Annotated in this window: 59 protein-coding genes (1 of these 59 running past the window's edge); 27 read left to right on the top strand and 32 right to left on the bottom strand. The window is 67.2% G+C overall.

What is annotated here, in order from left to right; translation table 11 throughout:
• A protein-coding gene (locus tag ABD088_RS00400) for a helix-turn-helix domain-containing protein (RefSeq protein ID WP_343899332.1) crosses the window boundary here: on the top strand, positions 1-182 show its final stretch. Its footprint begins 412 nt before the window's first position; only the last 182 of its 594 coding nucleotides appear in the window; the start codon falls outside the window, past its left edge; the stop codon is at positions 180-182.
• A gap of 2 nt (positions 183-184) precedes the next feature.
• Positions 185-1,096, top strand: coding sequence for an alpha/beta hydrolase fold domain-containing protein (locus ABD088_RS00395; RefSeq protein ID WP_343899331.1), 912 nt, complete (start codon positions 185-187; stop codon positions 1,094-1,096).
• 37 nt (positions 1,097-1,133) lie between these two features.
• On the opposite strand, the gene ABD088_RS00390 is transcribed toward ABD088_RS00395, so the two are convergent.
• On the bottom strand, positions 1,134-2,174 hold the full coding sequence (locus ABD088_RS00390; protein WP_343899329.1) for an endonuclease/exonuclease/phosphatase family protein: 1,041 nt from the start codon (positions 2,172-2,174) through the stop codon (positions 1,134-1,136).
• 234 nt (positions 2,175-2,408) lie between these two features.
• Here ABD088_RS00390 and ABD088_RS00385 point away from each other — a divergent pair, with 234 nt between their 5' ends.
• The 3 genes from ABD088_RS00385 (at position 2,409) to ABD088_RS00375 (ending at position 5,642) form a co-directional block, all read left to right on the top strand.
• The gene (locus ABD088_RS00385) at positions 2,409-3,368 is read left to right on the top strand and encodes a DUF2382 domain-containing protein (protein WP_343899328.1); all 960 of its coding nucleotides are present in this window, start codon (positions 2,409-2,411) and stop codon (positions 3,366-3,368) included.
• A 172-nt stretch (positions 3,369-3,540) separates the two neighbouring features.
• Positions 3,541-4,191, top strand: coding sequence for an HhH-GDP family DNA glycosylase (locus ABD088_RS00380; RefSeq protein ID WP_343899327.1), 651 nt, complete (start codon positions 3,541-3,543; stop codon positions 4,189-4,191).
• Between the two features lie 83 nt (positions 4,192-4,274).
• Positions 4,275-5,642: a dihydrolipoyl dehydrogenase family protein gene (locus ABD088_RS00375; protein WP_343899325.1), complete on the top strand. Its 1,368-nt coding sequence runs from the start codon at positions 4,275-4,277 to the stop codon at positions 5,640-5,642.
• Here ABD088_RS00375 and ABD088_RS00370 read toward each other — a convergent pair.
• The 6 genes from ABD088_RS00370 to ABD088_RS00345 all read right to left on the bottom strand — a co-directional run bounded on the left by ABD088_RS00370 (position 5,639) and on the right by ABD088_RS00345 (position 12,499).
• The gene (locus ABD088_RS00370) at positions 5,639-6,313 is read right to left on the bottom strand and encodes an alpha-ketoglutarate-dependent dioxygenase AlkB family protein (protein WP_343899324.1); all 675 of its coding nucleotides are present in this window, start codon (positions 6,311-6,313) and stop codon (positions 5,639-5,641) included. The genes ABD088_RS00375 and ABD088_RS00370 overlap by 4 nt on opposite strands.
• Positions 6,310-6,915, bottom strand: coding sequence for a methylated-DNA--[protein]-cysteine S-methyltransferase (locus ABD088_RS00365; RefSeq protein WP_343899466.1), 606 nt, complete (start codon positions 6,913-6,915; stop codon positions 6,310-6,312). Before ABD088_RS00365 ends, ABD088_RS00370 begins: the two co-directional genes overlap by 4 nt.
• A gap of 5 nt (positions 6,916-6,920) precedes the next feature.
• Complete coding sequence (locus ABD088_RS00360; RefSeq protein ID WP_343899323.1) at positions 6,921-7,466, bottom strand: RNA polymerase sigma factor; 546 nt, start codon at positions 7,464-7,466, stop codon at positions 6,921-6,923.
• Positions 7,467-7,521: 55 nt separating this feature from the next.
• Complete coding sequence (locus ABD088_RS00355) at positions 7,522-8,994, bottom strand: amidase (RefSeq protein ID WP_343899322.1); 1,473 nt, start codon at positions 8,992-8,994, stop codon at positions 7,522-7,524.
• A 168-nt stretch (positions 8,995-9,162) separates the two neighbouring features.
• Positions 9,163-10,947, bottom strand: coding sequence for an alpha/beta hydrolase (locus ABD088_RS00350; RefSeq protein WP_343899320.1), 1,785 nt, complete (start codon positions 10,945-10,947; stop codon positions 9,163-9,165).
• A gap of 286 nt (positions 10,948-11,233) precedes the next feature.
• Positions 11,234-12,499, bottom strand: coding sequence for a sunset domain-containing protein (locus ABD088_RS00345; RefSeq protein ID WP_343899319.1), 1,266 nt, complete (start codon positions 12,497-12,499; stop codon positions 11,234-11,236).
• Positions 12,500-12,674: 175 nt separating this feature from the next.
• Here ABD088_RS00345 and ABD088_RS00340 point away from each other — a divergent pair, with 175 nt between their 5' ends.
• Entirely contained in the window at positions 12,675-13,307 is a 633-nt protein-coding gene (locus ABD088_RS00340) for a TMEM175 family protein (protein WP_343899318.1), read from the top strand.
• A gap of 66 nt (positions 13,308-13,373) precedes the next feature.
• A complete protein-coding gene (locus ABD088_RS00335; RefSeq protein WP_343899316.1) occupies positions 13,374-13,790 on the top strand; it encodes a hypothetical protein in 417 nt (138 codons plus the stop codon).
• Here the strand turns inward: ABD088_RS00335 and ABD088_RS00330 are convergent.
• Positions 13,787-14,335: a hypothetical protein gene (locus ABD088_RS00330; protein WP_343899315.1), complete on the bottom strand. Its 549-nt coding sequence runs from the start codon at positions 14,333-14,335 to the stop codon at positions 13,787-13,789. The genes ABD088_RS00335 and ABD088_RS00330 overlap by 4 nt on opposite strands.
• Before the next feature lie 822 nt (positions 14,336-15,157).
• Between ABD088_RS00330 and ABD088_RS00325 the strand changes: the two genes are divergently transcribed.
• Together ABD088_RS00325 and ABD088_RS00320 are read left to right on the top strand one after the other, a co-directional pair.
• A complete protein-coding gene (locus ABD088_RS00325; protein ID WP_343899314.1) occupies positions 15,158-16,510 on the top strand; it encodes a hypothetical protein in 1,353 nt (450 codons plus the stop codon).
• A gap of 145 nt (positions 16,511-16,655) precedes the next feature.
• Entirely contained in the window at positions 16,656-17,141 is a 486-nt protein-coding gene (locus ABD088_RS00320) for a very short patch repair endonuclease (RefSeq protein ID WP_343899313.1), read from the top strand.
• A gap of 27 nt (positions 17,142-17,168) precedes the next feature.
• On the opposite strand, the gene ABD088_RS00315 is transcribed toward ABD088_RS00320, so the two are convergent.
• The 5 genes from ABD088_RS00315 to ABD088_RS00295 all read right to left on the bottom strand — a co-directional run bounded on the left by ABD088_RS00315 (position 17,169) and on the right by ABD088_RS00295 (position 21,307).
• Complete coding sequence (locus ABD088_RS00315) at positions 17,169-18,422, bottom strand: acyl-CoA dehydrogenase family protein (RefSeq protein WP_343899311.1); 1,254 nt, start codon at positions 18,420-18,422, stop codon at positions 17,169-17,171.
• Positions 18,419-19,381 carry an NADP-dependent oxidoreductase gene (locus tag ABD088_RS00310; protein ID WP_343899310.1) on the bottom strand — a complete coding sequence of 321 codons (963 nt, stop codon included), beginning with the start codon at positions 19,379-19,381 and terminating at the stop codon, positions 18,419-18,421. Before ABD088_RS00310 ends, ABD088_RS00315 begins: the two co-directional genes overlap by 4 nt.
• 85 nt (positions 19,382-19,466) lie before the next feature.
• Complete coding sequence (locus ABD088_RS00305) at positions 19,467-20,048, bottom strand: OmpA family protein (protein ID WP_343899309.1); 582 nt, start codon at positions 20,046-20,048, stop codon at positions 19,467-19,469.
• On the bottom strand, positions 20,045-20,653 hold the full coding sequence (locus ABD088_RS00300) for a hypothetical protein (RefSeq protein ID WP_343899308.1): 609 nt from the start codon (positions 20,651-20,653) through the stop codon (positions 20,045-20,047). The genes ABD088_RS00305 and ABD088_RS00300 overlap by 4 nt, the downstream gene beginning before the upstream one ends.
• 168 nt (positions 20,654-20,821) lie before the next feature.
• Positions 20,822-21,307, bottom strand: a complete 486-nt coding sequence (locus ABD088_RS00295) for a winged helix-turn-helix transcriptional regulator (RefSeq protein WP_343899307.1) — start codon at positions 21,305-21,307, stop codon at positions 20,822-20,824.
• 97 nt (positions 21,308-21,404) lie between these two features.
• On the opposite strand from ABD088_RS00295, the gene ABD088_RS00290 reads away from it, so the two are divergent.
• The 5 genes from ABD088_RS00290 (at position 21,405) to ABD088_RS00270 (ending at position 23,483) form a co-directional block, all read left to right on the top strand.
• Positions 21,405-21,839, top strand: a complete 435-nt coding sequence (locus ABD088_RS00290; protein WP_343899305.1) for a PaaI family thioesterase — start codon at positions 21,405-21,407, stop codon at positions 21,837-21,839.
• 13 nt (positions 21,840-21,852) lie between these two features.
• On the top strand, positions 21,853-22,371 hold the full coding sequence (locus ABD088_RS00285) for a PaaI family thioesterase (protein ID WP_343899303.1): 519 nt from the start codon (positions 21,853-21,855) through the stop codon (positions 22,369-22,371).
• A gap of 246 nt (positions 22,372-22,617) precedes the next feature.
• Positions 22,618-23,019: a hypothetical protein gene (locus tag ABD088_RS00280; RefSeq protein ID WP_343899302.1), complete on the top strand. Its 402-nt coding sequence runs from the start codon at positions 22,618-22,620 to the stop codon at positions 23,017-23,019.
• A 9-nt stretch (positions 23,020-23,028) separates the two neighbouring features.
• Entirely contained in the window at positions 23,029-23,295 is a 267-nt protein-coding gene (locus ABD088_RS00275) for a hypothetical protein (RefSeq protein ID WP_343899301.1), read from the top strand.
• Positions 23,253-23,483 carry a hypothetical protein gene (locus tag ABD088_RS00270; protein ID WP_343899299.1) on the top strand — a complete coding sequence of 77 codons (231 nt, stop codon included), beginning with the start codon at positions 23,253-23,255 and terminating at the stop codon, positions 23,481-23,483. The genes ABD088_RS00275 and ABD088_RS00270 overlap by 43 nt, the downstream gene beginning before the upstream one ends.
• Here the strand turns inward: ABD088_RS00270 and ABD088_RS00265 are convergent.
• A complete protein-coding gene (locus ABD088_RS00265) occupies positions 23,480-23,776 on the bottom strand; it encodes a hypothetical protein (protein WP_343899298.1) in 297 nt (98 codons plus the stop codon). The two genes, ABD088_RS00270 and ABD088_RS00265, sit on opposite strands and share 4 nt — an antisense overlap.
• A gap of 338 nt (positions 23,777-24,114) precedes the next feature.
• Between ABD088_RS00265 and ABD088_RS00260 the strand changes: the two genes are divergently transcribed.
• A complete protein-coding gene (locus ABD088_RS00260) occupies positions 24,115-24,528 on the top strand; it encodes a VOC family protein (protein ID WP_343899296.1) in 414 nt (137 codons plus the stop codon).
• Here ABD088_RS00260 and ABD088_RS00255 read toward each other — a convergent pair.
• On the bottom strand, positions 24,525-26,420 hold the full coding sequence (locus ABD088_RS00255; protein ID WP_343899295.1) for an HNH endonuclease: 1,896 nt from the start codon (positions 26,418-26,420) through the stop codon (positions 24,525-24,527). The two genes, ABD088_RS00260 and ABD088_RS00255, sit on opposite strands and share 4 nt — an antisense overlap.
• Before the next feature lie 151 nt (positions 26,421-26,571).
• Here ABD088_RS00255 and ABD088_RS00250 point away from each other — a divergent pair, with 151 nt between their 5' ends.
• On the top strand, positions 26,572-26,970 hold the full coding sequence (locus ABD088_RS00250) for a hypothetical protein (RefSeq protein WP_343899294.1): 399 nt from the start codon (positions 26,572-26,574) through the stop codon (positions 26,968-26,970).
• A gap of 27 nt (positions 26,971-26,997) precedes the next feature.
• Here the strand turns inward: ABD088_RS00250 and ABD088_RS00245 are convergent, their stop codons facing one another.
• From ABD088_RS00245 to ABD088_RS00220, 6 genes are all read right to left on the bottom strand, one after another.
• Positions 26,998-27,813, bottom strand: a complete 816-nt coding sequence (locus ABD088_RS00245; protein WP_343899293.1) for an ABC transporter permease — start codon at positions 27,811-27,813, stop codon at positions 26,998-27,000.
• Positions 27,803-28,774, bottom strand: a complete 972-nt coding sequence (locus ABD088_RS00240; protein ID WP_372711054.1) for an ABC transporter ATP-binding protein — start codon at positions 28,772-28,774, stop codon at positions 27,803-27,805. The genes ABD088_RS00245 and ABD088_RS00240 overlap by 11 nt, the downstream gene beginning before the upstream one ends.
• On the bottom strand, positions 28,771-30,006 hold the full coding sequence (locus ABD088_RS00235) for a LolA family protein (RefSeq protein ID WP_343899291.1): 1,236 nt from the start codon (positions 30,004-30,006) through the stop codon (positions 28,771-28,773). The genes ABD088_RS00240 and ABD088_RS00235 overlap by 4 nt, the downstream gene beginning before the upstream one ends.
• A gap of 66 nt (positions 30,007-30,072) precedes the next feature.
• Complete coding sequence (locus ABD088_RS00230; protein WP_343899290.1) at positions 30,073-32,262, bottom strand: bifunctional polysaccharide deacetylase/glycosyltransferase family 2 protein; 2,190 nt, start codon at positions 32,260-32,262, stop codon at positions 30,073-30,075.
• Complete coding sequence (locus ABD088_RS00225) at positions 32,259-32,558, bottom strand: hypothetical protein (RefSeq protein WP_343899289.1); 300 nt, start codon at positions 32,556-32,558, stop codon at positions 32,259-32,261. Before ABD088_RS00225 ends, ABD088_RS00230 begins: the two co-directional genes overlap by 4 nt.
• A 62-nt stretch (positions 32,559-32,620) precedes the next feature.
• Positions 32,621-33,133: a YbaK/EbsC family protein gene (locus tag ABD088_RS00220; protein ID WP_343899287.1), complete on the bottom strand. Its 513-nt coding sequence runs from the start codon at positions 33,131-33,133 to the stop codon at positions 32,621-32,623.
• 120 nt (positions 33,134-33,253) lie between these two features.
• On the opposite strand from ABD088_RS00220, the gene ABD088_RS00215 reads away from it, so the two are divergent.
• Complete coding sequence (locus tag ABD088_RS00215) at positions 33,254-33,556, top strand: ArsR/SmtB family transcription factor (protein WP_343899285.1); 303 nt, start codon at positions 33,254-33,256, stop codon at positions 33,554-33,556.
• A gap of 1 nt (position 33,557) precedes the next feature.
• On the top strand, positions 33,558-33,947 hold the full coding sequence (locus ABD088_RS00210) for a VOC family protein (RefSeq protein WP_343899283.1): 390 nt from the start codon (positions 33,558-33,560) through the stop codon (positions 33,945-33,947).
• Between the two features lie 88 nt (positions 33,948-34,035).
• Here ABD088_RS00210 and ABD088_RS00205 read toward each other — a convergent pair whose 3' ends face one another.
• A complete protein-coding gene (locus ABD088_RS00205) occupies positions 34,036-35,751 on the bottom strand; it encodes a PucR family transcriptional regulator (protein ID WP_343899282.1) in 1,716 nt (571 codons plus the stop codon).
• A 125-nt stretch (positions 35,752-35,876) separates the two neighbouring features.
• On the opposite strand from ABD088_RS00205, the gene ABD088_RS00200 reads away from it, so the two are divergent.
• Complete coding sequence (locus tag ABD088_RS00200) at positions 35,877-37,370, top strand: CoA-acylating methylmalonate-semialdehyde dehydrogenase (protein WP_343899279.1); 1,494 nt, start codon at positions 35,877-35,879, stop codon at positions 37,368-37,370.
• Positions 37,371-37,385: 15 nt separating this feature from the next.
• Positions 37,386-38,795 (top strand): aspartate aminotransferase family protein, encoded by a 1,410-nt coding sequence (locus ABD088_RS00195; RefSeq protein WP_343899277.1) that lies wholly within the window; start codon positions 37,386-37,388, stop codon positions 38,793-38,795.
• A gap of 41 nt (positions 38,796-38,836) precedes the next feature.
• Here ABD088_RS00195 and ABD088_RS00190 read toward each other — a convergent pair whose 3' ends face one another.
• The 7 genes from ABD088_RS00190 to ABD088_RS00160 form a co-directional block, all read right to left on the bottom strand.
• Positions 38,837-40,276, bottom strand: coding sequence for an amidase (locus ABD088_RS00190; RefSeq protein ID WP_343899275.1), 1,440 nt, complete (start codon positions 40,274-40,276; stop codon positions 38,837-38,839).
• 85 nt (positions 40,277-40,361) lie between these two features.
• Positions 40,362-41,414 carry a PDR/VanB family oxidoreductase gene (locus tag ABD088_RS00185; protein WP_343899273.1) on the bottom strand — a complete coding sequence of 351 codons (1,053 nt, stop codon included), beginning with the start codon at positions 41,412-41,414 and terminating at the stop codon, positions 40,362-40,364.
• 43 nt (positions 41,415-41,457) lie between these two features.
• Entirely contained in the window at positions 41,458-42,267 is an 810-nt protein-coding gene (locus ABD088_RS00180; protein ID WP_372711011.1) for an amino acid ABC transporter ATP-binding protein, read from the bottom strand.
• Positions 42,264-43,295, bottom strand: a complete 1,032-nt coding sequence (locus tag ABD088_RS00175) for an amino acid ABC transporter permease (protein ID WP_343899271.1) — start codon at positions 43,293-43,295, stop codon at positions 42,264-42,266. Before ABD088_RS00175 ends, ABD088_RS00180 begins: the two co-directional genes overlap by 4 nt.
• Before the next feature lie 9 nt (positions 43,296-43,304).
• Entirely contained in the window at positions 43,305-44,249 is a 945-nt protein-coding gene (locus ABD088_RS00170; RefSeq protein WP_343899268.1) for an ABC transporter substrate-binding protein, read from the bottom strand.
• Positions 44,250-44,392: 143 nt separating this feature from the next.
• Positions 44,393-44,839: a hypothetical protein gene (locus tag ABD088_RS00165; RefSeq protein WP_343899266.1), complete on the bottom strand. Its 447-nt coding sequence runs from the start codon at positions 44,837-44,839 to the stop codon at positions 44,393-44,395.
• 2 nt (positions 44,840-44,841) lie between these two features.
• Positions 44,842-45,891, bottom strand: coding sequence for a Rieske 2Fe-2S domain-containing protein (locus ABD088_RS00160; protein ID WP_343899265.1), 1,050 nt, complete (start codon positions 45,889-45,891; stop codon positions 44,842-44,844).
• A 156-nt stretch (positions 45,892-46,047) separates the two neighbouring features.
• Here ABD088_RS00160 and ABD088_RS00155 point away from each other — a divergent pair, with 156 nt between their 5' ends.
• The 6 genes from ABD088_RS00155 to fmdA all read left to right on the top strand — a co-directional run bounded on the left by ABD088_RS00155 (position 46,048) and on the right by fmdA (position 51,471).
• Positions 46,048-46,701: a GntR family transcriptional regulator gene (locus ABD088_RS00155; protein WP_343899263.1), complete on the top strand. Its 654-nt coding sequence runs from the start codon at positions 46,048-46,050 to the stop codon at positions 46,699-46,701.
• A gap of 113 nt (positions 46,702-46,814) precedes the next feature.
• A complete protein-coding gene (locus ABD088_RS00150) occupies positions 46,815-48,110 on the top strand; it encodes a M20 metallopeptidase family protein (RefSeq protein ID WP_343899261.1) in 1,296 nt (431 codons plus the stop codon).
• Between the two features lie 120 nt (positions 48,111-48,230).
• The gene (locus ABD088_RS00145; protein WP_343899258.1) at positions 48,231-48,878 is read left to right on the top strand and encodes an MBL fold metallo-hydrolase; all 648 of its coding nucleotides are present in this window, start codon (positions 48,231-48,233) and stop codon (positions 48,876-48,878) included.
• Between the two features lie 263 nt (positions 48,879-49,141).
• A complete protein-coding gene (locus tag ABD088_RS00140) occupies positions 49,142-49,774 on the top strand; it encodes an AmiS/UreI family transporter (RefSeq protein WP_343899256.1) in 633 nt (210 codons plus the stop codon).
• A gap of 96 nt (positions 49,775-49,870) precedes the next feature.
• Positions 49,871-50,158, top strand: coding sequence for an FmdB family zinc ribbon protein (locus ABD088_RS00135; RefSeq protein ID WP_343899254.1), 288 nt, complete (start codon positions 49,871-49,873; stop codon positions 50,156-50,158).
• 53 nt (positions 50,159-50,211) lie between these two features.
• Positions 50,212-51,471, top strand: coding sequence for a formamidase (gene fmdA, locus ABD088_RS00130; RefSeq protein WP_343899252.1), 1,260 nt, complete (start codon positions 50,212-50,214; stop codon positions 51,469-51,471).
• A gap of 133 nt (positions 51,472-51,604) precedes the next feature.
• Here fmdA and ABD088_RS00125 read toward each other — a convergent pair whose 3' ends face one another.
• On the bottom strand, positions 51,605-51,931 hold the full coding sequence (locus ABD088_RS00125) for an ArsR/SmtB family transcription factor (protein WP_343899251.1): 327 nt from the start codon (positions 51,929-51,931) through the stop codon (positions 51,605-51,607).
• A 95-nt stretch (positions 51,932-52,026) separates the two neighbouring features.
• On the opposite strand from ABD088_RS00125, the gene ABD088_RS00120 reads away from it, so the two are divergent.
• Complete coding sequence (locus ABD088_RS00120) at positions 52,027-53,070, top strand: NAD(P)-dependent alcohol dehydrogenase (RefSeq protein WP_343899463.1); 1,044 nt, start codon at positions 52,027-52,029, stop codon at positions 53,068-53,070.
• Between the two features lie 116 nt (positions 53,071-53,186).
• Here the strand turns inward: ABD088_RS00120 and ABD088_RS00115 are convergent, their stop codons facing one another.
• Together ABD088_RS00115 and ABD088_RS00110 are read right to left on the bottom strand one after the other, a co-directional pair.
• Positions 53,187-54,041 carry a hypothetical protein gene (locus tag ABD088_RS00115; protein ID WP_343899249.1) on the bottom strand — a complete coding sequence of 285 codons (855 nt, stop codon included), beginning with the start codon at positions 54,039-54,041 and terminating at the stop codon, positions 53,187-53,189.
• Positions 54,042-54,089: 48 nt separating this feature from the next.
• Positions 54,090-54,377 carry a hypothetical protein gene (locus tag ABD088_RS00110; RefSeq protein ID WP_343899247.1) on the bottom strand — a complete coding sequence of 96 codons (288 nt, stop codon included), beginning with the start codon at positions 54,375-54,377 and terminating at the stop codon, positions 54,090-54,092.
• Positions 54,378-54,584 lie beyond the last annotated feature (207 nt).

Raw genomic sequence — 54,584 nt, 5'->3', positions numbered from 1 at the left:
TGCATTCGGGCAAGGTCTCCCTGGGGGTCCAGGAGTCCAGCGTCGTGCTGGCCCCCGGCGACTCGGCCTCCCATGCAGGGGACGTCGAGCACAGCTACTCCAACGAGGGGCGTTCCGCCGCGGTCTTCTCCGTGGTGGTCCACTACCCTGCAGCAGCAGGCATCGAACCGACGGGAAACTGACCATGGAACCGAGCCTGCCCAGCCGACTGCTGCCCCTGTTCGTCCGGGCCCTGCACTTCCAGCGTCCCTTCATCACCCGCGCCGGTGCCGAGCGGCACCTGCAGGAGCGCACGCTCCGTCCCCGCAGCTATGCACCGCCCCGCCGGCTCCGCGGCGACGTGGAGATCGAGGTGGCGAACACCGGATCGTGGCCCGTCTACACGATCACCCCGGCAACCAGCCGACCCGTCGGCGGGCTGGTCTACGTGCATGGGGGCGGCTGGGTGAACGAGATCTCCTCCCCGCACTGGCACCTCGCCGCGCAGATCGCCGCCGAGGCCCGGTTGGCGGTCACCGTGCCGATCTATCCGCTGATCCCCCACGGCACCGCAGCAGAGGTCGTCGCAGGAGTCGCCGGCCTGGTGACGGCCAGCACCACCGCGTACGGGCCCACCTCGCTGGCCGGCGATTCGGCGGGCGGGCAGATCGCCTTGTCCACGGCCCTGCAGCTGCGCGACGGGCAGGGGGTCCGCCTGCCCCAGACCGTCTTGATCTCCCCCGCACTGGACCTCTCGCTGGCCAACCCGGACGTCGACGCGCTCCAGCCGATGGATCCCTGGTTGGGCCGGGAAGGCACCCGGTTGTTCATCGACCATTGGCGGGGCGGCTTGGCCCTGGATGATCCACGCGTCAGCCCGTTGGCAGCCGACCTGCGCGGAATGGGTCCGATCACGCTCTTCAGCGGGACCCGGGACATCCTGAACCCGGATACCCACCTGCTCGTGGAGGCGCTCCACGCCGCCGGCGTGCCCCTGGACTTCCACGAGGGCCCTGGCCTGTTGCACGTCTACCCGTTGACGCCGACCCCGGAGGGACGCCGGGCGCGCGCCACGATTGTGGAGCAGCTGCGCACCGCGCATCCGGCCGCTGGCTGAACGGACCCACCGGCGATCTGGGGACACGCCCGCCAGGTCAGCGGGCGTCGAGGACGGCGACGATGGGGCGGTGGTCGGTTCCCCCGGCGGGAGACGCCACCACCTGCACGCTGCGCGCGGTCCATCCCGATCCGACCAGCACGTGGTCGATCTGCGCCCCGCTCCAGGCAGGGAGCTTGACCGGCCAGGTCCCCACAGCACCTGCGTGCGCCTGGAGTGCGGCATCCTGGCAGTGGCCGATGAGCGAGCCCTCGCCGGCACCGAGCCCCGAGAGATGGTCGACTGTCGCGTTGAGGTCACCGGCAACGATCACGTCGGGCGCGTTGCATTGCGTGGCGACCCACCGCAGGCCCGCCGCCCACTCCCCCATGAGCGTGCGCAGCGGGGGCGCCGGATGCGCCGCGACGATGGCCGGGCCGCTGCCGTCGACCGGCCTCCACACGGCGCTGGGCAGTCCGGGCGTCGAGCCCGCCGAGGTGTCCTGGCGGTAGGCGCCGAGTTCCCCGGAGATGAGCACCGACGTCGGAATCCATGAATCCCCGGTGGCCCCGTAGGTGGTATCCGGTGCCATCCGGCGTCCGCCGAGGGCCACCAGGCGCGCGACTTCCGCTGCGGCGTCGTCGTCCATTTCCGGCAGGCTGACCACGTCCGCCCCGGTATCCAGGATCAGGCGGGCGACGTCAGCCGGCGGGGTCGCTCCGCCCTGGGTGTTCCAGGCGAGCACCGTCAGATCGCCGCCGTTGGTGGAGGCGTGGGTGGCGGCGCCGATGGATGCGTGGGGGGCGGCGTCGCTTCCGCGCCCCCAGAGCACGGCGCCCGTGGCGAGGGCGGAGCACCCCAGCACGATCGCCACGCCCGCGGGGATGCCGAACCGGCGCCGTCGCCAGGCCACGACGGCGGCCACCACGGCCAGGGCTCCCAGCCCGATCCCCACCAGCGCCCGGAAGGCCACCAGTTGGGACATGACAAGCAGCTGCGCGGCGCCAAAAGCCTGCGGCCACACCAGCAACACGGCCAGGGGCAGACCAATGAGCAACGTGATGAGCAGACCCTGGTGGCGGGTCGGGTGTGGGGCCATTCATGGAATTCAACCCTGCCGGTGGGCCACCTGGCCAATGGGGGCCGCGCGGCGGGCCGGTTCTGCAGGCTTTACCTCCTGTTCACTGCGGACCCCCTTGCATCGGACCGGCGGGAAATGTTTGACTCGCAGAGTCGCCCCGGGGACGGGGTCCGGGCTTCCGGTCCCTGCACCATTTCACGACCCATTCGATCCAAGCGCCCCACCGGGTGCCCACGAAAGGCAGGACGAGAAATGATTACCCAGGACAAGATCGACAACCTGCTCGCCGGCAAGGCGACCGTCACCGGCACGAACGGTGAGAAAATCGGCTCCGTCGGCCAGATCTACGTGGACGACGCCACCGGGAACCCGACGTGGGTGACGGCCAACACCGGACTTTTTGGACTGAAGGAAACCTTCATCCCGCTCGACCAGGCCGAAGCCACCGACGATGAGATCCGGGTTCCGTACAGCAAGGACCGCGTCAAGGACGCACCCAACCTTGATCCCAACGGCCACATCGCCGAGGACGAGCAGGACCGTCTCTACGAGTACTACGGTCTCGGAAACGGCAATGGCACCTCCGCCGCCGACCAGCCGACCACCGTTGGCGGCAACGCGGCTCCGGGCGCCCCGGGTGCTGCAGGTGGCGCCGCAGCAGGTGCTGCCGGCGGAGCCGGTTTTGCCGCAGGACAGGGAACCGCCGACCACCGCGATGCTGCCGCAGGCCGCGACGACGCTGCCGATCGCCGGGACCCCCTGGCAGATCGCGACGCTGCTGGCGCCCGTCCCGACGCTGCCGCAGGACGTGGCACGGCGGCGGAGGGCCGCGACGATCCCGGATCGTTGACCCGCTCCGAGGAGCAGGTCAACGTCGGCACCGAACGCCAGGCCACCGGCAAGGTCCGCCTGCGTAAGTACGTCGTCACCGAGAACGTCACGAAGACCGTTCCGGTCAGCCGCGAGGAGGTCCGCGTCGAACGCGAGCCGATCACCGAGGCCGACCGCGCCGCGGGCGGGACGACTCCGCAGCTGGGCGATGACGAGCAGGAAGTCACGCTCCACGAGGAGACCCCCGTCGTGGAGAAGCGGACCGTCCCGGTGGAGAAGGTCCGGCTGGAAAAGGACCAGGTCACCGACGAGGAAACTGTCAACACCGAGGTCCGCAAGGAACAGATCGACACCGAAACCGACGATCCGCGCGCGCTGTAACCACCAGCGCTGATCCCGGCTACGCCAACGCCCGCCCTTCGGGGCGGGCGTTTTGGCGTCCGAGTGGGCCCCGTGTTCGGGGAAATCCACAGGCCGAAGCGCTCCCTTTCGGTTCCCGCCGCGGCCGTCCTCGGCTGCTGTCGGGACAGGCCACTCCAGGGAAGGAACTGCCATGACCACTCGGGATCGGGATATCGTCGCCGCGCTGTTAGCCCGGCACGGCACCACCTACGCCGAGGAGGCCGGCATCGCCTTGGCGGACAAGCCGTCCCCGCTCTACGAACTGCTAGTGCTCAGCACATTGTTGTCGGCGCGCATCAGCTCCCGCATTGCCGTGAACGCCGCCCGTGAGCTCTTCGCCGCGGGGCTGCGCACGCCCCAGCGGATGACAGCGGCAACCTGGCAGCAACGGGTCAATGCGCTGGGCCGCGGCTCCTACCGCCGGTACGACGAACGCACCGCCACGATGCTCGGGGATGGCGCCGACCTGCCCATCGAGGCGTACCGCGCCGACCTGCGCTCCCTGCGCACCGGTGATCTCACGCAGCGCCAGCTGTCGGACGCACTCCAGCAGTTCCCGGGGATCGGCCCCACCGGTGCAACCATCTTCCTGCGCGAGGTCCAGGACCTCTGGGTCCTGCCGGAGCCCGTGGTGGACGCAAAAGTGCTCGACGGCGCGCGGAAGCTCGGGCTGCCCACCGATGCCGGAAAACTCATCGCTCTCGCCCCCGACGGCCAACGCGCCCGGCTGGCGGCGGCGTGCGTCCGCGCGGCGCTGGGACCGGACATCGTCGCCGAGATCCGCGACGCCACCCGGAGGTAGGCCGACTCCCGCCGTGCTCGAGCTCCTGTAGGCATCCCGCGCGAAACCTATTCCGCCGCCGTGCACTGTGGGATCGTAGGCCCATGGACACCGATGTGGATGTGATCGTGCTGGGCATGGGCCCCGGCGGGGAAGTCGCGGCCAGCAGGCTGCTCGATGCCGGACGGAAGGTCGCCGTCATCGAACGCGAGCTGATCGGCGGTGAATGCGGCTACTGGGCCTGCATCCCTTCCAAGACGCTGCTGCGCCCGGTCCAGCTGGCCGCCGAGGCGCACGGTGCGGCCGGCGTTATCGGGACCTCACTCGATTGGGCCGACGCCGCCGCGTACCGCGACACCATGATCCGCCACCTCGACGACGCCGCCCAGGTCACAGGCTACCGCGACCGCGGTGCCACGGTCCTGAAGGGCCCCGGGCGCATCACCGGCCGTGACGCCGGACGGATCCGGGTCCAGGTCGGCGACGATGCCGTTACCGCGGAACACCTGATCATCGCCACGGGCACGACGCCGGTGCTCCCCCAGGTGCCCGGGCTCGAGGACATCACGACCTGGACCAACCGCGAGACCTACACGGTCCGTGAGCTGCCCCGGCGGGCGATCGTGGTCGGTGGCAGTGCAGTCGGCGTGGAGACGGCAACGTTCCTGGCCGGTTTCGGCGTCCAGACCACGCTGGTGCACCGCGGGACGGCGCTGCTGTCCCGCGAGGAACCGCGGGTGGGTGGGCTCGCCCGCGAACATCTGGAGGCCGCGGGGGTCACCGTCCTGCTGGGCGCCTCCCCCGCCCGGGCACGGCGCGACGGTGACGACAGCGTACTGGAACTGGAGGGCACCGGCTCGGCCGAGGTACGCGCCGACGTCGTCATCTTTGCCACCGGACGCACGCCGCAGACCGGCGAACTGGGTCTGGAGACCGTGGGCGTCGAGCCCGACTCCCACGGCGCGATCCCAGTGGACGCCTCGTGCCTGGCCGGCGACAACGTCTGGGCCATCGGGGACGTCAATGGTGTCCTGCCCTTTACCCATGTGGCCAAGTACCAGGGCCGGATCACCGCGGACTCCATCCTCGGGACGCCCCGCACCGCGCACTACGACGGAATCCCCCGGGTGGTTTTCGGTGTCCCCGACATCGCCTGCGTGGGGCTGACCGCGGCCCAGGCAAAGACCCAGGGGCTGGCTGTCGAAGCGGTGGAGCTCGACGTGGCCGCGGCACTGGCCCGTCCCTGGACCTACGAGCGCGAGCCGGAAGCCCACCTGGGTTTGCTGGCCGACACCGACCGGCGGGTCCTCATCGGTGCCTGGGCGATCGGGCCAGAGGCCGGGGAATGGATCCACCACGCTGCTCTGGCCATCCGGGCCGGCATCCGGTTGGAGGTCCTGCGGGACCAGGTCGCCCAGTTCCCGACCTTCCACGAGGCGTACCTCGCGGCGCTGGAGAAACTGGATCGCTAGGCCAGGCCGGTCTCGCGCAGCGTGATGTTGATGCGCCCGGCCTCCAGCCCGCAGCCAGCCGGCGCGGTTCCTGGAAACATCCTGGTGACCCCGTGGTACGCCAGCCGCGAGGCCCCTCCGAAGACGAACAGGTCGCCCGAGGCCAGCTCGATGTCCTCATAGGGCTTGTTGCGGTGCTCGGTGTTCCCGAACCGGAACCGGCAGGTGTCACCGATGGACAGCGAGACCACCGGGGCCCGGGAGCGTTCGTCCCGGTCCTGGTGCATGCCCATGTGGGCCGCGTCGTCGTAGAAGTTCACCAGTGCGGTATCCGGCGTGTAGGCCGCCCCGGCAGCGGGGTCGCCGGTTGCCTCGGTGACTGCCTGGCGGCCCAGGCGCACCATCCAGTCAGGCACGTCCAATACCCGGTTGCCATTCACGTCCACGGCGTCGCGGGTGTACTCGTAGGGTCGCCAGTGCCAGCCCAGGCAGACGGTCTTCACGCTCATCTGGTGCCCGCCGACCTTCGCCGAACGCAGCGGCACCGGGCCGTGGACCCACTCGTGGAACCGGTCCACCAGCCAGCGCTGCTGGTGCGCCTGCAACCAGCCGGGGACCCACGTGGCCCCCGGCGACAACTCCCGGCGCGGGCGGTGCAGCAGCTCATCACCGAACAACGCGTCACCGCTCATGGCGCCTCCTCCAGCTGCAGCAATGCGGTCTTGGCTTCCAGTCCGCCGATGTAGCCGCCCAGTCCCCCGTCGGAGCGCAGCACGCGGTGGCAGGGCACGACGACGGGGAGCGGGTTGGTGGCGCAGGCGGTGCCGACGGCGCGCACGGCGTTCGGATTGCCGACGTCCGCGGCGACCTGTTTGTAGGTGGCGGTGTGCCCGTAGCCGATCCGTGGCAGGTAGGCCTGCACGGTTTGGCGGAAGCCGGAGGTCAACCGGTGGTCCAGTTCCAGGTCGAACGCCGTGCGCTGGTGGGCGAAGTACTCGTCGAGTTGCCGGGCGGGGCCGTCCAGACGGTGGCCGCCACGCAGGATGCGCGGGCCGATGCGCTCGGCCAGGGTGCCCAGGACGGCCTCGAAGCCTTCACGCTCGTAGGCGACGCGGACCAGGCCGCGGCCGGTGGCCGCCAACAACAGCGGTCCGACCGGGGAATCGACGGTGCGGTAGGCCACCTCCAGCAGGCCTGAGGCCTCGGCGCGTTGGGCCAGGGTGGCGCGGAGTGCGTCCAGGTGCCGTGCCTCCTGCCGTGTTTCGGTGGGAGTCGCCGTCGGCATGGTGTTCATCGTCTTCATGGTGTGGGTCCTTCCCAGGGGGCATCGGGGCCGTAGGCCAGACGCAGGGTCTTCATGCCGTCGGCGGCCGCCCGGCGGACGGCGTCGGGGGTGCCGCCGATCAGCTGGGCGGTTTCGGTATGGGCGAGCCCGCCGAGGTAGTGGTAGGCGATGGCGAGGCGTTGGCGTTCGGGCAACTGGGCGACGGCGGCCCAGAGCTCCGGGTCCCCCTCCGCCGGGTTGCCGCGAGGCGAAGTGCCTTCCCGGAGGTGTTCCGCCGTCGTTCCCGGTGGCCACCCGGGATCGCCGGCATGGCCCGCGGGGACGGGTTGGCGGGCCCGGGCGCGGGTGATGTCGATGGCCTTGCGGTGCGCGACCTTCACCAGCCAGGCCTGCAGGTTGGTGTCGGGATCGAGCCCTGGCCAGGCCTGCAGTGCGGCCAGGAACGTCTCGGACCACGCATCGTCGGCGTCGGGGCCCGGTCCGAGCACCGCGCGGCAGACGCGCAGCACCGTGATGCCGTGGGTCTCGACGACGGATTCGAAGGCTGGGGTGTTCTTCATCAACCTGTAGACGCTGGGCGGTGGGAAAACGTGAGATCGCCTCCCAGCTTAGGCCTCAGCCGGCGTCGACGGTGGTGATCGGTCGGATCGCCTGGCCGCTGCCCGGCATCAGGTCAGGACGCCGCTGGGCAGCCCGGTTGCGGGCCTCGAAGACGCGGGCGTGGCGCAGCAGATCGACGTCACGGTAATGGTTCGCTGCCAGTTGGAAGCCGACCGGCAGGCCGGAGGCGCTGAAGCCGGCGGGCAGTGCCAGCACGGGCAGTCCGGTGGCCGAGAGCAGGCAGGCCGAGCGCATCCAGTGCAGGTAGGTTCCCGACTCGACTCCGTTGATCGCCCCCGGGTAGCGCCGGGTGGCGTCGAAGGGCAGGACCTGGGCGCCGGGGGCGAGGAAGAGGTCGTATCGGGAGTAGAACGCGCGGACTGCTGCCGCCAGCCGGGTACGTGCGGCGGTGGCTTCGATGAGTTCGGTGGCGGTCAGCGACTGGCCGAACTCGACGTTCCAGATGACCTCCGGTTTGATGAGCGTGCGGTGATCGCGCACCAGCGGGCCGAGGTTGGCGGCGAAGTCGGTGGCGCGGGTGCGTTCGAAGACCAGGTCGGCATCGGTGAAGTCGATGGTGGCCTCCTCGACGATGGCCCCGGCGTCCTCGAAGTGGTGCAGTTGGGCCCGCAGGACGTCAAGGACCTCGTCCTCGACCGGGACGCCGAGTCCGAAGTCGGGGCTCCAGCCGATCCGTACCCCGCGCAGATCCTCTGGCTCGCGGCCGGCCGTGACGGCCGCGAAGTCCGTCCCGGTCAGCGGGGCCGGCGGCTGCACCCGCTCCGAGGGGCCCGCCACTGCCTGCATGAACAGGGCGATGTCGGCGACCTCGCGGGCCATGGGGCCGGTGCGGCCCAGCCACGCCCAGTCGTTGGTGGCGGCAGGCAGGGGCAGCACCCCGTAGGAGGGGCGGAAGCCGACGACGTTGCAGAAGGAGGCGGGGATGCGCAGTGACCCACCCATGTCCGAGCCGTCGCCGAGGGGCTGGATGCCCGCTGCGATGGCCGCTGCGACCCCACCGGAGGAGCCGCCGGCGCTGCGCGCGGGGTCATACGGGTTGGTCGTGGTGCCGAAGATCGTGTTGAACGTGTGGGAACCCGCGGCGAACTCGGGCACGTTCGTCTTGCCCGTGGTGACCACGCCGGCAGCCTTCAGCCGGGCGACAATCGGCGCGTCGGAGGCCGGTACGTGGTCGGCGAAAATCGGCGATCCCTGCGTGCTGCGCATGCCGGCGACGTCGTGGGTGTCCTTGTGAGTCATCGGCAAGCCGTGGAGCAGCGGCAGGTCGGCGCCGGACACCGTCATCTGGTCGGCGGCGTCGGCGGCGGCCAGTGCCCGGTCGGCATCCACGGTGACGACAGCGTTGATCACCGGGTTGATGGTGTCGATCCGCGCCAGGTGCGACTCGACGGCCTCGCGGGAGGAGAGCTCTCGGCGGCGGATCGCCCCCAGCAGATCGGTGGCGCTCAGTTGCTGGATGTCGTTCATGACGGGCTCCCTTGCCATCGTGCCGCAGCCGGGCCATCCCGGCGGTTCGTGGGTCCCAGTCTGCCCGGAGGGGCGGCGCTACCGAAAGTGTGACGGGCGGGCCCCACCAGAAGGAGCCCCCGGTTCCTCCCGCGCTGCGGGGAAACCGAGGGCTCCGTGGTGGGTGGGTCAGCGACGCGGGACGGCTCCCGGGATCGGAGGAACCACTGGCGGCAGGTGGCTCTCCGGCGCCTTGCGGAGTTTACTCATTCCCTCCTGCTCATCCAACGGCGTCGTGAAGGGCTGCACGTCGCCCTTGCAGACCGTGCCCTTGGCCGGCAGTTTGCCGGTCAGCAGGTACGCATCAACGGCGCCGGTCGCGCATGTGGAGGTGCCGTAGGCCGTGTGGCCCCAGTTGGTGCTCGAGAGCAGCCGGCTCTTGGGCAACAGTGACGCGGCCTTCACGGCGCCGTCGTAGTTGGTGGCCGGATCCCAATAATTGCCGACAACCAGCACCGGGTTGGCGGTGGCATGGTCGAAGGTGCCGCGGTAGGAATCCTCATCCTGGGACGTCCAGGTCGAGCTGGCGCACGGTGCAGAGCTCCAGGTCCACAACGGCCCGAATCCCGGTGCCAGGATCTGGGCGTAGTCGGTATACGTGGTCCAGTTCTTCGCCCGTGACGGGTTGGTCCCATCGGTGCAGAGCACCGACTGGAAGGCTTCGGCCGAGTTGTCGTAGGGGAATCCCCAGCCGGCGGCAGCGCCCTGGCGCTGCTTGTCCTGCGCTGTGGATTTGGCGGCGTCCTTCGCCGAGCTGACGCGCGCGGCCAGGTCGGACCGGGCGGCCGACTGGCGCTGAGCCAGCTTGCTGCCCTTGGCGCCGGGCTTGACCATCAGCGAAGAGATCTCGGCAAGGATCGAGTCGGTGGTATCGCCGGCATCGGGGCTGTACAAACCGCTGAGCAGCATCGAGACCACATCCGCATAGGACAGTTCGACGTCCTCACCGCCCGTTTCCTCCCCGTTGAGGATGACGGGTTTCTTCTTGAGTTGGGCCATGAGTTTCTTGTAGATCTTCACGGGGTCGCCGTCGGCTGCCAGCCTGCAGTATTTCTCTCCGGCCGTCTTGCACCGCTTGAGGATCTCCTGCACTGCCTTGGCGGCGCCTTCACCGGATTTGATCCGCTGGGTCTGCGGCAGGGACTTGTTGTACTTCGTCCCGGCCCACCCCTCGGGGTCCAGCACGCCATCAATGACCACGGCACGTACACGATCCGGGAACATGTTGGCATAGACGTTGCCCAGGTAGGTCCCGTAGGAGAACCCCAGGTAGGTGAGCTGCTTGTCCCCCACCACGCGTCGCATCATGTCCATGTCCCGGGCCACCTCGGCGGTGGACATGGAGCCTGACATGGGTTTGCCTGTGGTGCTGCAGGCCTTGCCGAAGGCTTCGGCGGACTTGACGTAGGCCGTGGTCTCGGTCTTGGTGTTCGGGAAGGCGACGTTGAAGCCGGAGAGGTCCTTTTGCATGGCGCCGTTGTTCTTCCAGCAGGCGACGCCGTCGCTGAAGTTGGTTCCGCGGGGGTCCATGCCGACGATGTCGAATCGCTTGCGTACCGCCGGGCTGACAAACTGCTCGGCAGCTGCTGCCATTTGGACGCCGGAGCCGCCGGGTCCCCCGGGATTCACGAAGAGCGTTCCCAGTTTCTTCTTCGACGTGTCCGTCGCCTTCAACCGCAAGACGGCGACGTCGGTCTTCTTGCCCTTCGGCTGGTCGTAGTCCAGCGGGAGTGGAACCATGGCGCAGTCGGCGCCCTGGGCCCACTCATCACAAGTGAACCAGTCGGCCTTCGGGGTCGGGACTGCATCGACCTTCTTGGCCTCGGCCTTCGTCGACGGCGCTTGCGGCAGCGTGACCGCCGGGGTTTGAACGGGGGCCGTGGGCGTGGCTGCGCCCGCTGTGGCTGGCGCCATCAAGAGACTGGCAACCCCCAAGACTGCTGCTGGGCCAGTCCAGCGCCTGGCCTTCACTGGGCACTTCCCTGGGTCAGCTGGTTGGATGGTGTGGTTCTCTGACAGGTGCGTGAGATATCCATTAGCTCAGGCTATGAACTTTCTGTGCGAAGCCGCAACAGGTATTAGATAACCGTTCTACAAATATTGTGATGAAGGTTCAAGCATCACGGTATCCCTGGAGCGCAAACGCAAGAGGCCGGCCCGGCGATACTTCATCGCGCAGGCCGGCCTGGTGCCAGCGGGACTACCGCTTGGACGCCCGGTATCCGTGGGAGCGGGCCGCAGCAGCGCTGGAGAAGCACTCCTCCGGTTTGGTGCGGGAGTAGAACGCGCCTCGGGGCACGTGGTAGATCATCGAGCTGGCGTTGCCCTTGATCGGGTATCCCGCAGGACAGTTGTAGCCGCCCGTGCCGTAAACATGGTTCGGCTTCTTGCCGGCCTTGATTCGTACCGTCTGCGTCTTCGTCGTCGTGTAGGTGGGCGACCAGGACTTCTTGGTCACCTTCTTGCTGGTAGTCACCGGCTTGTAGAGATTCCGCTCGGGGTACAAATAGGGCGAAGCAGTGGCACCGACAGCGGGCTTGATGCGCGTTGTCGAGTCAGGGTTGTCTTCCCACAAGACTTCCCCTGAGATCCCCTCTTCGCGGCTTGCCGCATTGTCTGCAAAGACCACGGCATAGGTTTCGTAGCTGCCAGTGAAGCCACCGGTGCACGCCAGCCGCAAGGGCTGCAGGACGAAGTCTGCGTAGGTGTCACGAGGACCGAGCTCGACGACCTTGCAGTTCATCTTGGCTGACTTGTCGGGACTGGCGACCAACTGCTTCGACTTGGTGGTGACGGTGGAGGTCTTGTAGACGCGAATGCGGTACTTCGCGGTGGTGGTGACGCGATAGGTCCCGGCCTTCAGGGCCACTGACGACTTGTTCGTGGCGACCTTCTTCGAGCCCTGCTTCACCGTCAAACGACTGGAGGAGAGACTGACGCCGCTGGCCCGCGAAACGTTCGGCTTGATCGTCGCCTTGCCGCGATAGGGGGCGGTCTTGCCCGCGATGCCCTTGATCGCCACCGCCGATCGCACGACGAGTTTCTGCTTCTTGCTGGTCGTCTTCGTCGACGAGTACTTCTTCGATGCGCCAGTACCCGAAATGGTCCGGTACTTCACCACCGAGGTGACCGCATAGGTTCCGGCCTTGAGCCGGGCACTGCTCTTTGATCGGACCAACGTCTTCTTGCCCTGGACCACGGTGATGGCCTTCGAACGGATATCAACCGACCCACGGGTGGTGGCCTTGGGCGTCACGCTGGCGGTACCACCAACCCGCACGATCGGCGATCCGATGGTTCCCAGGGTGACCGTGGAGGTCATGGCCGCCGGGACGGAGCCCCGCACGGCGAAGGGTGTCGCGGTGGACGGCGCAACCGGTGCGGCAACTGCCGCGACGGTGCCGCCGAGGACCAGCGACGAAGCCGTCGCCATGACTGCCATGGCGCGGCAAAGTGTTGTTTTCATTCCCCCAACTTTCTTCCCGGGACCACCCCGGGTACGTGTGATGGAGATATCGTAAGCGAAAACTTGAAGAAACAACATGCTGTCGGGTCCGCTGTCTCCGCTCCAGCGGCGGCCGTGCGCCGCCGTCGTGCCCGGGGATAGGATCGCCCGGTACCGCACACTGACGGAACCGGAGATGACGACGATGCCCACGAGCCGCCTCGAGGCCTTCAGCGACGGGGTCATGGCCGTCATCCTGACGATCATGGTGCTGGAGATCCACGTTCCCGAGGGACATGATTGGGCAGCCCTGGCGTCGTCCGGGCTGGGCATGGGCCTGCTGACGTACCTGCTGAGCTTCATCTATGTGGGGATCTACTGGAACAACCACCACCACATGTTCCAGATCACCGAGCGCATCACCGGCGGCGCGTTGTGGGCCAACCTGCATCTGCTGTTCTGGCTCTCGCTGCTGCCACTGACCACCGCGTGGCTGGACGCGAGCTCCTTCGCCCGGATCCCGGCGATCGTGTACGGCTTCGACCTGCTGGCACTGGCGGTGGCCTACTTCATCCTGCAGTCGGTGATCATCCGCTCCCAGGGTGCCGGTTCGACGCTGCGCACCGCTGTGGGGCGCGATTTGAAGGGCAAGCTCTCCGCCGTGCTCTACATCGTGGGGATCGTGTGCGCGATCTTGGGCAGCGCCGAATCACCCGCATTGGTGTTCACGGGCGTCGCGTTCTTCGCGGGGGTGGCTGTCCTGTGGCTGATACCGGACCGGAGGATCGAACGGCGGCTGGCCGCTGGCGGTCAGGAATCCAGCATCTGAGCGACACGTCCATGCCCCGCCGCTGCCCCGCGGCCGGCGACCACCCCCCTTGAAAGGACTGCACTCATGCCGGGTTTCTTGCCAGGCTTGTTGTTCACTGCGTGCGTCTGCGCCTTCGGTGCTGCGGCGCTCGGGTTCATGGCCCGCCGGGCGTACGCCGGTCGTTGGCGTGGATTCCTCACCCTGCAACCGGTGCTGCTTCCGGTCGGCAGGTACTGGGGTTTGCTGACCTGCGCTCTTTGGAGCGTCTGCTGTGCATGGGTCGGCGTGGCGGGAAGCTACATCCTGTGGGCTGGCTGGCGGTACGGTGACATGTCGCCAACCCAGACCTTCATGTTGATCTGCCCTGTACTCGTCATCGTTGGCGGGGCGGGCTTCCTGTTCTCATGGTGGCTGCCCCGACGCTGGCGTCCGCGCTGGCTTCTGGATCAAGACCGCACCCCAGGCCAGCGCCCTGCCGAAGAGGGTTGGCTCGACGGCTAGCCGTCGTAGCGCAAGGACTGCATCAACTGCTTCATCGCCCGATAGCGTTCCGTCGCCATGAAGGACTTCGCCTCCGCCGCGGTGATCGCCCGGGGATCCATGCCCTTGTTGAAGAACGGGTCGGTGGTGGAGAACCACGGCATGATGCCCTGGGCCGCGTGGAAGTACGGCAGCGAGGGGTGGTTGCCGCGCTGCCCGACCTGGGCCACGTCGCGCACCGAGAGGCGGGCGAGTTGCCGTTCGTACTCCTCCTGGCCAGCTGGCTGGTCGATGTCCATGTGCTCGAACAGGACCATGGTGGGCCGGTAGTCCAGCTGCGGCACGGGGATCCGCTGCAGATCGGTGTAGGTGTAGACGCCCGCATCGCCGTCCGTATCGGCTGCCGAGTTCGGGGTGAAGTCGGCGATGGGAGTCCCTGTTCCATCGACGATCTGGTAGTTCGAGTATTTGCCCTGGTCCCCCGATTCGGGATCGAGCCGCACCGACCACTGAGCGGGATATTTGAACGAGAAGCCCCACATCGTCGCGGTCTTCCACGTTGTCATCGGGATCTCCCCACCGGCTTGGGGAGCAGACGCCGTCGACTGCGTGGGGGTAGGAGAAGTGGAAGCAGGCGGGGTTGCTGACGCTGGAGGCGACGTCGCGGTGGTCCCTGTCCCAGAAGATGCAGCGGTCGGCTGTGCGCTCGTTGCCGTCGCGCTCCCGGAGGATGTTGTCTCCTCGGTAGTGGGTGCCGTGACGTGCGAGGGTTCCCCGCCGGAGCAGGCCGCGAGCGCCAGCATGCTGGCGAGGGCCACGCCAATCCAGGGCCGACGACCACGGGTGGCAGGGCCGGCGGTTCGCTGTTCCATGGTGTCCTCACGGCGGGTGGCTGAATTGATCCTTCGGATGGTCAATCCGAGTGTGGCCCCCCTGCGCGGATGAACCGAGCACAGGCCGGTAACAATCCGGAACAGCGTGGCCGGGACTGCCGCGTCGGACCTCGGGATGCGATCCTGAACCCATGGACCGCTTAAGCTCCACGAACCACTCGGGGTCAACGTAGTGGGTTCCAGGGGGTGCGTGTCTCGCACCGCAGCGAGGCGCGGCATGACGGGAAACATCACCCCTCGATCGACATCCCGGGGAACAAGTGCGCGGTGCTGGGCCGCGACGAACCACCAGCCCTCCTGCACGCAGGTGTCTCGTTCTTTTCAGGGGTAACCGCAAGGACACCCCCCAGAGGCCCCAAACCGACACAATCCACGGTTAAACTTCCGTCTGGATATACTGGACGTTGCGGCCCACTGACTGCGTTCCTGCTCCAGAGGCAGCGGCCGCGTGGTGCCGTCTAGCTGGCTCATCACTCGGCACCACCTGGGGGAAAAATGAACAAAAAACGCAAGATCATCGTGGGTTCGACTGCGGCGGCAGTCATCGTGATCGGGGGCGGCGCCTTCGCTGCAGCACAGCTTCTTGGAGACAACGACATCGATATGGCGGCCCACCTGCCCGGCTCGGCCGTCGGTTACATGGAGGTCGACCTGAACCCCTCCTTGGAGCAGAAGGTCGCGGGGCTTTCACTGGCCAGCAAGCTGGAATCGCTCATGGGAGACGACACCCGGGAGAACGAGTCCCTCGAGGAGAGTCTGGCGCACACAAATTTCGAGGGCGTCGACTACAAAAGCGACGTCAAGCCGTGGATCGGCACGCAATTTGCGGTCGCGCCGATCTCGCCGAAGGCCGAGGAAGTTGTCTCGCTGTATTCGGTCAAGGACCGCCAGAAGGCCGAGGACTCATTGCCGAAGCTCAACCATGGCGACCATCATTATTCCCTGGAGAAGGACTACCTGGTCGTCACCGATACGACGGCCGACTACGACGCCTACGCCTCCGCCCTCACCAACGGCACGTTGTCCGACAACGACGAGTTCACGCGGGATCGCAAGGCGATGGATGACAACATCGCCTTCGCTTGGGCGGATTTGGGACGCGTGGAGTTCCCCCCTGGCAAAACCATGAGCGAGGTCCCGGACCTCTCCGGCCGCGTGGCGGCGACCGTTAGGCTGTCGGGCGATTCGGTGGATCTGAATGCCAAGTCCTTCGACCTGGCGGTCGAGGGCGTCGACGACTTCTCGACGGCAACCAGTGGAACGACGGTCCTGGGTGAACTGGGAGCGGACACGGTAGGAGGGATCGGCGTCGCGGACATCAGCAATACCTTCCGCAAGAACTGGGATGCAGTCGTCGACAATCCCGCAGCTGCTGGCCAGATTGCGGGATCACTCGATCCGCTCGGGCAGATGCTGGGCCTCAAGCTGCCCCAGGACGCAGACAAGGTCATCGGCGACTACCTTGCCGTGGGTTATGAGAGCGACGAAAAGATTCGAGTAGTAGCCCGCGGGGCCGACGCCGGTACGTGGGACACCGTCGCGGGCATGGTCGGGGCTGTCGGCGGTAGCACGCAGACGACCACTTCCACCCATGGCGAGGACATCCATGTCCTGTTCAACGGCGACGCTGCCGCCGATGCGGGCCGGTTGCGCGATCATCCGCTGTACTCCAAGGCCCTTCCCCAGATCGACACAGCGCAGTTTGCCGCATGGCTTGACCTGAACAAAGTCCAGGCCATGTCGGAGGAACCGGAGACCAAAGAAAATGAAGGTGTTGTCGGCGCCACGATCTCCTATGACCAGGACAAGGCCGAACACGACATTGCCGTTCACTGGGTGCTCAAATAGGAGGAGCGCAACTGCAGCATCGCAGACGCGTGGGCCGATGGCCCGTCCTGGCCTGCTGCAGCATGGCCCCGCCAGGATAGGTTGCCGCCCGGCGTCGGGTCCCATCGTGCCTGACCGTGGGTGGCGGATGTGCGACGCTCGGTACATGGACCGTCTGACCCGCGCCGAACGTTCGGCGCAGATGTCGCGCATCCGCGGGACCAACACGAAACCGGAGATGCTCGTGCGCCGGCTGGCCCACCGTGCCGGATACCGGTTCCGGCTTCATGGGCAGGTGTCCGCCGCGGCGTTGGCCGCCGGCCGAAGGCGTGCCCCGGACGTGGTCTTCCGCGGAGGAAAGCTCCCGGGCCGACCGGATCTGGTGTTCGCGTCCCGACGCAAGGTCGTGTTCGTCAACGGGTGTTTTTGGCACGAACATGATTGTCCGGTCGGTCGGCACGCACCGGCGACGAATAGCGAGTTCTGGGCGGACAAGCGCCGGCGCAACGTCGAGCGCGATGAACACAACCACGCCGCCCTGCGGGCCATCGGCTGGCAGGTCCTGGACCTGTGGGAGTGCCAACTGAAGGACCCCGCCGTCGTGCTGGAAGAACTGGGACAATTCCTCAGCGAGGACGGGGTCGCGCCGTGAGCTCCCCCGCCCCGACCGGGATCAGGCCTACTTCCCGGCGGCCGTGAAGGCGCCGATCCCGGTCAGTGTGCGGCCGATGATGAGGGCGTGGACCTCGTCGGTGCCCTCGTAGGTCCTCACGGATTCGAGGTTGTTGGCATGGCGCAACGGTGAATGATCCAGGGTGATGCCGTTGCCGCCGAGCATTTCGCGTGCCTCGCGGGCGATCGCGATGGCCTCCCGGCAGTTGTTGAGCTTGCCGACGGAAATCGCGACGGGGTCCAGGGTTCCGGCATCCTTGGCCCGGCCGAGTTGCAGGGCCAACAGGTAGCCCTTGTTGATCTCCAGCGCCATGTCAGCGAGCTTCGCCTGGGTCAGCTGGTATCCGGCCAACGGCGTCCCGAACTGCAGGCGCTCTCCGCTGTAGTCCAGAACGGCATCGAAGCTGTCCCGGGCTGCCCCCATGACGCCCCAGATGATCCCGTAGCGGGCCTCGTTCAGGCAGGCGAACGGGCCCTTGAGCCCGAGCGCGGAGTCGGCGGGCAGGATGGCATCTGCCGGTAGCCGGACGTCCTCGAGGGAGATATCGCACTGCACGGAGGCACGCATGGACAGCTTGGACGGAATCGCCTCGGCCTGGAACCCGGGAGTATCGGTGGGGACCACGAAACCGCGGACTCCCCGGGCATCTCCCGGTTCCCCGGTCTGCGCCCAGATGATGGCCACATCGGCGATGGTGGCGAGCCCGATCCAGCGTTTGGCGCCATTGAGGACCCAGTCACCTCCGGGTTCCTGAGCGGCCGTGGTGCGCATCCCCGCGGGGTCCGATCCCGCGGTGGGTTCGGTCAGTCCGAAGCAGCCGATCGCCTCACCGGAGGCCATCGCGGGGAGCCAGCGTTGCTTCTGTTCTTCCGAACCGTGTTTGTGGATCGCCGACATGGCCAGCGAACCCTGGACGGAGACGAACGTGCGCAGTCCCGAGTCGCCGGCTTCCAGTTCCGATGCTGCCAGCCCGTACTCGACGGAGGACTTCCCCGCGCAGCCGTATCCCTCCAAGTGCATCCCGAGCAGCCCCAACCGGGCCAGTTCGGGGATGATCTCGCGCGGGAAGACGGCCTGCTCGTACCACTGGGCGATGTTGGGGCGGATGTGCTCGTCGACGAGTGAGCGCACGGCCAGCGTGAGTTCCTTCTCGGCGGGAGTGAACTGCCCGTCCAGTCCGGTCAGGTCGACGGCGCCGAAAAGGGACTCCCCGGTTCCCGCTCCGGACGGTGTCTGCTTGCTGGCGGCGGTGCTGGTCATCGGGCCTCCCCCGTGGTGGTGCGGGCACGCGGGCCGGCGACGAGCAGGACCTTGCCGGCCGTGGTGACGTCCACCTCGAACGCCTCGGCGACCTGCTGCAGGGGCAGTGTCTCGGCAATGCGCAGGGTCAGCCCGCCGGCGTCGACGGCGGCCACGAGGCGATCGAGGGTCTCGGTGACCGGCAGCGTCATTTGGGTGGAGGCCATGACCCCGGCAGCGGCGGCGGCATCGGCGTCGTGCTGGGTGACGAGGGAGACCATGGAGGCCCCCTCGCGCAGCAGCGGGTAGTACAGCGTGGGGTCAACGCCCGGCGAGGCGTCCAGGATCCCATCCAGCTTCGTGAGGTCCTTCAGCCACGATTCGTCGGCATAGTCGTGGACCTCGTCGGCCCCCAACGAGGCGACGAAGTCGTGGTCCGGTCCGGCGGCGCTCGCGATCACGCGGGCACCGGCGGCCTTGGCCAGCTGGACCGCGATGCTGCCGATCGATCCGCCGCCACCGAGCACCAGCACGGTCTTGCCGTAGAGCGGGGACAGAGTGCCGAGGGCCTGGACGGCGCTGGCGCCAACGAGCGGCAAGGAGGCGGCCTCGATCAGCGGAACGGCGCGCGGGGCGTGGGCGGCAAACATGGCGGGAGCGACGAGCCGGTCGGCGAAACTGCCCGAGCCGCCCATCAGGACGTTGGCCTGGCCGATCACCGCGTCGCCGACGGAAAATCCCTCGACGCCGGGGCCGACCTTTTCGACAGTGCCGGAGTAGTCACCGCCGAGCGTGAAGGGCAGGTCCAGGGGCGCGTCGTCGGCCATGGCACCTTCGGCCATTCCGGCGTCGACCGGGTTGATGCTGGTGGCAGACACCTTGACCAGCAGTTGGCCCTCGCCGACGCCGGTGGGGCCCCCGTCTTCGGAGACGACGAGCTGGTTCAGCGGGCCATACTGGGTGACGTGGATGGCGGTCATGGTTCCTCCTGCGGATCGTCCGGGCGGCACTGATCCCACCCTGCCACGATTCGCCGGGACCAACCAGCACCATGACCGACCTGCCCTACCGTGTATAGGTGATTTCCACGCGTCGGTTCTTGGCGAACGTTGAGGGGTCCTTCGGGTCCTCGGGGACTGCCGGCTGGGTGGCGGCATATCCCTTGACCTCCAGCTTCAGGTCGGACCGCTTCTTCTTCAGCACCGCGGCCACGGCCTTGGCCCGGGCGTCGGACAGTTTCTGGTTGTCGACCTTGCCCTGGAACGAATCGGTATGGCCGCCCACGGCGACGTGGACCTTCTTCGGCACCTTGGCCACCAGCTTCGCAATCAGCGCCGCAGCGGTCCCGGGCAGTTTCGAGCTGTCGGGGGTAAAGAGGATGTCGGTGGAGAGCGTGATGGTGGTTTCACCCTGGTCGGTCTTTTCGGTTTCCACGCTGTCGACGGCGTTCTCCAGACTCCACTGCCTGACCGACTCCTCGAGGTTAGAGAAGACAGTCACCGAGCGGGCGAGTTGGTCCGCCGAGGGTTCTGGAAAGTCGTCCGGACCGTCCACTGGCGTGGCCAGGGCAGACCCCGGGACCAGCAGTGCCCCGACCAGGGTGAGGACCGCGCCGAGCGCCAGCGTGCGCGATGGGAGATGGCTCATCGCTGGATCGGCACGTTCGTGAACTCGGGGACGCCCTGCATGACTCGGATGTCCACGCTGTCGATATCGTCCTCGGGGGCCGCGTACACGCCCCACCAGATCACCGGCTGGCCGTTGGTGGTCTTGGTGTAGGACATGTCGGCGGACCAGGTGGTGGAGGATTCACGGATCAGACCGTATTCCTTCAGGTTCCCGCGGTCTACGAGCTGGGGGTCGAAGTACGCCACGTTTTCACCGGTCGCCTCGTAGATGCTGAGCGTCTCGTTCTTGCTCACCGAGCTGAAGTCCGGCGTCACGACCATCTTCAGGATCATCGTCTTGCCATCGACCTTCAGCGACTGCACGCCGAACGTGACGTCATCTTTGGTTCCTGGCAGCGTGTATTTCTGCTGCGCGAGGACCTTGCTCGTGTCGTACTCCTCCACGCCCACACCGGAGTCCTGCTGCACCTGCGTGCCGGCGCCACTGGACCCACCGGAGGAGGCGGGCGCATCGGAGCCGCCCGTCGACGCCCCTCCGCCTTCCGGTGGGGCCGAGCCGCTGCAGCCGGTCAACAAGGCAGCGGCGAGGAAGACGGAAAGGAGGGCTGGACTGGCGGATCTCATGGGGGCCTCCTGCGGAGTTCTGGCGGATGCGAGGCGTGTTCATCCATCAGATTGCCATGCCGCCGCCCAACATGCCATGGGGAGAACTATCCATGGGGTGCGGCGAGATAGCGGGCGCGCCTTGTCGACTCAAGCACTGCATGCTTCGAACGATTCCCTCCGGCCCGGTCAGAAAGCGGAACCAGCCTCATCGAGCCGGCGTGCGCCCGGCCCCGGCTCCGCATGCCCGGCGGACGGGCCTTCCAGCCGGTGGCCCGCCGCGCACCAGACCACTGCCTCGACTGGTTCCCCGCAGTCGCGGTGCGTCACGACGACGGCGGGCCCCGACGGCGCGGGAACGTGGCGGTCTCCCCATTGCAGCAGGCCGATGATCACCGGGTAGAGCTCCGCGGCCTTGGCGGTGAGCCGGTATTCACTGCGCGTACGTTGCCCCTGCTCGCGGTATGGCTCCGCTGTGAGCAGGCCGCCCTCGACCAGCTTGCCCAGTCGGTTGGAGAGGATCGAATCGGACAGGCCGACATGGTCGCGGATCTGGTCGAAGCGCCGGACCCCGTTGAACGCCTCCCGCAGGACCAGGAACGTCCATTTCTCCCCCACCAGCTCCAGCGTTCTCTGGATCGAGCACTGAGCGGTGTCGTAGTCGAGCCACTGCATGGTTTCCTCCTGACCGGGCGCTTTGGATGATTGACGACCCTCACCCGGCACCTTAGGCTGACTGCAATCATAGAAGTCAGATCGAAGGAGCTCAACCATGTCCGAGACGCCCGGAGCCCCCGACGTATCCTTGGCGGCCGCCAGCAAGTTCGTGGCCGCTTCCGGCCTGGTCGTCGACGGTGTCACCGCGACGTCGGTGCGCGGACACGTCGAGCTCAACGCCAACCACCACACCCCATGGGGCGTCGTCCACGGTGGCGTGTACACAACCCTCGTCGAAAGCGCCGGGAGCATCGGTGCCAGCCAGGCGGTACTCAACCGGGGCGAATTCGCGGTCGGTGTCCACAACGCCACGGACTTCCTGCGGCCCGCCACCGCGGCCCATGCCACCGTCGAGGCCCGGGCACTGCATCAGGGCCGTACCCAGCAGCTGTGGGAAGTCGTCATCACCAACACCGCGACCGACAAGGTTCTTGCCCGGGGCCAGCTGCGCCTCCAGAACGTCCCCTTGCCCGACACCACCACGCACTAGCAGGAGCGAACACGTGACATCCCGCGAAAAGACCATCACCTGGCACGACGTCGACGAAGCACTCGCGGCAATGCCCACCCTCACCGGCTTGGAATACCTGCAGAAGATGGCCTCCGGCAAACTGCCCGCAGCGCCGATCGCCAGTCACATGTCCATGGGCCTCACCCACGTATCCGAGGGCGAGGTGACCTTCACCAGTGAGCCGGATGCGTCCCACTACAACCCCATCGGCCTGGTTCACGGCGGCCTGGTCTGCACTCTGCTGGATTCGGCGCTCGGCTGCGCCGTGCACACCACGCTGCCGGCCGGGCTGGGCTACACCTCGATCGAGATCAAGGTGAACTACCTGCGCCCGGTCAGCTTCGACAGCGGGCCGCTCGTATGTACCGGGCGGGTCGTCAAACCGGGTCGTCGCGTGGCATTCGCCGAGGGGGAAGTCCTCGACAAGGACGGAAAAGTGGTCGCCACGGCATCCGGCTCCCTGTTGGTTTTTCCGCACGACCAAAGCAACGCCCCCGCCCCTCGTCAGTGACCCACATCACGCCGTAGTCTTCCCGGACAGACAGTCCGCGAGGAGGCCCCCTGTCAGAGACCGATGTTGACCGTCATGAACGACCCGGTGAGAGCCCTTCACTGATCAAGGCGCTGGGCAGCTGGGACACCCTCGCCATCGGGTTTGGTGCCATGATCGGCTTCGGCTAGGTGGTACTCACCGGAGGATGGCTGGAATCCGTCGGCACCATGGGGCCGTGCGGCATTCGCCGCCGGTGGGGTGATCATGGCCCTCGTGGGCCGGACCTACTCGGAGCTGGTCGCCGCGATGCCCCTGGCTGGCGGGGAGCACAACTACGTCAGCCGCGGCATGGGCGCACGGTGGGCCTTCATCTGCTCCCGGGCAATCACCGGGGGCTCCATCACCATCGTCGCCTTCAAGGCGGTAGCACTACCCCGCACCGGTCTCTATCTTTTCCCCGGACTTGAGACAGTCAGATTGCGGGAGATCTCCGGGTCGGATGTGGCGACCGCGGACGGCATGGCAGCCCTGTGGAGCACCGATGTCATGGGCAAAGTGCTGGCGGCAGGGGGCATCGCCGAGATCGTCACCTCCTGGAACTCGTTCCTCATCGGCGCCTCGCGGCTCATCTTCGCCATGGGCCGCGCCCAAATGCTCCCGGCATGATTCGGGCGGTTGCATCCACGATTCCGTACCCCCATCAACGCCCTGCTCTCCATCGGCGGCCTGTCCGTGGCTGCCTCTTTCTTCCGGGAGGCCACGCTGGGATGGCTGGTCGATTCGGGGTCCCCGAGCATCGTGATCGCCTATTTCCTCGTGGCCGTGTCATTCCTGTTGCTGCGCCGCCGCGAGCCGGAGATGGGCCGGCCATTGCGCGTGGGCGGCAAGGGCAGGGCGGCTTGGTCATCGGAGTACTGGCCGCCGTATTGTGCCTGGGCCTGACCAGCCTCTACCTCCCAGGCATGCCGGCCTCCCTCGACGCGGCACCGTGGATCCTCTTTGGCCTGTGGTGGGTATTCGGCGCCGCGTTCTTCTTCCGCATCCCCCGTGGGGTCAAACCGGGCGCCCACGCCGAAGGGGAACTGACGCGCCGACTAGCCGAGCGGTCGGCCGAACGCAGGAAAAACTAGGCGGCGCCGCTGACGGCCCGCAGGGATCCAGTAGAGAAATCCCCCTCCTCGAACAGGAGCCTGCGGGCCTCTTTGAGTGCGCGGTTCGAGTCTTTTTTGTCGAGCTGGGCGAGCAACAACAAGTTGGCGATGCGCTGTTCCCGGCGAGTGCGGGCGGCTTCGCGGGCCATCTCAACCATGGCCAAGACCCGGGCATGCGCCCGAAGCCCCCGCGCCTCGACACTTGCATCATCGGGCTCGGTCGAGCTGAGCAGCTCCAGGGCGTCGTTCAAAATATCACTGGTCGTGGGCATTGCCGTCGGTCCTCCGGAATCACATCGGTGTGATCCGCATCATGTTGGGTCTTTGATGTGCCACCCTATCCATTGAGTGGGGCCCGGACGAAATCCACGACAGGGCGTGCGTGTCCCTGCGTCATCGTGGACGGCTCTCGGTCTATCGACACGCTGCGGCCTCCCTGCAACGATGACTCCAGGCCCACCAGCCACGGCCCCGTGCGCCCCGCCGGCGCCGGTCACGTGGAACTGACCCGCCTTCCGACGGGACCGGATGCGACGCCGCTTTCCTCGCCAGATGGCCATCCAACAGAACACAATGGCCCCAAGGACTCTTCGAAAGGGTGTGACCCCTCGTGTTGCTTGACGGAATCAACCACATTGCAGTGCTCTCACACGACGTCCACCGATTAGGCGCCTTCTACGGGACGGTCTTTGATGCCGTCGCCGGTGAGACCCGGAGTCATGGTCCCGGCGAGACGATGACGAATATCCGGATCGGCCCCGCCACGGTTCTCAATGTCTTTGTCATCGATGGGAACGTCGAGGCCGACCGGCAAACCCCCATGTGGGGCCGTGGACGCCTCGACCACCTCGGCCTGTCGGCGTCGTCCCACGAAGCCTTCGAAACCATCCGCACCCGCCTCATCGAAGCCGGTGCCAGTGACGGAGCCGTCAATGATTTTGGATCTGAATTCAGCCTGTTCTTCCGTGACCCGGATGGGCTCGAAGGCGAAGTGCTGATCAGCAAGAATTCCGAACGCCCCTAGAACGGGATGTCTTCGGCGCCTTCGTCACCGGTACCCGAATGACTTTCCCAAGGATCCACGGGACCCTGAGGATTGACCTTTCGTGGACCATAACCACCAGCGTTGCGCTTGAGACGCCGCTTACGAGCCCCTTTGGCATGGCCGGTCTTCGCATACCTGCCGAATTCCGGGTCTTCACAGGACGGATCAGGAACGTCACCGACCTTGCCCCATTCCCCGCTGACAGGTTGCTGGTCCGGCCGTTCATCGGTGGATCCTGCGGTCCCGTCGTCTTCCATCGCGACCTGGTCGGTGTCGCGCGTCGACGGCGCCATCCCTTCCGCCCACGGCGCGGAGGGCGTCGTCCCTTGGCGCGTCCCGAAAAGACTGGTCACCACTGTGCTGCCGTCGGCACCTTGTTCGAAGTGGAGCAAACCCAACGATTTCAGTCTGTGGCAACGCCGGCATCGCATCTCCAGGTTGCCCAGATCCGTTCCGCCGCCTTCGTGCCATTCCTGAACATGGTCGGCGTCGCAGTGTTCCACCCGTCCGGGACATCCCGGTGTACAACAGCCTCCGTCCCGGAATTTCAGGGCGGCTCTTTGGGCTGCGGTGGGGCGGTACTTGTTCTGTCCGAACTTCACGATGGCCCCGGTCATCGGATCCGTGATGACACGCCACCAGGTTTTCGCGGCGGCCATGAACCGTGCTGCCGATTCCTGGTCCACGGGCCCACCACCCAGGAGCGTCGGCACCAAGGCTGCGGGCGGAAGCACCGCAGTCCCGACTTGGACTGGTGGGGGTTCTCCCTCTTCGCCGTTGGAAGGAGCGGCTGGTTCCACCCAGGGTGCCGTCCCGTCGGTCGCGGTGTCGTCGACGTCCTGGGGGCCGCCGGGCACGCCCGGAAGCATGGTGGCCGGGATGGTGACGAAGACTTCTGGTTGGATCGCTGTGATCCCTCTTCCACAGACGCCATCAAGCACCATGTCCATGAAGACATCAGCTCGCAATTGCTCCAAGGTCCGCAGTTCGGCAGGGTCGTCGTCGAGGTCCGTCGCGGGCAGCGTGGGCTGCTGGTCCGGATCGGGAGATTTTACGGCTGCTGCGGCGTTTGGGTCAGTTTTCAGCGCCCTGGCCACGGCGTCCACCGTGGAGTACATGGTCTGGCAGCGGGCTGTGGGCAAGAGAGCGGAGAGCCACGACATCCCGTCCGCCGCGTCCTCGATGGTGATGCGGCGGTCCCGCAATGCGGTCCGGCACCGCTTCGTATAGGAGATGTCGTAGTACTTCTCCAGGAGTTGCCGTCCTCGAGTGCGCAACTGCGCGGGGGACTTGCCGGGAGCAGCGGCTAGCATGTCAGCGCCGAAATCCCTCCGCGCGGCTTGGGCCATCTTGGCCAACCGTTCTCGCTCGCGTTCCCACTCTTCACGCGTGGCATCATCGGCTTGGCGGCTCGGGAGAGGCGGAACTGCGGGCACGATGTTCTTGACCTGGTCGAGGATTCGTTGGACATGGCCAGCGCCGATGCGTCCTGCGGTCAGGGATTCAATGACTTCCGGTGTTTCCCCTACGAGGGTCTCAGCTTGATCGAGGATTCGATGTCCCTGGCCAGGCGAAAGGCCCAGTACCAAGGCGATTTCCATGGCGGCACTCTCAGTCGCAGCGAACGAGGCCATGTTTCCGCTGCGGAGGGAGACGCCCATGCCGGGGTCCTCGTCGAGGTCATCGAGGAGGGACGGCACGGCACGCTGGGCTTCTGCGTGGAGCATGGCAGCGGCACGGAATTTCTCTGCCTCAGCGAACCGGGAAAGGGCCTCGGCGGCTTTCAGCCGGGTGGAACCGTCCTGGACGAGACCGGCGGCACGGGAGATGTCCCACCCGGTGACCTCGACCTCGCTCGTGACGTCTTCCATGTATTAATCCTGCCAGCGACGCAACCTCTCGGACAGGGAGCTCGTGCACGTTGGGGACAGTCGCCCAGTCCGTGGGCTTGTGAGGGGGCAGTGGTTTGATTCCAGGTCACGTCCGGTAAGTTCTCGGCACCGATGACGCTACGATTCATCCATGATGACGCCTCGGCTCGAGCAGCTGATCAATGATCTCGAGAAGACTTCCGAGCGCTCGTGGATCCAGGAGGTGTTGCTGGCCTGCCTTCAACGGCTGGGTAGTGGAGGGCCCACGGAATGGCAGATCGTCGAGGTCTTCGACGCGTGGATCGACGGCGATGCGCTGTACATCGTGTACACGTCTCCCTGGGGGCCTGTGGCCGGACTGATCCGCGGCACGGAGAGCCCGGCCGACGAGGACCCCACGGTCTGCGGCAACGAGATCGCCGATTTCGATGTCGCCGAACCGCTCGGCACCTACGCCGACGATCTCACCTACGACGACAACGGTGTCGGGTGGTGGGGCGATCCGATACCCGGCAGCATTCTCGAAGGGCGCACTCAAGCGCACCCCTGAGCTGCCGGAGGGGCGACCACAAAACGATCAGGACAACACATCCTTGGTGCTGAGCCGCCCATAGGCCAGCGCACCGAAAACCAGCACATAGCCGGCCTGCAGTAGCACGTTCTGCCCGAACGAAGTCCACAGCACCGGCTCGCGCAACAGGTCGGAGAACCCGAACCAGTAGTTGGTGAACAGCCACGGGTGCAACCAGTCCAGCTGCGGTAGCTGGCCCAGGATCTGCGCGGCGACCGAGAGCACCGCCGTCGCCGCCATGGCACCGACCGGCACGTCGGTCAGCGTGGAGATGAACAGCCCGATCGCCGCCAGCCCCCACAGCGAGATGGCGACATAGGCGGCCATCAGCCCGATCCGTCCGAACGATTCCGCGAGCCCGATCGTGTCCCCTGACAGCAACGTCACCGGACCCACCCCGAACAGCGCCAGCCCGATGAGGATCCCGAACAGTGCCACCACCAGCGCGGCGGCCAGGCAGAAGAGGGCGGCGCCGATGTATTTCACCAGCAGCAGCCTGCCCCGCGAGGCCGGGGCAATCAGCAGATAGCGCAGCGTCCCGTGCCCGGCTTCCCCGGCAATCGTGTCCCCGGCAACCACCGACACCGTCAAAGGCAGGAACAGGGGGATGCACATGAACATGCCCACGATCGCGACGAACAATCCATTGCCGGCCACCCGGTCCAGGAACGCCGGCCCCCTGCCGGTCGGGGGCCCCGAGGTCAGCTTGACCGCGACCGCCACCAGCACCGGCACCGCGCCGAGCGCCAACAGCATCGCCCAGGTGCGCCGCCGGCGGAACACCAGGGCGAACTCGGAGACCAGCAGCGCGCTACCGGGCAACGTCGAACCCCTCCCCCGTCAATTCCACGAACCGGTCTTCCAGGCTCGGCCGCTCGAGCGCAAACCCGCGCACCCGCACCCCGGCAGCCACCAGGGCCGCCACGATCGCCTCGGGTGCCGGACCGTCGTCGGGCCAGGACACCTGCACGACGCCGGTGTCCCCGGCTGGCTCTGTCCCCGGAACCGGTGCCAGCCCGATCCGGGCCAGCACGCCACGGGCAATCTGCTCGTCCGGCGTGTGGATCACCACCGAGCCGCTGCCGGCGGAGCGCAGCTCCGCGAGGGTGCCCTGGGCGACACGGTTGCCGTTGCTCATCACCGCGGCGTGGGTGCACATCTGCTCGATTTCACCCAGCAGGTGGCTGGAAATGAACACTGTGGTGCCCTGCCCGGCGAGCGAGGCAATGAGGTGGCGGACTTCCCGGGTGCCCTGCGGGTCCAGCCCGTTGGTGGGTTCGTCCAGGACCAGCAGTTCATGGTCGGCTGCCAGGGCGTTGGCGATGCCCAGCCGCTGCTTCATGCCCAGTGAGTAGGCATGGACCGCCAGCGATGCCGCCTGGCCCAGGCCGACCCGCTCCAGCGCGCGGTCCACCCGGCTCCGGCGATTGGCGGCAAGGGAGCGGGAGTTGGCCGCGTCCAGCCGCAGCAGGTTGGCCCGACCGGAAAGGAATGGATAGAAGGCGGGCCCCTCCACCAGCGCCCCGACGCGCGGCAGGACCTGCTGCCCGGCGGCGGGCATGGGGTGTCCCAGCACGGTGATGGTTCCGCTGCTGGGGGTCGCCAGGCCCAGCAGCATGCGGATGGTCGTCGTCTTGCCGGAGCCGTTGGGCCCCAGGAACCCGAAGACGGAGCCGTGCGGGACGGCCAGGTCCAGGTTCTTCACTGCGTGGCGGGCGCCAAACGACTTGCTCAGCTGGCTGGTCTCGATGGCGAGACCACTGTCACCGGGCGCCACGCTCAGCTTCCGTCGGCCACGGCCTGCAGCCGCTTCACGGGAACCGCGCCGATGAGCACTCGCCCGTCCGGGGCCAGCAGGACATTGACCAGCGAGGTGTGCAGCAGCTTGCCGCCGTCGACGTCGGTGGCGAGTTGGCCCACCAGGGCGGATGTCTTCAGCTCGGCGGGTACCTGCTCTGCGGGGATCGTGGCCACGGTGTCCCAGCCCGTTCCGGTGAACCAGTCATCCGGTGGCCCGGCCGGGCGCTGGTGCGCGGCGTCGTCCTTCGAGGGCATGGGGCGCTGCAGCTTCTGGCCGTAGGTGTGCTTCGGCCAGCTGGAGTCCTGCTGGAGCTTCTTCTCGTGCACGGTGGCGTCGGCCGGCGGGGTGAAGTCGAAGAGCTTCGCCTCGGGGGCCTTCGGGGTGAAGGAGGTAAACGCGAGGTCCACCGCCGCCGCGTCCTGTCCCACCGCGTCGACGCTGACGGCCAGCGGAACACCGGATGCGGCATCGACACCGATGGTGACGTCCTCGATGAGCGTCGTCTGGGACTTCTTCGGGGTCAGGACCAGGTTGTAGACGTCGCGGCCGGCCACGGTGGAACCGTCCTCGACGGTGGTGGTCGTGGTGGGTTCGGCGGCGGCGAGGAACGTGTCGGCGAGCTGCCCGGGAGTGGGAGCCTCTCCGGTCGCGTGCCCGCCCCGGTGTTCCCTGAACTTCGACGCAGACGCGGATCCAGGCTCCGGCAGCGTGGTGTGGACTGCCTCGTTGGCCTCCGAATCATAGGTCCACAGGCTGGTGCCGTTGCGGATGACGTCCTTTTCGCCCATGCCCTCCAGGAGCTGCACGCGGGCCTTGTCGGGGCCGTCGACGTAGACGCGTGCGTCGTGGCTGCCCGAAACCAGGCTCAGCAGCCCGGCGATGCCCGGATCGGCAGCGCTGGTTCGCGCACCGGCACCGGGTCCCCCGGTGGATGGGCCGTCCCCGGGGCCCGCCGATTGCACGTCCTGTGGCGGCCCGAAGGATGCGGGGGCACCGGCGTCGGGCAGGGCGGGAATGCCGAGGTCGGTGGACAGGTGGATGCGGCCGGAGAAGGCCGTGACCTCGGATCCGGCCATCAGCTCGATGACCTGTTCGGCGGTCTTGGGCTCGAGCTGGGGCGTGGCCGACGCGGAAATGCCCAGCCCGACGCCCGTCGCGGCGATGACCGCGGGGATGGCCGCTGCGGGCATCCATTTCTTCAGTGCAGGTTTCATGGCACTTTCCCGGTAGGAATGTTCCGTGCCTCCTACGGTACGCCGACCGGACGCCGGCGGCGAGGCCTACACCCGGCTCGTGGATGCGGTCGCCGCGTTCAGGCTGCCATACCGTTCCATCCGGTGCCATTTCAGCCGGACCCCGGCCAGCGCGGTGACCACCGATTGGATCACCACCAGGTACATCAGCTGCCGGTAGACGAACTGCTGCAGCGGCAGCGTCCACAACGGACGCAGCGACTCGCGGTCCAGGCGGAAGGCGTAGGCGGCCATGGTGAACTGGATCGCCAGGAAGCCGACCCAGATCACCGCGATGCGCACCGGGTCCAGGAAGAAGAGCCCGTAGATGGCGAAGACGTCGACGATGGGGGCGAACAGCGGCAGCATCACCTGCAGGATCAGCAGGTAGCTCAGTCCGCGGCGCCCGAGCTTGCCGGCCGCGCCCTCCTGGCGGATGGCCCCGCGGTGCTTCCACATCGCCTGCAGGGTGCCATAGCACCAGCGGTAGCGCTGCTTCCACAGGGCGCCCAGGGTGGCGGGCGCCTCGGTCCAGGCCCGGGCACCGTCCTCGTAGACGACCCGCCACCCGTCGCGGCACAACGCCATGGTCAGGTCGGTGTCCTCGGCCAGGGTGTCGTCGCTGACCCCGCCGATCCGCTCCAGCGCCGAGCGCCGGAACGCGCCGATGGCACCGGGCACGGTGGGCATGCATTCGGCGACGTCGAACAGCCGGCGGTCCAGGTTGAACCCGACGACGTATTCGATGTGCTGCCAGGCCCCGAGGATGCCGCCACGATTGGCGACCTTGGTGTTCCCGGAGATGGCACCGACGCGGGGATCGGTGAACGGCTGGATGAGGAGGTTCACCGTGTCGGGTTCGAAGACCGTGTCGCCGTCGACCATGACCACCAGTTCGTGGGACGCGGCGGCCAGCCCGGCGTTCAGCGCGGAGGGCTTGCCGCCGTTGGCCTTGCGGATGACGCGCACGCCCGGCAGGTCCAGGGCCTCCACGAGGTCGGCGGTGCCGTCGGTGGAGCCGTCGTCGACGACGAGGACCTCCACTTGGTGGTGCGAGGCGGCGATGGATTCCACGGCGGCCTCGATGCCCGCCGATTCGTTGTAGGCCGGGACGATGACGGTGACCGGCTCCCGGATGGTCCTGCGGGGCTCGTGCAACCAGCTGACGTCGAGTTCGGCGGCCCGGCTGCGCCGCTCGGAGCGGGTGTGCCGGGCGGCGACGATCATCACGAGCACCACGCGCAGCAGGGTGATCGCCCCGGCGGCGACCAGGGCGATGGAGATGGCGCCCACGACGACGTCGGTGACCCGGATCCCCCACAGGAAGGCCTGCCCGGTCACCTCGTCGGTCAGGGCGGCCCGCTGCATGGTGTCCACCCCGACGGAGTCCCCGATGGTGGTGAAGTGCCGGCCCGCCGCCGAGTCCAGCGCGGTGGCCAGCGCCTGGACACTCTGTGACCTGTTGCCGCCGCCGTCGTGCATCAACACCGTCTGGCCGCGCAGGCCCGGTTGGGTCAACTTCTCGGCGATGGCCTCGGCGCCGGGGCGTTCGTCGTCCCCGCTGTCGACGGTGGTGAGCACGCTGAGGTAGCCGTCGTCCGCGGCGGTCCGCATGGCGGAGTACTGGTCGTTGGTGACGTCCTCGTTCCGCGAGGTGTAGGGAAGGCGCAGCAGGGCGGGGGCCTGGCCGGTGATCCCGGCGATCGTCTTCTCGGCCGCCCGGATCTCGAGCCGGCGCTGCCAGGTCGGCGCGGCGGCGAGGTCGGCGTGGGTCAGCGTGTGGATGCCGATCTCGTGGCCCTCGTCCACGATGCGACGGACCAGGTCGGGGTTCTCGATGGCCGCGTCGCCGGTGACGAAGAACGTGGCGTGGGCGCCGTGGTCGCGCAATACGTCGAGGATGCGCGGCGTCCACTGCGGGTCCGGCCTGTCGTCGAAGGCCAGCGCCACGCTGTCCTTCGCGGGGGTCGCGGTGTGGACGCCGCCGCCCACGGGGTCCACGACCGGGCCGCCGTCCTTCACGGCCCGCGGGACGTTGCCGGCGTCGCGGCTGGTGGCTGCTGGGGGCTGGTCGATGCCCGACATGTGGTTCATGTACCCCTCGGCGGCCATGGCCAACCCGAGGGTCAGCACGACGGCGGCCATCAGGATCCAGTGCGTCCCGATGCCACCGGGGCGGCGGGCCCGGCCCGGGCGACGGGTCCTGCCCGGGCGGCGGGCCCGGTGGGCGGCCCTCACCGGTGGGTCTGCTGCGCGGGGGCGCCGTGCGCGGGGACGCCGTGCCCGGGGGCGCCGTGTGCGGCGGCGGCCCGCGCGGGGTCCTGCGGCGGCAGGTTCGGGGTCTTCACGTTCGATCCGCCGAGGAAGGCCAGGAGCATGACGGCCACATAGGTGGCCATCAGGCCGATGACCAGGGCGCCGATCAGCTGGCCGCGCCTGAGGCGCCGGCCGGTGGGATCGACGACGATCGGATCCGTGGGGTCGCTCGGGGTGGTGGGCATGCTGCGGTCGGGACGTTCGGTTGAAGCTGGCATCGCCCACCAACGCTAGGGCAAACACCCAATGGTCACAAAATGATCACGACGGCGGCGGGAGACTACTCGCCGGTAGGCGCAGCTACCGCTTTCGCCAGACCGTCGATGACCTCCACGGCGGGCAGCTTCGTCAACTCGGCGGGGTCCAGCACGATCTTGCTGGTCCTGTTGCCCCCGCCCATGACGACGCGGGTGGCCTCGACCACGGCCCGGTCGACATACACCGGCAGGCCCCCGATGCCCGGGGCGGTGACACCGCCGATCTCCATGCCGGTCAACGACGCCGTCGCGCCGGCATCGGCGAAGGACGCCCGCTTGACGCCCATCAGGCGACGGACGGTCCCGTTCACATCCAGCCGCGTCGTCCCCAACACGACGCAGACGGCATGCACGGGCGGCTCGATCTTGCGGGAGGCGACGACGATGGTGTTCGCCGACTCGTCCAGCGTGAATCCGTAGTGCTCGCAGAACTGCGCGGTGTCGGCCAGGTCCTCCCGGCATTCCAGCACGTCGTACCGGATCCCGTGGGCGGCCAGCGTCTCGGCGACGGCCGGCATCAACACCGTGGTGGTCATGGGCTCTCCTCCTCCAGCAGGTGGCCTCGGGCCAGAGTATGCCATCCCGACGCCGACGCGATGCAGGCCGTCCACCCCGCGCCCTTGACAGGCAAGTCAACACTTGCCTATGGTCGTGCCATGGCTGACGTCTTCAAGGCCCTGGCCGACCCGAACCGCCGCACGATCCTCGATGAGCTGGCGGCCCGGGACGGCCAGACGCTCTTCGAACTCTGCGGCCGGTTGCTCACCATCCATGAGCTGGGCCTGACCCGCCAGGCGGTCTCCCAGCATCTCGGCGTCCTCGAATCCGCGGGGCTCGTCGCCACCCGGCGCGAGGGCCGCTACAAGTTCCACTACATCGACACCTCGCCCCTGCAACCGCTCGCGGACCGGTGGCCGGCCCGGCCGCCGCACACCACCGCACCCACCGAAGGAGACTGACATGAAAATGCACCTGATGAGCGTGCTCGTCGACGACCAGGCCACCGCCGAGGCGTTCTACACGTCCAAGCTCGGCTTCGCGAAGAAGCACGACATCCCGATCGGCGCCGACCGCTGGCTCACCGTCGTCTCCCCCGAGGACCCCGAGGGCATGGAGCTGCTGCTCGAACCCAGCAGCCACCCGGCGGCCAAGCCGTTCAAGGACGCCCTGGTCGCCGACGGCATCCCGTTCACCCAGTTCGCCGTCGAGGACGTCCAGTCCGAATACGAACGCCTCACCGCCCTGGGCGTGCGCTTCACCCAGGAACCCACCGAGGTGGGCCCGGTGACCACCGCGGTGTTCGATGACACCTGCGGCAACCTGATCCAGATCGCCACGATGGCGGGCTGATCCACGACACGCTTCGGCAGGAGGGGCACGACGGCGGTGCCTCCTGCCGCGCGCCCCCTCCTGTTGCCCCGCTGCCCTGGTGCTGCCGCTAGCTCCGCGACAGTGCTCCCCCGTGGCGTTCCTGCTGCAGCCACAGGACGGCGACATGCAGGGCCGTCCGTGATTCCGCGTCGTCCAGGGAGACGCCCAGCTTCTCCTCCAGCCGGGCCAACCGGGGGTAGAGGGCCTGCCGGCTCAGGTATCCGGAGCGGGCAAGCTCGGATTTGTTGCCGGCATTGCGCAGAAACGCCTCCAGGAGCTGCAGCCCGTCCTCATCGTCGGGATCGAGCAATCCGGCCAACTCGGCCCGGGCGAAGAGGCGCACCCGGGAATCATCGGCCATCACCGCCAGCAGGCCGCGCAGGCGGACGTCGGCAAAGCGGTAGTAGCGGCTGTGGCGGTTTTCCAATGTTGCGGCGATCTCGGCGACCTGGTGCGCTTCGTCCAGGGCTGCGGCCGCCCCGACAAGCGTTCCCTGGGAGGCTCCGACGCCAACGGAGACCTGCTCCGAACCAGGCAGCGGGCTGCCGACGAGGCGTTCCAGGGCGGATTCTTCGAGCTCGCGGGCGGGCACGGAGAGCAACAGGCCCACCGCGCCGGCGTGGATGCTCGCCGCCAGGACGGCAAGACGCCCCGCGGATGCGGTCCCTTCGAGCGCAGCCAGTAGTTCGCGTTCGCGCAGTTGCAGGGCCGTCGGCGATTCGCCAGGGTCCCGATCCAGCCGCGCCACCACGGGTACGTAGATGGCTCCGGTAACCAGCCCGAGGGCCTCGGCGCGGGCCAGCGCCTCCTGTTCCCCCGGCCCTGGAGACTGGCGGAGGGCGTGCAGCAGGCCGGACCGGGCTTGGTGGAGCAATTCGGCACGGTCACGTCCTGCCATGCGCGCCATGGTCAGCGCCTGCCCGGCCCGCTCAAGGACCTGGGCGGCGTCCACCTCGTCGGCGCGGGCAACGGGTACCACCAGTCGCCCCCACCGCTGGCCGGCGACGCCGACCGGCGTCTGCAGCCAGCCCGCGCCGCCTTCGCCCGCGCCCGCGCTCGTTGTCCCCGCAAACCGCACCCACCGCGAACGCTCTGGCCAGCCTTCCAGGAGCCGGGCCGGGGTCGTGCCCATCGCGTTATAGGACAGCACGCGGTGCCCGCCGTCCTCGAAGACCACCGGTGCGCCCAGCAGCTCGGCTGTCTGGTCGACGATGTCCTGCTCCGTGGCGCTGTGCAGGCTGAGTGCCGTGAAGACCTCGTGCACCTGACGCGCCCGTTGGACGCGGGACAGCTGCTGCTCCATCAGCAGGCGATGCACCTGCTCAGTGACCTGCACGTAGCGGACCCTGGCGTGCAGGACGACGACGGTGCCCGCGGCTTCCCGCGCGGCTTCACGTACCGCGGCAATGGATCGTTGGACGTCATTCGCGGCTCCGCCGGCAATTTCCACGATGATCGCCACTGCACCGGCGGCAAAGAAGCGGTCCAGGAAGTCCTTTGCTGCTGGGGCGGAGTGGCGAAAGTTCATGCCGGTGGTCAGGACCAGTTCACCACCGTCCAACAAGGCGCTCGTAGCCGCATCCTCGGCAATATGCACCCATCGCACCGGCAGCGGCAGCGCCGCGGCTCCGGCCAGCACTTCGGGTTCACCTGCCTGGAGCACGTCCAACTCCAGGATTTCCGCGACGCTCAATCCGTCGGCGGCGCCCCCCGAAGCCGGGGCTGATGGGGTGGGGCCGGCGGTGCCGCCCTCGATCGCGTCGAACATTGGCGGGGTCTTCATGGACATACTGTATTCCCTTTCTGCAAATTGACGACAAGTTGTCGCTTCACATGCGTCCTCCTGCCGCGCAGGATAGTCGAGAACGCCGCACGCCCCGCCCCGTCTCCGAAAGGACCCCACACACCATGCGCACGGTTTCCCACTGGATCAACGGCACCGCCGTCGACCCCGCTGCCGACGGACGCTTCGCCGAGGTCACCAATCCCGCCACCGGCAAGGTCACCTCCCGTCTGGCCTTGGCTGACGCGGAGACAGCCGTCGCGGCCATCGCCAGTGCACGGGCCGCCTTCCCCGCCTGGCGCGACACGTCACTGACCCGCCGTGTCCAGATCCTGTTCAACTTCCGCGAGCTGCTCAACGCCCGCAAGGGGGAACTCGCCTCGATCATCACCGCCGAACACGGCAAGCTCCTCGATGACGCGCTGGGCGAGATCGCCCGCGGCCAGGAAGTCGTCGAGTTCGCCTGCGGGATCCCCCACCTGCTCAAGGGCGGCCACACGGAAAATGCCTCCACCAAGGTCGATGTCCACTCCATCCGCCAGCCACTGGGTGTAGCCGCCATCATCTCGCCCTTCAACTTCCCGGCCATGGTGCCGATGTGGTTCTTCCCAATGGCCATCGCCTCGGGCAACACCGTCATCCTTAAGCCCAGTGAGAAGGACCCGACCGCTGCCAATTGGATGGCCGGGCTGTGGAAGGAAGCCGGCCTTCCCGACGGCGTCTTCACCGTCCTGCACGGGGACAAGGTGGCAGTGGATGCGCTCCTCGACTCCCCCGACGTCTCCTCGGTGTCGTTCGTCGGCTCCACTCCGATCGCCCAGTACGTCTACGAGCGCGCCTCCGCCACCGGCAAGCGGGTGCAGGCCCTCGGCGGGGCTAAGAACCACATGCTCGTGCTGCCCGACGCCGACCTGGACCTGGCAGCGGACGCGGCAGTCAACGCCGGCTACGGTGCCGCCGGCGAGCGCTGCATGGCCATCTCCGCGATCGTCGCCGTGGAGTCCGTCGCCGACGAGCTCGTCGCCAAGATCGCCGAACGCACCCGCGGACTGCGCATCGGCGACGGCACCCGCGGGACCGACATGGGGCCGCTGATCACCGCCGCCCACCGCGACAAGGTCGCCGGCTACATCGACGCCGGGGAGGCCGACGGGGCCACCCTCGTCCTGGACGGGCGCTCTCCCACGCCGGATGCCGAAGGGGACGGCTTCTTCCTGAACCCGACCCTGTTCGACCATGTCGACACCGACATGTCGATCTACACGGACGAGATCTTCGGCCCCGTCCTGTCGGTGCTGCGGGTCCCGGGCTACGACGAGGGCGTCGAGCTGATCAACAACAGCCCCTTTGGCAACGGCACCGCGATCTTCACCAACGACGGCGGAGCCGCCCGCCGCTTCGAAAACGAGATCCAGGTCGGCATGGTCGGGATCAACGTCCCGATCCCGGTGCCCATGGCCTACTACTCCTTCGGCGGGTGGAAGAACTCGCTCTTCGGCGACACGCACGCCTACGGCTCGGAGGGAGTGCACTTCTTCACCCGGGGCAAGGTCGTCACCACCCGCTGGCTGGATCCCAGCCATGGCGGCATCAACCTCGGATTTCCGCAGAACTCCTGACGAAAGGATCCCACCATGACCACGCAGGCCGTCAGCGGCGCGAAAAAGAGCAGCACGTCGACGGGGCCCACCGAGGACGAGCTCGCAGCAGGACGCCGGGCGCATGACCTCGACCGTGCCCACGTCTTCCACTCCTGGTCCGCGCAGGACCAGCTGAACCCCATGACCATCACGAAGGCTGCCGGATCCGAGATCTGGGATGGTGACGGGAACCGCCTGATCGATCTGTCCTCCCAACTGGTGAACACCAACATCGGACACCAGCACCCCAGCGTCGTCGGGGCGATCCAGGAGCAGGCGGGCAAGCTGTGCACCATCGCCCCCTCCCACGTGAACGACGCCCGGTCCGAGGCGGCCCGGCTCATCACCGAGCTGGCACCCGGGGACCTGAACCACGTCTTCTTCACCAATGGCGGCGCCGATGCGGTGGAGCATGCCATCCGCATGGCCCGACTGCACACCGGCCGCCGGAAGGTCCTGGCGGCCTACCGCAGCTACCATGGCGGCACCGACCTGGCGGTGAATGTGACCGGGGACCCGCGCAGGTTCGCCAGCGACGATGGCGGTGCCGGCGTCGTGCATTTCATGCCCGCCTACCCCTACCGTTCCTACTTCGGGTCCGCCACGGAGGCCGAGGAGACCGAGCGGGCGCTGCGGCACCTGGAGGACATGATCATGCTCGAGGGCGCCGCGAACATCGCGGCGCTGATCCTCGAATCGATCCCGGGTACCGCGGGCATCTACCTGCCACCGCCCGGCTACCTGCAGGGCGCCCGGGAACTGGCGCGCAAGTACGGGATCATCTACATAGCCGACGAGGTCATGGCCGGGTTCGGGCGCAGCGGCGAATGGTTCGCCGTCAACCACTGGGGCGTGGAACCGGACCTGATGACCTTCGCCAAGGGCGTGAACTCCGGCTACGTCCCCCTGGGCGGCGTGCTGATCTCCGATGCGGTCTTCGACACCTTCCGCAATCGCGCCTATCCCGGAGGCCTCACCTACTCCGGCCACCCGCTGGCCTGCGCCGCCGCCGTCGCCACGATCACCGCGATGCGGGACGAGGGCATGGTGGAGAACGCAGCACGATTGGGCGAGGACATCATCGGCCCGGCCCTGCGGGACATGGCTGGGCGCCACCCCTCCATCGGGGAGGTCCGCGGCACCGGTTGCTTCTGGGCGATCGAGTTGGTCAAAAACCGCGGGACACGCGAGCCACTGGCACCGTATGGCGGTTCGTCGCCGGAGATGAACGCCGTGGTCGCGGCCCTGAAGGCCGGCGGCGTCCTGCCGTTCGCCAACTTCAACCGCATCCACGTGGTCCCGGCGCTGAACATTCCCGACGAGCTGCTCCGGGAGGCACTCGCGATCCTGGACAAGGCACTCGAGGTCGCGGACAAGGCGGTGCAGGAGACGGCGAGGGGCTGAGGCACGGCACGTCGGTGGGCNNNNTCGCCAGGTCCGGGGACCTACAGCGGCGGGAACCTGCCAGCCCAGGGGCGGGCCTGTTCAATCGCGGCACCCACGCGGAAGACCGAATGGTCCTGGTACGGGTGTCCGACGATTTGCACGCCGGTCGGGATGCCGACGTCGGCCAGGCCGCTGGGCACGGCCAGCACCGGGCAGCGGTTGGCGATGTTGAACGGTGCCGTCATGTGGGCCTGCCAATAGTGCTCCAGGTGCACGCCGCCGACGTCGATGCCCTCCAGGTAGTCGCCGTCGGCGACGAGCGCCGGGACCGCGGAAACCGGCGCCAGCAACACGTCGAAGCCCTCCATGGCCGCGGCCAGCTGCGCCTGGACCCGGTGTTCGGCCGTGAGTGCATCGAGCAGGCTGTTGCGCCCGGCCGCGGCGCGGGCGTCCGCCATGAACCGGCGGGTGTAGCTGGCCAGCTGGTCCTCGCTGCCGGCCGTCGCCTCCTCCATGGCAGGACCCAGAAGGTGCCCAAAGTGCGTGAAGATGGTCTCGCCGATCCCCCGGCTGGTCCAGGGCAGCTCGACCTCCTCCACGACGGCGCCGGCCGCGGACAGGGCCGCGGCGACGGCGCGGGTGTTCGCCTCCACGTCGGGGGCGACCGGGTAGTCCCCGAGCCGGAGGCACAGGGCGATCCGCATGCCCTCCACGGGGGCGAACGTGGTGGGAATCGGGGCGGTCTGGCCCACCGTGTTGTGGTCCACCGCATGTGGGCCCGCCATGACATTGGCCAGCAACGCGGTGTCCGCCACCGTCCGGGCCATGGGTCCGTCACCGCGGTACCAGTCCGAGGCCAGCGGACCGAGGCCGGGGATCCTGCCATAGGGCGCCTTGAACCCGACAGTTCCCGTGAACGATGCCGGCAGCCGGGTGGAGCCTGCGATGTCCGAGGCCGTGGCCAGCGGGGTCAAGCCCGACGCCAGCGCCGCCCCCGCTCCCCCGGAGGATCCCCCGGGCGAGTAGTCGGTGTTCCACGGATTGCGGGTGATGCCCCACATGGGGCTGTGCGTGACGGTGGCGCAGCTGAATTCGGGCGACGTGGTCCGGGCGTGGATGATGCCGCCGGCGGACAGGATCCGTTCGACGACGGGGTGGTGCGCGGCGGCCCGGACCCCGGACTGTGCCATGAGGCCCTGGCTGAGGCTGCGTCCGGCGATCGCGTGCTTTTCCTTCGTGGCGACAGGCAAGCCCAGCAGGGCACTGTCGGCCGCGGAAGCCGGAGCCGGGTCGACGCGCTGATTGCCCAGGTAGCGCGCCTCGGCGGTGCGCGCGGCTGCGAGGGCGTCATCGAACATCGTCTCGGTGAGCGCGTTGATGTCCTGGTTGGTTGCCGAGGTGCGGTCGATCACCGCCTCCATCAATTCGACCGGGGAGAGCTCACGCGAGCGGAACAGGGCCAGCGCCTCGGTCGCGCCGAGGTAGTGCAGCTTGGTCATCGTCGTGCCGCCCGGAATCTCCCCGGCCGGCCACATCCGGGCGGGGAATCGTCCACGTGTACCCACTGCATCAGCAACTCCTGGACTAGATGTCGAGTCTCAGGCGGCAACCACCGCAAGCCCGCGACACACAGATCATCATGGTCTCCGAGGCCGCCTTCTCGTCCTCGGACAACAGGCTATCCCGATGATCCACGTCGCCGGAGATCACCCCGGTCTCGCAGGTCCCGCAAATTCCCTCGCGACATGAATTCAGCGGTGCATAGCCGTGGTCCTCCAGGGTCTGCAGGATGCTCTGGTCCACCGGGATCTCAAGAGTTGCTCCGTCGTTCAGTTCCACTACGAAGGCGTCCGATTCCGGTGAGGTGTCCCCGCTGGCCGTGCCGTCAGCGGAGGGATCGCCGGCGATGTCGGCCTGAGGCCCACCTGCCTGGTCTGCGACGAAACGTTCGACGCGCAGCAGTTCCGGCGCAGGCCAATTCTCCGCGGCGGCGAGCAGCACGCCAAGCAGGCCACCCGGGCCGCAGGCATATGCCACCATGCCGGGCGCGGGCACTTCCAGATGCCCGGAGAGGTCGAAGCGCCCGTCCACGTCATCGGCATGGATGCGTACCTTTTCGCCGAACTCCAACAGTTCGTCCAGGAACGCCATCGACGTCCTGCTGCGGCCCAGGTAGTCCAGCGTCCAGGGGACGCCGCCCGCCTCGGCCTCCCGCACCATGGCCAGGATGGGGGTGATACCGATGCCGCCGGCGAGGAACCGATAGGAACGCGCCGGGGCGAGCGCGAAGTTGTTGCGCGGTCCCCGGACGCCGATCACCGCGCCCGGCCGCAATGAGGTGTGGACGAAATTGGATCCCCCGCGTGAGGCGGGTTCGCGCAGCACTGCAACCCGCCAGGGCTGGCCGGGCCGGGAGCACAGGGAGTACTGGCGCACCAGGCCCGGTGCCAAGACGATGTCGAGGTGGGCTCCCGGCTGCCACTCCGGAAGCGTTCCGCCAGGGATAGGTTCGATCTCGAGCGACAGCACCCCCTCGGCTTCGAGCCGCATCGTCCGCACGATGGCATTCGTGACGGGCCCAGGAGCCGTACGGCCTGTCGCCGGGGCCGGAACGGGTTTCTGATCGGTGATGGTCATGTGGTTGTTGCCTTTCTGTCGTGGCTTGGGGCCGGTTGCGGTCCTAATGCCCGACGGATGAGACGAACGCCCGCGTACGGTCGTGGACGGGGTGGTCGATGACCTGGGTGGGATGGCCCTCTTCGACGATGTGCCCGTCTGCCATGAAGACCACACGGTCGGCTACTTCGCGGGCGAAGCCCAGTTCGTGGGTCACCACGACCATCGTCATGCCGGAAGCGGCGAGGTCCTTCATGACCTTGAGGACCTCGCCCACCAGCTCCGGATCCAAGGCGCTGGTCGGTTCATCGAAGAGCATCACCTTGGGTTCCATGCATAGTGCACGAGCTATGGCCACACGTTGCTGCTGCCCGCCGGAGAGCTGGCGGGGATATGCCGTTTCCTTCTCAGACAGACCCACCTTGGCCAGGAGGGCGCGTGCCCGTTGCGTCGCAGTCCCCTTGGATTCCCTCTTGACCTGGCGGGGAGCCTCGATCAGGTTTTCCAGGACATTCATATGTGGGAACAGATTGAAGTGCTGGAAGACCATGCCGATGTCGGTTCGCTGGCGGCAGATGTCGCGGGGGGATTGCTCGTGGAGCTTTGTCCCACGGAGGTTGTAGCCGATCACGTTGCCGTCTACGCGCATCCGGCCCCCGTCGACCGTTTCGAGGTGGTTGATGCACCGGAGCAGCGTGCTCTTGCCCGAGCCGGAGGGCCCGATGAGGCAGATGACCTCGCCCGGTGCAACGGTCAGGTCGATGCCTTGCAGCACTTGCAGGGGACCGAACGATTTGTGAATGCCTCGTGCCTCGATCATGGGTGCGGCGTTGCCCCGGGATACCGCCGGCTGCTGCACTGCTGCGGCACTCATTTTTTCTCCTTGAGGTGCGTGGATTCGGCCGGGACTGGAGCCGGGGCGTGGATGCTGAAGTACCGTCGCAGGCTTTGCCACGGTGTCGGTGGGAGCTGCCGGGAGTTGCCTCGTGCGAAGCGCCGCTCCAGGTAGTACTGTCCGATGGACAAGACGGTCGTCGCGAGCAGGTACCAGAGGCTGGCGACAATCAGCAGTGGAATGGTCTCGAAGTTGCGCGCATAGATGATCTGCGAGCTGTAGAGGATGTCCGGGACGGAGATCACGGAAACCAGCGAAGTGGTCTTGAGCATGCCGATGGTCTCGTTGCCGGTCGGCGGGATGATCACCTTCATGGCTTGTGGCAGCACGATCCTCCACATCGCCTTGAGCTTGGTGATGCCCAGCGCCTCGGCGGCTTCCGTCTGGCCGGAATCAACGGAGATGATGCCGGCCCGGACGATCTCGGACATGTAGGCTGCCTGGTTCAGGCCCAGGCCCAGGATGGCTGCCGCCATGGGACTGATCAGCGCGTTCGCGTCCAGCGCTACACCGGGGATACCCAACGTGATCACCGGGTACAAGGCGGCAAGGTTGAACCAGAACAACAGCTGCACGAGGACCGGCGTCCCCCGGAAGAAGTAGATGTAGAACCCCGCCGCGGACTTCACGACGAGATTGGAACTGAGCCTCATGACCGCCAGCAGGACGCCCAACACGATGCCGATGACCATGCTGATCACGGTCAGTTCCAGGGTGACCAGCAGACCCTGGCCGATCGAAAAGTCGCGGATATAGGTGGCCACCACGTCCCAGCCGAAGTTGGGATTGGTCATGACCGAACGCAGCACGAGAGCCGCGAGGAAGAGCACGATGGCTGCCGCCACCCATTGCCACGGATGGCGTGCCCTGACGACCTGCAGGCCGTCGTCATGTCCGCCGCCCCCAGCCTCCTGCGGGCCGACGGTGCCCGTCCGTCGGACCGCGGTGGCCGAAGCCGCGGATTCGGGCTCAGCAGTGGACGTGAATTTCCCGGTTTCCATGCTCATGACGATCGTCTACTTGCTGTACTTCGCGAAGTCGGCGGCATCGATTTGGGTCCGAGTGGGGACCTTCCAATCGGCGTAGACCTTGCCGTAGGCCTCCGAGTCCAAGAGGTCCTCCATGGCCTTATCCAGCGCCTTGGTCAGCTGCGAATTCTTCTTGACGGCCAGGCCGACACCGGCGCGCTGGTAGTCCATATCGCCGGCAACCTCGAACTTGCCCCCGGATTCCTCCCCTTGGAAGGCCAGTGACACGGAATCGGAGAGTATCGCGTCGACACGACCGGAAATCAGGGCAAGATTGGCGTCCGACTGCCCGGGGAACGTCTGGATGTCGATGGCCGGCTCGCCGGCCGCGACGCAGTCCTTCGAGAATTTCGGCCCCTGGGTCAGGGCCTGGGTGGAGCCTTTTTGCGCGGCGATCCGTTGCCCGCACAGGCTCTTGTCCGTCAGCGAGAGGTTCTTCGGGTTCCCGGTTGCCACGCCGATCGCCGTTCCCCCGGCCATGTAGGGGACGAAGTCGACCGCTTTCTTCCGGTCGGCGGTGATCGAAAAGGAGGAAACCCCGACGTCGTACTTGCCCGAAGTGAGGCCGGGAAGGATCGTGTCGAAGGTCGCCGCGGTGTGCTCGGCCTTCAGCCCCAGGCTGTGCGCCACGAGGTCGGTGAGGTCGATGTCGAATCCGATGAGGGTCTTGTTGTCCGTGTCCATGTACTCGAAGGGCGGGTAGGTCGGGTCGGAGGCGAAAACGAGCGTGCCCGAATTACGGATCGATTCGGGCAACAGCGCCCTAGCCTCCTCGTTGACGGGCACGGCGTCGCCCACGTCGGATGCCCCGGCCTGCTGGCTTCCGGTGTCGGAGGTGGTCTCGGCGGAGGCATTGGTGCAGGCCGCTAGACCCAGGGCGCTGGCGAGGAGGAGGGGAATGACTGCGGCAGAGCGGCGATTCATGGAGAACATGATGACCTTTCACGGTTCGGCGGTGCTTGGAGGGAGGTGGTGCCGTGGTGCTGGTTCAGTCGCGATGGTGCTGCGTTGTGCTGCTGTTGGTCGGGTCGGGGTGGAGACCGGTGGTGGGATCACTCCGCCGGAAACGGAGGATTTCAGGGCACCCAGCGCAGGGCGCGTGGCCCCGTGGGCGTCAATTGGAAGACCGTGGCCTCGGAATCTCCACCGTCGAGGGAGATGCGGACTTCTTCGTCGTCTTCGCCTTCCAGAACGAAGACGTCTCCCGGGCGGATCCAGCGCTCCCAAGGTCCTCCTACGGAGGCAACGAGGGCCTGACCGTCGAGGACCGTGACGACCACGACCTGGCCGGACGATCGGTGGACGGTCCGGCTCTCATCACCGGAGAGTTGCGTGTTTTCGGCCCCCAGGAAAGCTTCGTCGGTTTCCACGACGGCGACCGGTCCGGTCTCTTCGTCGCGCAATCCCACGGTCCAGCGCCAGGGGTCACCACGTTCTCCGGTATCGGGACAGGCAGCGAGTACCCGGCGGTCTCCTGCGGAGTCGTCCTTTCCCAGGGCATTGGCCCGAACGAGCATCCACATGGTTATCGCGCCCCTGCCGTGACGGAGGCGGGGGCCTTTTCGGATGTGGCCTTGGCCTCGGCGCGCAGCAGGGCGGCCAGGATCCGGCGCGCCTTGGCGACGCCGCCGTCCTGGGCGATCAGGACATCGAACTCCCCAGCGGGGCGGGTCTGCATCCCCTGCTCCTGGGCTTCCAGGGCGTCGGCATCTTCCTGGAGGACCGTGGCCAACCCGCCCTTGAGCTGTTCGGTCGCCTCGGTGTTCTCGACGGCGAAGTTGCGGCTGAACGCGTAGTAGTACCAGGAATTGTGCTCGTCGATGGGGGTAATGCCGTTCAGCACCTTGATGAGGTAGCCCTCCTCGCGTGGCTGCCCTTCCCCCGTAATCCCCGAGTGAAGGACATGCAGGTTCGGGACAAAGAACTCGGTGCAGTGGAAGCGATCATAGTTCCCGCTGATGCCCATGGTCTCCGCGTACAGCGGAGGCGCCTCCACGGACGGCATCAGGCGATCGACGTTGACCACATTGCCCTCGACCTCGACGGTGATGCCGTGCTCGTAGATGTAGTCGTCACCGACGGTGGTCTTGTGCAGGAAGGACTCGTGGGTCAAATCCAGCAGGTTGTCATGGATCAGCTCTGCCCGGCACTTGAAGTGCACGGAGTGCGTGACGGTCGCCCAGCCGGGATCGACCATCCAGTGTGTGTCCGGGATGTCCGCCGGGTCGGCATCCTCGGGGGCACCCATCCAGATCCACACCCAGCCGTCCTTTTCGTGGAGCGGGTAGGACGCAACTCGTGCCCTCTCGGGAATGGTGCTCTGTGCCGGGACCTTGGTGCACGCCCCATCCGCACCGTAGGTGAAGCCGTGGTAGCCGCATTCGATGGAGTCGCCGATCGTGCGCCCTGCCGAGAGCGGGAAGGCACGGTGGGCACACCGGTCGACGAGAGCAACCGGCTTGTCCCGGCTGGTTCGGAAGAGCACGACGGGCTGCTCACAGATGACGCGACGGACGGGTTGGCGGGTGACTTCCGTGCTCCAGGCCGCCACGTACCAGGTGTTCAGAACGTACATTTCATTCCCTTCTCGAATGTGTATACACTGTATTCAGAGCTTCGTTGTGATGTCAATCACCACTTTGGAGTGAGGGAAGACAACGATGGCCGAGAATGGGACCAGCGCCCGGCAACCGCCGGGAGAGCTCGATCGCCAGGAGTGAGGAATGCGGAGATGAGCGAAGCAGGACCGGGCCAGCCCCTGGCCGCCCAGGTGTACGAGGCAGTCAGTGATGACATCGTCGCAGGACGCCTGGCCCCGGGGACCCCGTTGGGCCAGGTGCAGCTGGCCGCGCGATTTGACGTGTCGCGTACCCCCGTTCGCGACGCACTCACCCAACTCACCACTGATGGCCTAGTTCGCCTGGTTCCGGCCAAGGGCTATTTCGTCAACGATCTCTCGCGCAACGACGTCAGCGACGTCTTCGCGGTGCGCTTTGCCTTGGAATCACTTGCCTTCCGTGAAGCATTCGGTCACCACACCCCACGCCAACTGCACCACCTGAAGATGCTCGCCTCCGAAACCCTGCTGGCCAGCTCCGACGACGGCACCGAAGTTTTCGACATTTCCCTGCAGTACCACCGCGCACTCATGGAACCCTGCGGAAACCCCTACCTGCTGGAGGTGCTCTCCGACGTCTGGTCACATCCGATCCAACGTCGCATCACCCTGACGTACCGTCCCGGCCCCGAGCACATCCAGCGCATCGCCGGAGACCACGCAGCCATCGTCCGGCACCTGGAGGAGGGCAACCTCGAAGCAGGACTCAAGGTGCTCCAGGACTGCCACAACCCCGATGACCACAGGGGAGCGCCGTTGGCGATCTAGCAGTACGCCGCTTCTGATGCCTGGCGTTGGCCGAAGTGGTCGCACATTTGCAGGCCAACGCCCCACCACCACACGACTGTCCACGTCAACCACCTCGGAACAAGGGAGTTTCCATGAACGACGCACCAACCATCAACGCTGGCGCGAATAGCCCGGGTCCGGCAACACCAGCACCTGCCGCCGACGCGGCCCTTGACACGCCGGCGCTCTCCGGCCTGGCCACCGGCGCCACGGCATTGGCGCCGGAACTTGTCGAACTGCGCCGGGAGATCCACAGGCAGCCCGAGCTCGGCCTGGACCTCCCCCTGACGCAGGCTTCGATCCTGCGCCGCCTGCAGGACCTGGACGGCCTGGAAATCACCACCGGCTCGCGCCAGAGTTCGGTCACCGCCGTGCTGCGCGGCAGGGCACCCTACGACGGCGAGCGGCCGGTTATCCTCTTGCGCGGGGACATGGATGCACTGCCCGTGCTGGAGGAGACCGGCCTGGACTTCTCGTCCGCCGTCACTGGCCACATGCATGCCTGCGGCCATGACCTGCACGTCGCCGGACTATACGGCGCAGCGCGGCTGCTCCACGACCGTCGCGACGACCTGGTCGCCGACGTCGTCTTCATGTTCCAGCCCGGCGAAGAGGCATACCACGGCGCCCGATACATGGTCGAGGACGGCGTCCTCCAAGCAGCAGGCCGGCGCGTGGACAGCGCCTATGGCCTCCACGTTTTCTCTGCGACCTACGAGTCGGGGGTCTTCTACTCCCGCCCCGGCCCCCTGATGGCCGGCTGCGAGGAGTTCTTCGTGACGGTACACGGCGCCGGCGGACATGGCTCACTCCCCCACTTGGGCAAGGATCCCGTTCCGGTGGCTGCCGAAATCATCGTGGCACTCCAGACGCTGGTCACCCGCGGCTACAACGTGTTCGACCCGGTCGTCGCCACCGTCGGCCGGCTCGAAGCGGGCACGGCGGGGAACATCATCCCCGACGCCGCAACCTTCGACATCAGCCTCCGGCTGTTCTCCCCGGAAAACAAGAAAAAGCTGCTCGTCGATGTTGCGCGGCTGGTGGAGGGCATCGCCTCGGCACACGGGTTGACTGCCAGTTACACCTTGGCCCCGGATTATCCGGTCACCATCAACGACGACGTGGAGCATCGATTCGCCCAGGACACCGTCCAAGCCCTGCTAGGGGATGAATCCTTCCGCGAACTGGAATTCCCGATGCCCGGATCGGAGGACTTCTCGCACGTCCTCAACGAGGTCCCGGGTGCCTTCCTGGTGCTCGGCGCGAGGATCGGCAATTCCCAGGAGACCAACCATTCGCCGCGAGCCGACTTCGACGAATCGGTGCTCCCGAAGGCCGCGGCGGTTCTCGCCGGGCTCGCGCTGGCCAGGCCAGGCTGGAGTTGCTGAACGGCCTGTGCCTGCCATGACGTCTTCAGGGGAACGCCGAAAGGTGAGGTTGACCGGTGCCCGCGCGCCCGGCCGCTCCACCTCTTGACAGCGAATCGCCGTCGTCGCCTACTTGATCCCATGGAGACGCCCGGGCCGATCACCGTCACCCCCGTCCACGTCGGCGACCTACTGGTCGCCGAGGGCGAGCTGATGCCCGTCTACGTGCACGTCATCGACCACCCCGACGGACGCGTGCTCGTCGACACCGGCATGACCGAGCTCCATCCCGCGGTTGCCGACATGGACCCCCGTCTGCGGCCACTGGACCAGCAGGATGTCGACCTCGCGGGCATCGACCTCGTCGTCAACACGCACCTGCACTTCGATCATTGTGGCGGCAACCACCTCTTCGCCGGCCGTCCGATCCATGTCCAACGCTGGGAGCTCGAGGACGCGCGGACCCAGGTCGACTACACCATCCGCGCATGTGTCGATGCCCCCGGAGTGGAGTACGTTCCCGTCGAGGGCGAGCTCGAGCTGCTGCTGGGCATCCGCCTGCTGCCGGCGCCCGGCCATACCCGCGGATCGCAGATCGTGGTCATCGGGACCGGGTCGCATCCCACGGTCATTGGCGGCGACACCGCCGTGTGGTTCGGCGAACTCGATGATCCCCGGACCGAGGGCCAACGGCTGATCCGTTCCCTGGATCCCGCACGGGTATGGCTCGCCCATGCGCGCGACCCCTGGGAAGGCGGGATGCGGGACGAGCCCACCTCTAACGCCTGAGGACCAACGCGGATCCAGGTGAGCCGCCCACACCCGCCGGTCAACACGGAGAGAAGGGAACGACGGCGATGCTCGTCATGCGCGCGGAAATCCGGGATTACCTTGTACCCCCGGTCTCCGTGCGGGAACGTCCGAGCCGCCCTTGACCTTCCCGGAGGGCTACCCTAGATTGAGAGCTAGATCACATTTTTACAGAGTTTTTAAGACGATTCTTGTCAATTTCCGAGTTCTTCGCCTAGGTCTGCCTCCGGAGCGTGATAGTCGTGACAAACGTCGGCCTGCTGTACGTCGGTGCAGTGCTGTTCATCAATGGATTGATGCTCATCGGACTCGTGCCGGGCAAGTCGGCGGCCATCCTGAACTTCTTCGTGGGAGCCATGCAGGTCGTCTTCCCGACGATCGTGATCCTGCAAGCTGCCGGCGACATCCCCACGATCCTCGGTGCATCCGGGCTCTACCTTTTCGGGTTCACCTACCTCTACGTCGGTTTCAACCAGGTCTTCGGCCTACCCGGGGAGGGACTGGGCTGGTTCTCGCTTTTCGTCGCCATCTGCGCCGTCGTCTTCGCCTTCCTGCAGTTCACCACCGTCGGCGATCCGGTCTTCGGGGTGCTGTGGCTGCTGTGGGCCATCCTCTGGTTCTTCTTCTTCCTCCTCCTGGGCCTGAACATGGAGCACCTGACGATCTTCACCGGCTGGTTCACCGCCATCGTCGCCCACGTCACCGGCACCATTCCCGCACTTTTCCTCTTGACCGGAAAGTTCGAACCCACTGCCGGAGCCGCATGGTGGGCGGCAGCAGGTGGCGTGGTCTCCGTCCTGGTCGCCATCGTCATGGCCCAGCGTGCCCGCCGGACCGCCGCGGCACCGGACGCCACCGCGGAGGTGGTCGCCTGAGTAGCGCCACCACCGGGCCGCCCGCCACCCAGGCTCCCTGACCTGCGGCCCGATTTCTTCCCGAGGGAGCCGCACCGCGATGAACCAGGAGCAACTGTGCCCCTCTACGAATTCCGCTGCCCCGATGGCGACGTCTTCGAGCAGTCCCACCCCATGGACCGACGGCCCGATGAGGCCTCCTGCCCCACCTGCGGACAATCATCCCGTCGCCGCATGCCCAGCCCCCGCCTCTCCATCGCCGGCGGCTCGGCCTATGGGCTGATCGACGCCACGCGCCGCAGCGCGCACGAACCAGAAGTTGTTTCCACCCTGCCCACTGCTCCACGCCGCCGCGGCGCCGGCTACACGACCAATCCGCTGCACCAGAAACTCCCGCGCTCCTGAATCGGCGCGGACCGCCCGGTCCCTGGATCGGACTCACAGATAGGGAAGATGACATGCCTGAAGTGCTCTTTTCGCTCGATTCGAACAAGAAGTTCAAGGACCAGGAAAAACTGGGGCACAACCGGTGGCACCCCGAGATCCCCCCGGTAGCCACCGTCAAACCCGGCGACGTGTTCCGCGTCGATTGCCGGGAGTGGTTCGACGGCGCCATCGTCAACGACGACTCGGCCCAGGACATCCTCGATGCACCGCTGCTGACCGTCCACACCCTCAGTGGCCCCTTCGCGGTCGAGGGCGCCAAGCCAGGCGACCTGCTGATTGTCGACATCCTGGACGTCGGACCGATCCCGCAAGAGGACTCCGGTCCCTTGGCCGGCCAGGGATGGGGCTACACGGGGATCTTCTCCAAGAACAACGGCGGCAGTTTCCTCGTCGACCAGTTTCCCGACGCCTACAAGGCCGTGTGGGACTTCCAGGGCCAGGTGGCGACCTCGCGGCACGTCCCGGAGGTCTCCTTCGAGGGACTGATCCACCCGGGCCTGATGGGCACGGCACCGTCGGCGGACCTGCTCGCCAAGTGGAACAAGCGCGAGGGCGACCTCATCGCCACGGACCCGAACCGCGTCCCGCCACTGGCACTACCGCCGGAGGCAGAACATGCGGTGCTGGGCGGCCTGCCCCGCGACCAGTGGGGCAGGGTCGGCGGCGAGGCGGCGCGCACCGCTCCCCCGCGCGAGAACGGTGGCAACCAGGACATCAAGAACCTGTCCAAGGGAACCCGCGTCTTCTACCCGGTGTTCGTCGACGGGGCCAACCTCTCGGTGGGCGACCTTCACTTCTCCCAGGGCGATGGCGAGATCACCTTCTGTGGCGGCATCGAAATGGGCGGCTTCATCGATCTGCGGGTCGACCTGATCCGCGGTGGCATGGAAACCTACGGCGTCAGCGAGAACGCCATCTTCATGCCCGGCCGGGTCGAACCCCAGTTCAGTGAGTGGCTGGCCTTCTCGGGCACCTCGGTGACCCTCGACGGCGAGCAGCGCTACCTGGATTCGCACCTGTCCTACCAGCGCGCCTGCCTGCACGCCATCGACTACCTGGCCAAGTTCGGCTACGCCCCGGAGCAGGCCTACCTGCTCCTCGGTGCGGCGCCCGTGGAAGGACGGCTCTCCGGGGTGGTCGACATCCCGAACTCGTGTTCGACGATCTACCTGCCAACCGCGATGTTCAACTTCGACATCCGGCCATCGGCGGATGGCCCGCACCAGATCGACGCCGGCATCGGAGCACCCCGGGCGGCCAACAACGGCTGACCCGGGACACACGCCGGGCGTCCTGGGGAACGCCCGCCGGCCGGACGGCGCAGCCTTGCGCCGTCCGGCTGTACGTGCGGAGGAACCGGTCGCGCACCTGGCGAAACAAGCCGTTTCGCGGCGACACCTTCCATCACGAACTGGACGGCGCCTCGGCCCCGACGATCGCGGCCAGCAGGCCGGGGAAGCGCTCCTCGAGGCATGAGCTCCGCAGGGTGTTCAGGATCGCGGTGCCCTGGTAGCGCTGTTCGATGATTCCTGCCAGGCGCAATACGCGGAAATGGTGGGTGGCCGTGGATCGGCTGACGGGCAGCTCGAAGGCGATGCAGGCCTGGTCGTGGCAGCCGTTCGCCAGCTGCACCACGATCCGCCGGCGCATCGGATCGGCCAACGCCGAGAGCACTGCGTCCAGGTTCAGCTCCACGACGTCGGGGTGCTCCAGGGTGCGGGGGGTGCTCATCAATCCATCTTCGGTCAGGGGGTGGAATTCGCTACGACGATGATCATCGTACTACGATGGTTCTCGCACTTCAGTCCCCCACCTCGAAGGACATCATGCAGACCGTCAACGCCTACGCAGCACCCGCGGCCGGGGAACCCCTGGTCCCCACCACCATCGAGCGCCGCGACGTCGGCCCGAACGACGTGCTGATCGACATCAAGTACGCCGGCATCTGCCACTCCGACATCCACACCGTCCGCGGCGACTGGGGCGACCAGCAGTACCCGCTGGCCCCCGGACACGAGATCGTCGGCCTCGTCGCCGAGGTCGGCTCCGAGGTCACCACCCACCAGGTCGGCGACCGCGTCGGCGTCGGCTGCATGGTCAACTCCTGCGGCGAATGCGCCAACTGCCAGCGCGGCGAGGAGCAGTACTGCACGCAGGGCAACATCGGCACCTACGGCGCGGTGGACCGCGACGGCACGATCACCCAGGGTGGCTACTCCACGGCAGTGGTCGTCGACGCCGACTTCGTGCTCTCCGTCCCGGAAGCGCTGGACTTCGCCTCCGCCGCCCCGCTGCTCTGCGCGGGCATCACCACCTACTCCCCGCTGCGCCACTGGAACATCGGCCCCGGATCCCGCGTCGCCGTCGTCGGCATGGGCGGCCTGGGCCACATGGGCGTGCAGATCGCCCACGCCCTGGGCGCCGAGGTCACGGTCCTCTCGCAGACGCTCTCCAAGCAGGAGGACGGCAAGCGCTTCGGCGCGGACCACTACTTCGCCACCAGCGACCCGGAGACGTTCACGCAGCTGGCCAGCTCGTTCGACTTCATCCTGAACACGGTCAGCGCGGAGATCGACCTCAACGCCTACCTCTCCCTGTTGGACGTGGACGGCACCATGGTCAACGTCGGCGCCCCGGCGGCCCCGCTGCCCGTGGCAGTGTTCTCGCTGATCCCGAAGCGCCGCTCCTTTGCCGGTTCGGCCATCGGCGGCATCCGCGAAACCCAGGAGATGCTCGACTTCTGCGCCGAGCACGGCATCGCCCCGGCCACCGAGCTCATCGGCGCCGATCAGATCAACGACGCCTACGAGCGCGTGCTCGCCTCGAAGGTCCGCTACCGCTTCGTCATCGACACCTCGACGCTCGGCTAACGACACAGGAGCACTGAGTACGACGGCGGCGCACACGTTGCGCCGCCGTTGGTCGTTCACGGGGCCTCGCCCGGGGACTGCGCGGGCACGACGGTTGCACACACTACCCCGCCTTGTCAGGGCGATCCCGGGTCAGTCCGGACCATTCCCCATTCCGGTGTCACCAGTAACCGCATGCTGCGACAGCCGTGCTGCTGGACCACCACGTCGGCGCCGCTCTCGGTGGCGTCGAGGAACAGTACCGCCAGCGGTTCGGAGACGACGCAGCTCTCACCCAGGTCTGGCTGCAAGAGTCGCTGCCCGGATTCCGTGAGCGTCATCATCCGGACCGGGGGCTCACCGACCACCGCCGGGCTGGCCAACGACTTCAACGCGGCGGCCGGTGGATTCGCAGCCCAGATGAACAGCAATAGCCCAGCGGCGGCGACCACGGACCCCGCGCCCACCATCCAGGCCGCTTTACGCCAGGTTCGGGCCAACTTGTAGTACGACCCGACCTGCAGGACCTTCTGCACGATGTCGGAAACATATCGCGCTTGGATGTCGGCGCTTTCCGACAGTTTCTTTGACGTCGTGCTTCCTTCCTTCAGGTTTTTCTGGACGGCTAACTGACGCGCTCCAACGGCTTCGATGTACTCCTTGCGCAGTGCTTCAACATCAGTCCGCCCTTCCAACAGCGCTGGGTCGTCAAACTCAGGCCGTCCATTCTTCAAGATGGAAAGCCGCACCGGTTTAGTGGTTGCCGTCCACACCGCGCCAGCCAATATGAGAATCGTCCCTGCGGCGGCCAGTCCTCCGCCCCATGCAGCCTGCGTGAAACGCGGCGACCCCGGCATGAGCGAACCGATACTGCTGAACTGGGTTCCGGCGATGAGTATCCCGCCCAGGGCAGCGAGGCTGACAGTCAGCCATTTTGCCGTCTCCCGAATACGGTCTCCTGCGACCACCAGCGGGGGTTTTTCGCTGTCCATTACCTCGTCACCGCCCGCCGCCCACAGGAAGGGGCCATGCTGAGCCGACTACGCGTTTTCTGGTTCATCGCGTGCCCCGGCTTCCCACGCCGGTTCGATCGCCACCGCGTTCAGAGGCGACGGAAGTTTCGTGGGTACGTAGAAATTCGAAGACCCGTTGACCGTCTCCGCAGCTTCCTCGTCGGGCTCGATGTCGACTTCATCGTTCATCAGGACTCGTGGAACACCCGGTGCTGTTCCCGGCGGATCCCCCGAATACACGTCGATCGTCACGTCATCGTGAGTAAATTGCAGGTGCTTCCGCCCTGCCATGTAGACCTCGATGAACTTTGCCATGGCCCGTCTCCCCTCGGATACCAAACCAGCACCACCCGATGGGTGCCGAAGACACGCAGGGACGGGGCTGTTCCCACAGTATGCATGCGGCGGATGCCTTTGACCATGGAGCCGGTGCCATGAAGATCCTCAGCCAACACCTCAGGGTGGTCTCCGAGGTTGCCGCGGACCTCTCCAGCTAGGAACGCGGAGCGCTCCTTCCCCAGC

Origin of the sequence: Arthrobacter rhombi (assembly GCF_039526245.1) — a bacterium.
Lineage (GTDB): Bacteria > Actinomycetota > Actinomycetes > Actinomycetales > Micrococcaceae > Arthrobacter_H > Arthrobacter_H rhombi.
The sequence above is the reverse complement of the archived record's forward strand: the minus strand, read 5'-3'. Positions and strand labels throughout refer to the sequence as shown.

What these genes read in the sequence shown, in the direction of transcription:
- ABD088_RS00395 (WP_343899331.1), top strand. Translation starts at nt 185, where the DNA reads ATGGAACCGAGCCTGCCCAGCCGACTGCTGCCCCTGTTCGTCCGGGCC.
- ABD088_RS00390 (WP_343899329.1), bottom strand. Translation starts at nt 2,174, where the DNA reads ATGGCCCCACACCCGACCCGCCACCAGGGTCTGCTCATCACGTTGCTC.
- ABD088_RS00385 (WP_343899328.1), top strand. Translation starts at nt 2,409, where the DNA reads ATGATTACCCAGGACAAGATCGACAACCTGCTCGCCGGCAAGGCGACC.
- ABD088_RS00380 (WP_343899327.1), top strand. Translation starts at nt 3,541, where the DNA reads ATGACCACTCGGGATCGGGATATCGTCGCCGCGCTGTTAGCCCGGCAC.
- ABD088_RS00375 (WP_343899325.1), top strand. Translation starts at nt 4,275, where the DNA reads ATGGACACCGATGTGGATGTGATCGTGCTGGGCATGGGCCCCGGCGGG.
- ABD088_RS00370 (WP_343899324.1), bottom strand. Translation starts at nt 6,313, where the DNA reads ATGAGCGGTGACGCGTTGTTCGGTGATGAGCTGCTGCACCGCCCGCGC.
- ABD088_RS00365 (WP_343899466.1), bottom strand. Translation starts at nt 6,915, where the DNA reads ATGAACACCATGCCGACGGCGACTCCCACCGAAACACGGCAGGAGGCA.
- ABD088_RS00360 (WP_343899323.1), bottom strand. Translation starts at nt 7,466, where the DNA reads ATGAAGAACACCCCAGCCTTCGAATCCGTCGTCGAGACCCACGGCATC.
- ABD088_RS00355 (WP_343899322.1), bottom strand. Translation starts at nt 8,994, where the DNA reads ATGAACGACATCCAGCAACTGAGCGCCACCGATCTGCTGGGGGCGATC.
- ABD088_RS00350 (WP_343899320.1), bottom strand. Translation starts at nt 10,947, where the DNA reads ATGGCGCCAGCCACAGCGGGCGCAGCCACGCCCACGGCCCCCGTTCAA.
- ABD088_RS00345 (WP_343899319.1), bottom strand. Translation starts at nt 12,499, where the DNA reads ATGAAAACAACACTTTGCCGCGCCATGGCAGTCATGGCGACGGCTTCG.
- ABD088_RS00340 (WP_343899318.1), top strand. Translation starts at nt 12,675, where the DNA reads ATGACGACGATGCCCACGAGCCGCCTCGAGGCCTTCAGCGACGGGGTC.
- ABD088_RS00335 (WP_343899316.1), top strand. Translation starts at nt 13,374, where the DNA reads ATGCCGGGTTTCTTGCCAGGCTTGTTGTTCACTGCGTGCGTCTGCGCC.
- ABD088_RS00330 (WP_343899315.1), bottom strand. Translation starts at nt 14,335, where the DNA reads ATGACAACGTGGAAGACCGCGACGATGTGGGGCTTCTCGTTCAAATAT.
- ABD088_RS00325 (WP_343899314.1), top strand. Translation starts at nt 15,158, where the DNA reads ATGAACAAAAAACGCAAGATCATCGTGGGTTCGACTGCGGCGGCAGTC.
- ABD088_RS00320 (WP_343899313.1), top strand. Translation starts at nt 16,656, where the DNA reads ATGGACCGTCTGACCCGCGCCGAACGTTCGGCGCAGATGTCGCGCATC.
- ABD088_RS00315 (WP_343899311.1), bottom strand. Translation starts at nt 18,422, where the DNA reads ATGACCAGCACCGCCGCCAGCAAGCAGACACCGTCCGGAGCGGGAACC.
- ABD088_RS00310 (WP_343899310.1), bottom strand. Translation starts at nt 19,381, where the DNA reads ATGACCGCCATCCACGTCACCCAGTATGGCCCGCTGAACCAGCTCGTC.
- ABD088_RS00305 (WP_343899309.1), bottom strand. Translation starts at nt 20,048, where the DNA reads ATGAGCCATCTCCCATCGCGCACGCTGGCGCTCGGCGCGGTCCTCACC.
- ABD088_RS00300 (WP_343899308.1), bottom strand. Translation starts at nt 20,653, where the DNA reads ATGAGATCCGCCAGTCCAGCCCTCCTTTCCGTCTTCCTCGCCGCTGCC.
- ABD088_RS00295 (WP_343899307.1), bottom strand. Translation starts at nt 21,307, where the DNA reads ATGCAGTGGCTCGACTACGACACCGCTCAGTGCTCGATCCAGAGAACG.
- ABD088_RS00290 (WP_343899305.1), top strand. Translation starts at nt 21,405, where the DNA reads ATGTCCGAGACGCCCGGAGCCCCCGACGTATCCTTGGCGGCCGCCAGC.
- ABD088_RS00280 (WP_343899302.1), top strand. Translation starts at nt 22,618, where the DNA reads ATGGCCCTCGTGGGCCGGACCTACTCGGAGCTGGTCGCCGCGATGCCC.
- ABD088_RS00265 (WP_343899298.1), bottom strand. Translation starts at nt 23,776, where the DNA reads ATGCCCACGACCAGTGATATTTTGAACGACGCCCTGGAGCTGCTCAGC.
- ABD088_RS00255 (WP_343899295.1), bottom strand. Translation starts at nt 26,420, where the DNA reads ATGGAAGACGTCACGAGCGAGGTCGAGGTCACCGGGTGGGACATCTCC.
- ABD088_RS00250 (WP_343899294.1), top strand. Translation starts at nt 26,572, where the DNA reads ATGATGACGCCTCGGCTCGAGCAGCTGATCAATGATCTCGAGAAGACT.
- ABD088_RS00235 (WP_343899291.1), bottom strand. Translation starts at nt 30,006, where the DNA reads ATGAAACCTGCACTGAAGAAATGGATGCCCGCAGCGGCCATCCCCGCG.
- ABD088_RS00225 (WP_343899289.1), bottom strand. Translation starts at nt 32,558, where the DNA reads ATGCCAGCTTCAACCGAACGTCCCGACCGCAGCATGCCCACCACCCCG.
- ABD088_RS00220 (WP_343899287.1), bottom strand. Translation starts at nt 33,133, where the DNA reads ATGACCACCACGGTGTTGATGCCGGCCGTCGCCGAGACGCTGGCCGCC.
- ABD088_RS00215 (WP_343899285.1), top strand. Translation starts at nt 33,254, where the DNA reads ATGGCTGACGTCTTCAAGGCCCTGGCCGACCCGAACCGCCGCACGATC.
- ABD088_RS00210 (WP_343899283.1), top strand. Translation starts at nt 33,558, where the DNA reads ATGAAAATGCACCTGATGAGCGTGCTCGTCGACGACCAGGCCACCGCC.
- ABD088_RS00205 (WP_343899282.1), bottom strand. Translation starts at nt 35,751, where the DNA reads ATGAAGACCCCGCCAATGTTCGACGCGATCGAGGGCGGCACCGCCGGC.
- ABD088_RS00200 (WP_343899279.1), top strand. Translation starts at nt 35,877, where the DNA reads ATGCGCACGGTTTCCCACTGGATCAACGGCACCGCCGTCGACCCCGCT.
- ABD088_RS00195 (WP_343899277.1), top strand. Translation starts at nt 37,386, where the DNA reads ATGACCACGCAGGCCGTCAGCGGCGCGAAAAAGAGCAGCACGTCGACG.
- ABD088_RS00190 (WP_343899275.1), bottom strand. Translation starts at nt 40,276, where the DNA reads ATGACCAAGCTGCACTACCTCGGCGCGACCGAGGCGCTGGCCCTGTTC.
- ABD088_RS00185 (WP_343899273.1), bottom strand. Translation starts at nt 41,414, where the DNA reads ATGACCATCACCGATCAGAAACCCGTTCCGGCCCCGGCGACAGGCCGT.
- ABD088_RS00180 (WP_372711011.1), bottom strand. Translation starts at nt 42,267, where the DNA reads ATGAGTGCCGCAGCAGTGCAGCAGCCGGCGGTATCCCGGGGCAACGCC.
- ABD088_RS00175 (WP_343899271.1), bottom strand. Translation starts at nt 43,295, where the DNA reads ATGAGCATGGAAACCGGGAAATTCACGTCCACTGCTGAGCCCGAATCC.
- ABD088_RS00170 (WP_343899268.1), bottom strand. Translation starts at nt 44,249, where the DNA reads ATGTTCTCCATGAATCGCCGCTCTGCCGCAGTCATTCCCCTCCTCCTC.
- ABD088_RS00165 (WP_343899266.1), bottom strand. Translation starts at nt 44,839, where the DNA reads ATGTGGATGCTCGTTCGGGCCAATGCCCTGGGAAAGGACGACTCCGCA.
- ABD088_RS00160 (WP_343899265.1), bottom strand. Translation starts at nt 45,891, where the DNA reads ATGTACGTTCTGAACACCTGGTACGTGGCGGCCTGGAGCACGGAAGTC.
- ABD088_RS00155 (WP_343899263.1), top strand. Translation starts at nt 46,048, where the DNA reads ATGAGCGAAGCAGGACCGGGCCAGCCCCTGGCCGCCCAGGTGTACGAG.
- ABD088_RS00150 (WP_343899261.1), top strand. Translation starts at nt 46,815, where the DNA reads ATGAACGACGCACCAACCATCAACGCTGGCGCGAATAGCCCGGGTCCG.
- ABD088_RS00145 (WP_343899258.1), top strand. Translation starts at nt 48,231, where the DNA reads ATGGAGACGCCCGGGCCGATCACCGTCACCCCCGTCCACGTCGGCGAC.
- fmdA (WP_343899252.1), top strand. Translation starts at nt 50,212, where the DNA reads ATGCCTGAAGTGCTCTTTTCGCTCGATTCGAACAAGAAGTTCAAGGAC.
- ABD088_RS00125 (WP_343899251.1), bottom strand. Translation starts at nt 51,931, where the DNA reads ATGAGCACCCCCCGCACCCTGGAGCACCCCGACGTCGTGGAGCTGAAC.
- ABD088_RS00120 (WP_343899463.1), top strand. Translation starts at nt 52,027, where the DNA reads ATGCAGACCGTCAACGCCTACGCAGCACCCGCGGCCGGGGAACCCCTG.
- ABD088_RS00115 (WP_343899249.1), bottom strand. Translation starts at nt 54,041, where the DNA reads ATGGACAGCGAAAAACCCCCGCTGGTGGTCGCAGGAGACCGTATTCGG.
- ABD088_RS00110 (WP_343899247.1), bottom strand. Translation starts at nt 54,377, where the DNA reads ATGGCAAAGTTCATCGAGGTCTACATGGCAGGGCGGAAGCACCTGCAA.